The following is a 54,709-nucleotide window of genomic DNA, read 5'->3' on the forward strand; positions in this document are numbered from 1 at the left end:
GCCTCGGCAGCTCGGCCGCCGTGTCCGCCGCGCTCCCCGCACTCTGGCGCTACGACCAGCGGGCGCACCGCACCGGGCCGGTCGCGCCGGAGCCCACCCCGTGACGCGCCCGCCGCACCCACCCCACGACTGCTCAGTCCCGGACGAGCGCCGTCGCGTGCCGGTCGATCAGCTCCGCCAGCCCCCGGAGGTCGTCGACCCCGCGCTTGGGCAGCATGGTCAGCACACCGGTCTCCTCGCTGCCCTTCAACAGCAGGAACAGCCGGGGCGTCTCCAGGTAGTACCGCTGCTCCGACCAGGCGAACTCGGTGACCGAGGCCTCGGTGCTCACGACCACCCCCTGGTCGTCCAGCAGGACCCTGAACTCGCCCTTCTCCCTCGCCGTCCTCGTCACCCGCCGCACCCGCGTCGCGGGCCCCGCGAGAACCACGAGCAGCACGACCGCCACCAGCAGGGCGAGCAACCGCAGCACCGTCCCGCCGAGGACGGCGAGCAGCCCGACGACCGCCGTCCCGCCGACGGCCACCGTGTACACGGCCAGCCGCGACCGGCGTCCGGCCGCCGTGCACCGCTCCCACGCCGCGAAGGCCTCCCGGAAGTCCTCGGCCGTCGGGGTGTAGCGGACCTCGACCGACGTCACCGCCCGCTCGTCGGAACCCACGTCCCACACCCTCCGACCCATGTACGCACAACTCCTGACACCAGCTTCGCCGGATCGTAGCAAAGACCGTACGTACCCGATGCGACCGCGTCCACGGCCTCCCGGCCCTCCGGCGTGAATGCGCCGCTCCCGGCACCCACCCGTTGACCGACCACCCCGCCCGGCGGTTGGCTCACCCCGAGCCGGCCGCCGGGGAGTTCGGCGTCCACCGCCGACGCGGCACGGCCCGATCCCAGGGGAGGGAACCCGATGACCCGCATCCGCCGCCCACTGCGCGCGGCCCGCACCCTCGCGGCCGCCGCACTGGCCGCCGCCGTCACCATCACCGTCGCCGCCCCCGCCCAGGCGGCTCCGTCCACCACACAACCGTCCACCTGGCCGGGCGGCACGGGCACCGAACGCGTCTCCGTCGGCCCCGGCCAGGCGCAGGCCACCGGCGCCTCGCAGGCCCACGGCCTGAGCGCCGACGGGCGCTACGCCGTCTTCACCTCGGAGGCGGCCGACCTGGTGCCCGGCGACACCAACGGCGCCGTCGACGTCTTCGTCCGCGACCTGTGGACCGGCCGCACCGAACGGGTCGACACCGGCCCGGGCGGCGTCCAGGCCGACGGCGCCGCCCACCACGCCGCGATCAGCGGCGACGGCCGTTACGTGGCGTTCGGTTCCAGCGCCACGAACCTCGCCCCCGGCGCCAACCGCGGCTACCAGGACGTCTACGTCCACGACCGCTGGACCGGCGAGACCCGGCTGGTCAGCGTCGGCAAGGCGCCGGGAGCCCCGCAGACCGACCGGGTGTCCGACGTCCCCTCGATCAGCTGGGACGGCCGCTACGTCGCCTACCAGTCCAACCGCAGCGACCTCGCCCCCGGCACGGTCACCTGGTTCGGCGGCAACATCTACGTCACCGACCTCTGGACCGGCGACACCCGCCTGGTCAGCGTCGGCGCGGACGGCAAGGAGGCCGACGCCTCCTCCGCCTCGCCGGAGATCAGCGGCGACGGCAGCACGGTCGTCTTCATCTCCAAGGCGACCAACCTCATCGGCCCGGGCCGGCCCGACGCCCTCTCCCCGGCCGCCGTCGCCGAGCTCAGGGCCGGCTCCGACGAGGAGTTCGCCGCCGACTCCCTCCGCCCGGAAGCCCGCCCGGACTCCCGCCCGAACGCCCGCCCGGACGCCCGCCCGGACACCCACCCGGAGCTCCTCAAGCCGCGCCTCTACCCGCTGTACGTCCGCGACCTGCGCGCCGGGCGGACCAGCCTGGCCTCCTCGGCCCCCGACGGCGGCTACAAGGGCGCGGCCGACCCGTCGATCAGCCCGGACGGCCGCTACGCCGTCTACTCCTCCTGGGTCGTCCACGGCGACACCTCCTGGGACCGCCACTTCGAGCTGTACGTCCGCGACCTCCGGCAGGGCACCGAGACACTGGTCAGCATCGGCCTGCCCGGGACGAAGACCACCCTCGACTCCTTCGGCGGCCGACTGACGGCGGACGGTCGGTGGGTCTACTTCAGCTCGACGGCGGAGAACCTCGTCCCCGGCGACACCAACAACACCGAGGACGTGTTCCGGCGCGACCTGTGGACCGGCCGCACCGAGCGGGTCAGCGTGGCGGGCGACGGTTCCCAGACCACCGGCTCCTCGTACGGCCCGTTCCCCGACGCCTTCGGCACCGCGGTGGTGTTCACCTCGTCCGACGGCACCCTCGTCCCGGGGGACACCAACAACGCCGAGGACGTGTTCCTCCGCCGCCTGCCGCTGTTCTGACACCCGCCCCGACCACCCTCACCACCCCGACCGGCGCGGGTGCTCCCGGTCTCACACCGTGAGCGCCCGCGCCGAGGCCCGGATCGGCGCCGGCAGTTCCGTCCACCCCCGCAGGTACCGGTCGACCGCCGCGGCCACCGCCCGCCCCTCGGCGATCGCCCAGACGATCAGCGACTGCCCGCGCCCGGCGTCCCCCGCGACGAACACGCCCTCCGCCGCCGTGGCGAAGCCGTCGTCCCGGGCCAGGGTGCCCTCCGGCCCGGTGGCGAGGCCGAGTTGGGCGAACAGCGGCCGGTCCGGGTCCGGCCCGGTGAAGCCCAGCGCGAGCAGCACCAGCTGCGCCGGCAGCCTCCGCTCGGTGCCCGCCCGCGGGCTGCGGTCGGCGGGCTCGGCCTCGGCGAAGCGGACGGCGGCCAGCCGGCCGTCCGGGCCGGGCTCGAAGCCGACGGTGGTGGCCGCGAACACCCGGGGCCCGGCCTCCGCCGCACCGGACTCCTCGTGCGAGGTGGTCTCCCGGTACACCTTGGGGTACACCGGCCAGGGCTGCCCGTCGGCCCGGTCCCGCGGCGGCCGCGGGTTGATGTCCAGCTGGGTGACGGAGGCGGCGCGCTGGCGCAGCGCCGTCCCCAGGCAGTCCGCCGCCGTGTCGCCGCCGCCGACGATCACCACGTGCCGCCCCTCGGCGGACAGCGGCGAGACCGGGCAGTCGCCCTCGTCCACCCGGTTCGCCCAGGTCAGGTACTCGATCGCCTGGTGCACCCCGGTCAGCTCCCGCCCCGGCACCGGCAGCTCCCGGCAGGCGGTCGCGCCCACCGCGACCACCACCGCGTCGTACCCGGCCCGCAGTTCCTCGCCCGGGACGTCCCGGCCGACCCACACCCCGGTGCGGAAGTCGGTGCCCTCGGCCCGCAGCTGGTCCAGCCGGCGCTCCAGCCGGTGCTTCTCCAGCCGGAACGGCGGGATGCCGTACCGCAGCAGCCCGCCCGCGCGGTCGGCCCGCTCGTACACCGTGGTGGCGTGCCCGGCCCTGGTCAGCTGCTGGGCGGCGGCCAGCCCGGCCGGGCCCGAGCCGATCACCGCGACCCGCCGCCCACCGGAGCGCTCGGCGCGGTCGGGCGGCCGGGGCCCGTCCCAGCCCGCGTCCAGGGCCCGGTCGGCGATCGCCAGTTCCACGTTCTTGATCGTCACCGCCGCGCCGTCGATGGCCAGCACGCAGGCGCTCTCGCAGGGCGCCGGGCAGAGCCGCCCGGTGAACTCCGGGAAGTTGTTGGTCGCCAGCAGCCGTGCCGCGGCCGCCCGCCAGTCCGCGCCGGCCTCCGCGCCGACCTCCGCGCCCGCTCCGGCCCCCTCCCCGGACCCCGTCCCCGACTCCGCCACCAGCCGGTTCCACTCCGGCACCAGGTTCCCGAGCGGACAGGCGCTGTGGCAGAACGGCAGCCCGCAGTCCATGCACCGCCCCGCCTGCCCGCCCACCACCGGCAGCAGCGGGCCGGGCCGGTACACCTCCCGCCAGTCCCCCAGCCGCTCCCGCGCATCACGCCGCACCCGCTCCTCGCGCGGGGTGGTGAAGAAGGCCATCCGGTCTGCCATCGCGGCCTCCGGCAGGGCGTGCCGACTCGGATCAGGCGGCCCACCCGGCGGCGCGCCACCGTACGGCCACCGTACGCCCGCGAAGCACCGCGCGACAGCCCCGGCCGTCACGGACCGCCCCGGAGCGGCCGCGGAGCGGGCCCGGACACCCCGCCCCCGCCCGGCACCGCCGTGAGCACGCCAGGGAGAATCTCCGCCATGACCCACACCGTGCTGATCGCCGAGGACGACCGGGCCATCCGCGACTCGCTCGCCCGCGCGCTGATGCTGCAGGGCTACCGGGTGCGGGTCGCCGCCGACGGCACCCAGACCCTGGCCGTCCTCGCGGAGCAGCGCCCGGACGTCCTGGTGCTCGACGTGATGATGCCCGAGCCGGACGGCCTGGAGGTCTGCCGCCGGCTGCGCGCGGCCGGCGACCGCACCCCGGTGCTGATGCTCACCGCCCGGGTCGAGGTGCCGGACCGGATCGCCGGCCTGGACGCGGGCGCGGACGACTACCTGGTCAAGCCCTTCGACGTGGACGAGCTGTTCGCCCGCCTGCGCGCCATGCTTCGCCGCCGTCCACCGGAGTCCGCCACCGAGGTGCTGACCGTCGCCGACCTGCGGATCGAGCCGCCCGCCCGCCGGGCCTGGCGCGCCGCCCAGGAGCTCGAACTGTCCCGCACCGAGTTCGACCTGCTGGAGCTGCTCGCCCGGCACGCCGGCGCCGTCCTCGACCAGGCCACCCTGTACGAGCGGATCTGGGGCTACGACTTCGGCCCCGGCTCGAAGAACCTCGCGGTGTTCATCGGCTACCTGCGCCGCAAGCTCGACCGCCCCGGCCTGGCGCCGCTGATCCACACCGTCCGCGGCGTCGGCTACACGCTGCGCGAGCCGTGACCGGCCCGGCCCGCCGCCTCCCCCGGTTCCCGCGCCCGGCCCGCCGCGCGCCCCGGCCGCCGCGCCCGACCGGCAGGCTCCCCCGTCTCCCCCGGCTGCCGCGCCCCGGCCTGCCCACCACCTTCGCGCTGGCCTTCGCCGCGATCGCCGCGCTGGTCGCGGTGCTGATCGGCGCACTCGGCTACGACGCCGCCGCGCGGCTGATCCGGGATGACGAGACCGCCGACTTCGGCGCCGCCGTCGACTCCGTCGGCCGCCAGGTCCAGCGGGAAGTCCTCTTCCCGGGCGACTTCGCCGGCCCGAGCGGCCTGAGCGCCGACCTGGTCCGCCCGATCCGGGTCACCACGCAGTCGCTCGACCCCGACGGCGCGGTGCTGCCCGGCACCGCCCGGCTCGACCTGCCGCCGAGCCCGTCCGACCACGAGCTCGCCCACGCCGACCAGCCGGGCCGCACCTCGATCGGGCTGCGCCACGAGCACCGCGAGGCCTACCGGGTCGGCGTGGTCTCGCTCGGCGGCCGACGCGGGGCGGTCCAGATCATCCAGCAGGTCGGGCCCACCGAGAAGCTGCTGACCACCCTGCGCACCCGTACGGTCGCCCTGGTGGCGATCGTCGCGGTGCTCGCCGGCGGGGCCGGCCGGCTGCTCGCCCGACGGATCACCCGACGCCTGGTCCGGCTCACCCACGCGGCCGAACTGGTCGCCGCCAGTGGGCGGTTGGACGTCCCGGTGCCCGCCGCCGGCACGGACGAGGTGGGCCGGCTCGGCCGGGCCTTCGACCGGATGCTGGGCCGGCTCGCCACCGCCAAGGAGAACCAGCGCCGACTGGTCCAGGACGCCGGGCACGAGCTGCGCACCCCGCTGACCAGCCTGCGCACCAACCTCTCGGTGCTCCCCAGCCTGGACCGGCTGCCGCCCGCCGAACGCGCCGCGCTGATGGCCGATCTGGTCGAGGAGACCCGCGAGTTGACCCAGCTGGTGGAGGAGCTGGTGGCACTCGCGGCGGACCGAAGGGCGGACGAGCAGCCGACCGAGGTGCTGCTCGCCGACGTGGTCCGGCAGGCCGCCGCCCAGGCCCGGCGGCGCGGCGACCGGGAGGTCGTGGTGGACGCGGACGCGACCGTGGTCACCGCCCGGCCGGACGCACTGGCCCGCGCGGTGGGCAACCTGCTGGACAACGCCGCCAAGTTCGACCCCGCCGGGACGGGCCCGATCGAGGTGGTGGTGCGCGGCCCGCGGGTGGAGGTGCGCGACCGCGGCCCGGGCATCGACGCGGCCGACCTCGACCGGGTCTTCGACCGCTTCTACCGGGCCACCGCCGCCCGCGGCCTGCCCGGCTCCGGCCTGGGCCTGGCCATCGTGCACGAGGTGGCCCGCTCGCACGGCGGTACGGCCTTCGCCGCCAACCGGGAGGGCGGCGGCGCGGTGATCGGCTTCACCCTCGGCGCCGACGGAGCGGACGGGCCCGACGGCTGAGCACGCGGACGGGCCCGGCGCGTGGCAGCGCCGGGCCCGTCCGCGTGGCCGGTCACCGTCAGACGGCGGCCAGCAGCCCCCGCCCGAGCCAGTCGGCCTCGTCCTTCACCCCCGGCAGGACGAAGAAGTAGCCGCCGCCGGTCGGCGAGATGTAGTCCACCAGCGGCTCGCCGATCAGCCGGGTCTGGGTGGCCTCGAACTGCCGCACCACGTCCTGCTGGTAACAGCAGAACACCAGGCCCATGTCCAGGTTCCCGGCCCGGTCGACGCCCCGGTCGTAGTTGAAGCCCCGGCGCAGGATGCGCGAGTTGTCGGTGTCGGCGGTGCGCGGGTTGGCCAGCCGGATGTGGGCGTCGAGCGGGATCGCCTTGCCGTCCGGGTCCTTGGCGTAGTCCGGCGCGTCGGTCTCCCGGGCGCCGTCCAGCGGTGCGCCGGTGTCCCGGCGGCGGCCGAACATCTTCTCCTGCTCGGTGAGGGTGACGCGGTCCCAGAACTCGATCAGCATCCGGATGATCCGGATCACCTGGTAGCTGCCGCCGGTCGCCCAGGCCGGCTCGCCCGTCCCGTCGGTGACCCAGACCAGCCGGTCCATCTCGCGCGCGGAGCCGGTGTCCGGGTTGACGATGCCGTCCTTGAAGCCGAGCAGGTTGCGCTGGGCGCCGTCCGGGCGGGACTGGTTCTGGAAGCCGTCGATCCGCCAGAGGATCTGCAGCGCGCCCCGGGTGTGCCGGGTGATGTCGCGCAGCGCGTGCAGCACGGTGTCCTGGCGGTCGGCGCAGATCTGCAGCGAGAGGTCGCCGTGCAGTTCGGCGGCCTGGAGGTTGTCGTTCGGGAAGGTCCTCATCGGCGCGAGCCTGACGGGCTTGGCCTTGGCCAGCCCGTAGCGGTCGTCGAAGAGCGAGGCGCCGACGCCGACCGTGACGGTCAGGTGGTCGGCGGGGACGGTCGGGCCGAGGATGCCACTGTCCGAGGGCGGCGCGCCGACGCCGAGGTCCGGCGGGGTGCCGCCGGCGGTGAGGAAGCGGATCCGCTCGGTCAGGGTCCGGAACAGCGCTTCGAGGCCCTTGCGGTCCTGGGCGATCACCTGGCAGGAGACGAAGGCCGCGAAGCCGGGGGCCGCCGTGGTGACGCCCGCCTGGTGGGCCCCGTGGAACGGCACCGCCCCGGCCTTCTCCTGCGTGCCGTCCCCGGCGGCGGCCGGTCCGGCGGCGAGGGCGAGGCCGCCGCCGGCCAGCACGGCCGCTCCGGCGCCCGCGCCGAGCGCGGCCCGGACGAAGCTGCGCCGGGCCGGTCCGGCCGGGCAGCCGCCCTCCCCGACGGCCTCGGCAGCGGCAACGGAGGCGGCGGCAGCGGCGTGCGGGAACGGGCAGGAGCCGGTGGCTGCGGTGTGGTCGGTCATCAGGCGGCCTTCCGGATCTCGAGCAGGGCGGGGACGGGGGCGAGGTCTTCGAGCAGTTCACCGGTGGCGCCGTTGAGCTGTCGGCGGGTGTCGGCGGGCAGCCGGTCGACCGGGGTCCAGCCCTCGGGCCGGTGGGCGGCGGCGACCAGGTCGCCGACCCGCTTCATCCCGGCGTTCACCTTGACGAGCACCTGCGGGTCCCGCTCGTCGAGCAGCGGCTGGAGCAGGGTCAGCAGTTCCTGGGTGCCGGTCAGGTTGGCCTGGGCGGTGGCCAGGTTGGTGCCGCTGCCCATGTCGGTGTCGCCGGTCAGCTCGAACTGGAGGGTGTTCTCCAGGATCTCGTGGGCGCGCAGCGGCAGGTCGCCGGGGGCGAAGTCCTGGCCGGGGAAGTCGTGCGCCAGCTTCTCCACGTTCTGCGCCAGGTCGTCGGCGACGGGCGTCAGCTCGGCGGCGGACTGGTCGTGCCAGAGGCCGTACTCCAGCCGCAGGAAGCCGGTGAAGCCCGGGTCCCGCTCCTTCTCGGCGAGTCCGTCCGGGCGGCCGTCGATCTTGCCGTCGAGGTCGGCGAAGGTGCCGTACGCGGCGCCGAGCGAGGCGTACTGGAGGTGGGCGGTGAGCCAGTCGGCCTTCGCCGTGGCGAGGTCCCCGGAGCGCACGTCGGCCTGGAGCTTCCGGCTCTCCGTCACGAGCGTCGCGAGGCCCTGGTCGACGTACTCCTTGTAGCTGTCCAGCGGGGCCTTGAGGTCCTCCTCGGCGACCGGCTTGACGGCCTTGACCACGGCGGCGCCGCTGACGTGCACGGCGGCCGAGGTGACGGACTTGCCACCGGTGGGCACGCAGCGCCAGGCGTAGTCGCCGGAGCCGATGGTGGCGGTCAGGGCGCGGGTGGTGCCGGGGGCCAGGCCCTCGATCTCCCCGTAGACCGCGCCGCTGCCCGGGTCGACGAGGTAGACCTCGGCGACCTTGTCACCGGTGTTGCGCATCTGGAACACCTGCTGGCCGGGCCGCGGGTCGGCGAAGCCCTTGCCGCACTCCTGCTCGGAGACGGCGACGGTGGCGGAGCCGCCCTGCTTGCCCTCGCTGACCGCGATCACCACGCCGGCCACCACGACCGGCACGGCGATCGCCGCGGTCGGCAGCACCCAGCGCGGCCGGCCCGCCCGCACCGGTCCGGCCGTACCCCCGCCCTCGCCCTCGGCCCCGCCCGCGGCGGGCTTCGCCTCGGCGGGAGCGGCGGGAGCGGCGGCCGGGGCCGCCTGGGCGCGCCCGCCACTGCGGACCCCCTCGACGAACAGCGTCATCACGACGCCCAGGTACGCGACGTAGCCGACGACCTGGAGCACCGTCATGGTGACGGTCAGGTTGAGGGTGCCCTGGACCAGCGTCGCGTACCAGGACGAGGCGTCCAGGCGCCCGCTCAGGTCGAAGGCGTACGAGGTGCCGCCGCCGACCAGGCCGGACTCCTGGAGGTCCCGCAGGCCGTAGCCGAGGACGCCCGCCGCGACGACGATCAGTCCGACGCCGGTGATGGTGAAGAACCGGGTGAGGTTCATCTTCAGGGCCCGCCGGTACAGGCCCCAGCAGAGCCCGGCCGAGAGCACCAGGCCGACGGCCGCGCCGATCAGCGGCCCGGTGGACTCGCCGGCGGTGCGCACGTTGGTCCACAGGAAGAGCGAGGTCTCCAGGCCCTCGCGGGCGACCGCGAGGAAGCTGGTGAGCACCAGCGCGCCGGCGCCCATCGCCAGCGAGGCCTGGACCTTCTCCTTGATCTCGGCGGAGAGGGTGCGCGCCGAGCGCCGCATCCAGAACACCATCGCGGTGACGAAGCAGACCGCGATCAGGCTGAGCACCCCGCCGAACGCCTCCTGGGCGTGGCCGGAGAGGTTGGCGGCGGTGAAGGTGAGCACCGCGCCGAAGCTCAGGCTGAGCGCGACGGCCGCCGCGACGCCCGACCACACCTGGGGCAGCCGGGCCTTCTGGTCCGCCCGCACCAGCGTGGCGACCAGGATCGACACGATCAGTCCGGCTTCCAGGCCCTCGCGCAGACCGATCAGGAAGCTGGGAAACGCCTCATCCCACATGCGGCGGGCTCCTCCCCCGGGCCGGCCCGGGTCGTTCACCTGTCCTCGACCCCGCCGCGGTGGCGGCGGGGCGGCACAGCCGAACGCCCCGGACACTGCGGTCCAGGGCGCCACGGCTTAGCTTAGGCAAACCTTAGAGCCGTGCAGGTCAACCGCACCCCCGGTTCGGGTAAGGGTTCGGTATGAGCTCGCCCTCGTGTTGACCAAACCCGCAGGCCGGAGGGATCGTCAGGAGCCCCCGGTCACCCCCACCACTGCTCCGGCACCGCCTCCGGTTCGGGCGACTCCGGCACCGTCACCGGTTCGGCGCAACGCACCAGGAGATCACCCTCCTCCGTTCCGGCGACGAGGTAGCCGCACTCGCGCAGCACGACCGCGGCCGCGCCGCTCAGCGCCGCGAGCGCCTCCCGGGAGGGCGGCCCGCCCGGCTCCGCGCCCGGCGTCCAGCCGACCACCACGCCCTCGGGGTGGCGGTCGATCCACAGCGGTGAGGGGCCCGGTCCGGTGTCGAACCCGGCGCGGGCCAGGGCCTCGGTGACGTCCTCGAAGAGTTCACGGTGATCCACCATTGGCGCAGCGTAGGCCCCGGACCTCGCGACCCCCGGACGCGGCGCGCGCCGAAACGCTTCAGCGGCACCCGACCGCAGCATCGGCACCCGTTGGGCCGAGCGGCGGCCAGCCGATCGGGCGTCAGGAACCCCCGTCCGGCCCGACACGCACGGCCGGACGGGCCGATGGACGTGCACAGTCGGCCCCCTGCCGACAGCATGACAGAGTAAGCGCTCCATCACCCTGAGCAACGGGCCCAGCGGAACAGCTGGTCCGCGCGCCGGTCCCGCCGGCGGGCCCGTATCGAGAGGTCCCATGATCACAACACTTCGCCGGCCGCCGTTCCCGCCGGCGGGCCTCCGGCACGGTACGCCGCGGACGCCGGGGAGCCCGTCGTGAGAGCCGACCAGCAGTCGCAGCCGGGACCGGTGACCACCACGCGCGCCGACCCCGCCAACAAGGCCGAGGCGCTCGCCGACTGGGCGGACGGCCGACTCGGCATCTACTCCCTGGCCAAGGCCAACCTGCGCAAGATCTTTCCCGACCACTGGTCCTTCATGCTGGGCGAGATCGCGCTCTACACCTTCGTCATCATCATCCTCACCGGCGTCTGGCTCACCCTGTTCTTCGTGCCGAGCATGGGCGAGGTCGTCTACGACGGGTCGTACGTCCCGCTCAGGGGCATCCCGATGTCCGAGGCCTTCTCCTCGACCGTCAAGATCAGCTTCGACGTGCGCGGCGGCCTGCTGATGCGCCAGATCCACCACTGGGCCGCGATCGTGTTCGTCGCCTCGATGCTGACCCACATGATGCGCGTCTTCTTCACCGGCGCGTTCCGCAAGCCGCGCGAGATCAACTGGGTCTTCGGGGCGCTCCTGCTGATCCTCGGCATGTTCGACGGCTTCATGGGCTACTCGCTGCCCGACGACCTGCTCTCCGGCACCGGCATCCGCTTCATGGAGGGCGCGGTCCTCGCCGTCCCGATCGTCGGGACGTACCTGCAGTTCTTCCTCTACGGCGGCGAGTTCCCGGGGCACGACATCATCCCCCGGCTGTTCACCGTCCACGTCCTGCTGATCCCCGGGATCATGGTGGGCCTGCTGGCGGCGCACCTGATCCTGGTCTTCTACCACAAGCACACCCAGTTCGCCGGGCCCGGCCGGACCAACAGCAACGTGGTCGGCATGCCGCTGCTGCCGGTCTACACCGCCAAGGCGGGCGGCTTCTTCTTCCTGGTCTTCGGCGTGGTCTCGGTGATGGCGGCGATCGCCACCGTCAACCCGATCTGGATGTACGGCCCGTACCGACCGGACCAGGTGACCACCAACGCCCAGCCCGACTGGTACATGGGCTTCTCCGAGGGCCTGATCCGCGTGATGCCCGGCTGGGAGATCAGCGTCTGGGGCGGCCACACCCTCAACCTCGGGGTGTTCGTCCCGCTGATGGTCTTCCCGACCGTCCTGCTGGCCATCTGGTGCTACCCGTTCCTGGAGGCCTGGATCACCGGGGACCGGGGCGAGCACCACATCGCCGACCGGCCGCGCAACGCGCCGGTCCGCACCGCCTTCGGCGCGGCCTGGATCAGCCTCTACCTGATCCTGCTGGCCGGCGGCGGCAACGACCTGCTGGCCACCCACTTCCACCTCTCGATCAACGCGATCACCTACGCGGTGCGGATCGGCTTCTTCACCGTGCCGGTCGTCGTGTTCGTGATCACCAAGCGCTGGTGCCTGGGCCTCCAGCGGCGGGACAAGGAGAAGGTGCTGCACGGCCGGGAGACCGGCGTCATCAACCGCCTCCAGCACGGCGAGTTCGTCGAGGTGCACGCCCCGCTGCCGAAGGGCCGGCTCTACACCCTCACCTCGCACGACCAGCCGCAGCCCTCCGAGCTGCCGCCCGAGGTGGACGAGAACGGCGTGGCCCGCAAGGCCGGGCTGTGGACCCGCGCGCGGGTCAAGCTCTCCCGCGGCTTCTACGGCGAGTACAGCCAGATCGCCAAGCCCACCGTCGAGGAGCACGAGGAGATCGGCAGCGGCCACGGCCACCACTGATCCCCTCCCGCACCTGGAAAGGGCCCGCCGCACCGGGAACGGTGCGGCGGGCCCTCGTCGTGCCGGGGCCCGTCGACGGCGGGCCCGGGCCGCTCAGCCGCGCAGGACGGCCGGGACCACGGCGAACAGCGCCGCCGTCACGGTGACGGAGAGGCAGAGCGCCGCCCAGCGGGCGCAGATCCGGCGGCACTCGACGCGGTACCGGGCGGCCAGCCGGCGGCAGCGCTCGACCGCGCGGTCGACGACCTCCTCGGCGTAGCGCAACCGGTCGGCGGCGTAGGCCTGTTCGAGGCTCTCCCGCTCCGCCGCCGGCAGCCACGGGAACTGCGCGACGAACGCGCGGGCGTCCCGTTCGGCCGCCGCGACCTCCGCCTCCCAGGCCAGGAACCCCTCGATGCGGGCGAACTCCGCCCGGGAGTTCACCCGGGCACCGACGCCGGCGGGCCTGCCCTGACGGGGCGTCCGCGCTCTCGGCGGACGCTGTCTGCCACCCATGACCGCTCCTCCAGTCCTGTCGAGTCGTCCCGCCGGAAAGCCTGCGGGGTAGGGCTCCCGACGGGGATCGCTCCGCGACCAGGCAACTACTACCAGCGACAAACCGCAGGTGGCGGGCGGCTCGCCACAGCCCGCGCGGCCGGGAAAAACTTGCGTGCCACGCACTATTGCGCGTCACGCACCTTTCGCGGGACAGTGGTGGCCATGACGAAGGACCAGCCCGGCCTGCGGGAACGGAAGAAGGCCGCGACGCGGGAGGCACTGGGCTGGGCCGCACTGCGGCTCGCGGTGGAGCGGGGGCTGGAGAACGTCCGGGTGGAGGACATCGCGGCCGCGGCCGGGGTGTCCCCGCGCACCTACAACAACTACTTCTCCAGCAAGGCCGAGGCGATCGTCTCCCGGCACCGCGACCGGGTCCTCCAGGCCGCCGGGGCACTGCGGGCCCGCCCCGCCGAGGAGCCGCTGTGGGAGGCGCTGACCCGCTCCCTCGTCGCACCGTACGTCGGCGCGCCCGAGGAACCCGACCCGCGCTGGACCGCCGCCGTGCGGCTGCTGCTGCGCGAACCGGCGCTCCAGGCCGAACTGCTCCGCGACAGCGCCGGGGTCCGGAGGGAGCTGGCGGCGGCGGTGGCCGCCCGGACCGGGACCGACGCCGACCGGGACCTCTACCCGAACCTGGTCGCCTCGGCCGCGCTCTCCGCGCTGCAGGCCGCCAACGAGCACTACCTGGCCGCCGACCCGGTGGTGCCGTTCCAGCCGCTGCTCACCGAGGCGCTGCGCCAGCTGGCGGCCGGGCTGCCCGATCCTTCGTCACGGTGACCCCACCGCATCCGAGGGGGATTCGACATGAACGGGGACTTGAGATGAACAGCGATGTCGTCATCGTCGGCGCCGGCCCGGTCGGGCTGTTCCTGGCCGGCGAACTGGCGCTGGCCGGAATCCGGCCGGTGGTCCTGGACCGGCTGCCCGCGCGCTCGGGCGAGCAGAAGGCCAACGGGCTGGTCGGCCAGGTGCTCCGGCTGCTCGACCACCGCGGCCTGTACCAGCCGCTCAGCGGCGTCCCGGGCGCGCCGCGGCCCGTACCGCGCTTCGTGTTCGGCGCCTTCCCGCTGGAACTGCACCGGCTCGACCGGAACCCGCTGCACGCCGTGCCCGTACCCCAGCACCGGATCGAGGAGGTACTGGAGGAACGCCTCCTCGACCTGGGCGTCACCGTGCGCCGCGACCGCGAGGTCACCGGCCTGCGCCAGGACCCGACCGGGGTGACCGTCGACGTCCGAGGAGCCGACGGCGCCGAACAGTTGCGCGCCCGCTACCTGGTCGGCGCGGACGGCGGCCGCAGCACCGTCCGCAAACTCGCCGGGATCGGCTTCCCCGGCGTCACCTCGCCCGACCCCGTCTCCCGCATCGCGCACGTGCTGCCGCCCGAGGGGCTGCGCTCCACCGACAACGGCGACGTCCTGCTGCCCGGCTGCCCGACCCCGTTCCGCGTCTACACCCACACCCGCACCGACCACGGCGTGTTCGTCATCTCCCCGTTCGGCCCGGACGCCGTCATGATCGCCACGATGGAGTGGGGCGGCCCGCCGGTGGACCAGCGGACCCCGCTGACCCTGGACGAGCTGCGCGCCAGCGTCCGCCGGGTGACCGGCGCCGATCTGCCGCTCGCCCCGGCCCGTACCGCCGGACCGTTCACCCCGCGCCGCACCGTCGGCCACAACACCCGGCTCGCCGAGCGCTACCGCGACGGCCGGGTCCTGCTCGTCGGCGACGCCGCCCACGTGCACGCCGCGACCGGCGGCCCGGGCCTCAACCTCGGCCTCCAGGACGCCGCCAACCTCGGCTGGAAGCTCGCCGCCGACCTGCACGGCTGGGCCCCGCCCGGCCTGCTGGACAGCTACCAGAACGAGCGCCGCCCGGTCGGCGAGCGGGTGTTCATGCACTCCCAGGCCCAGACCGCCCTGATGGCCCCCGGCCCCGGGACCACCGCGGTGCGCGCCCTGTTCGAGGAGCTGCTGGCGCACCCGGACAACCTCGGCCGGATCGCCGCGCTGATGGCCGGCAGCGACGTCCGCCACGACGTCGGCTGCCCGCACCCGCTGGCCGGTCGGTTCGTGCCGGAGCTCGCGGCGACCACCCCGAACGGCCCCGCCCGGATCGCCGAACTCGCCCGCACCGGACGCCCGTTGCTCGTCGACCTCACCGGCGGCCGGCTCGGCCTCGCGGACCCGGCGGCGGGCTGGAAGGACCGGGTCGACCTCGTCACGGCCGACTGCCCGCAGCCGCCGGCCGGCGCCCTGCTGCTGCGCCCGGACGGCTACGTCGCCTGGGCGACCGGGCCCGACCGGGCGGACCGGGAGGGGCTGGCCCGGGCGCTGCGCACCTGGTTCGGCGCCGCCTCCTCCTGAGGACGGGCACCCGCGGACGGGCTCCCCGGCGACGGGTTCCACGACGACGCGGACGGGCCCCTACCCGCCGTCCGCGGGGCCGCCGGGGAGGCGCCGGACAGGTGGGGGAGAATGGCGGCATGTCCCGACGTCGTTCCGCGCCCCGCGCCGCCGCGCCCCGGCTGCTGCCCTCGTCCCCCTGCCCGTGCGGCCTGCCCGCCGCCTACGGCGACTGCTGCGGCCGGCTGCACCGGGGCCAGGCGGCGGCCACCACCGCCGAGTCGCTGATGCGCTCCCGGTTCAGCGCCTTCGCCGCGCAGGACGAGGCGTACCTGCTGCGCACCTGGCACCCGGACACCCGGCCGGCCGAGGTCGACTTCGACCCGGGGCTGCGCTGGACCGGGCTGGAGGTGGTCGACACCACCGAGGGCGGCGCCTTCCACGCGCAGGGCACCGTCGCCTTCCGGGCGCACTGGACCGAGGGCGGCGAGGAGGGCGTGCTCAGCGAGAACAGCCGCTTCGTGCGGCACGAGGGCGCCTGGGTGTACCTGGACGCCCTCTCGCTCGGCTGAGCCACCCGACCCGCGGCGGCCGCGGTCGGGTGGCCGCTCCGGGCCGCCGCTACAGGTAGTCGTCCAGCCGGGCCAGTGCGAAGCCCTGCGCGGTGACGTCGTTGACGACCTTGCGCAGCAGGTCCGGCATCGAGGCCTTCCAGATGTCGGTGCCCCGGAAGTGGGTCAGGATGATGTCGCCCGGGTGCAGCTTCCGGTCGTCGTAGCGCCACTCCATGTGGTCCGGGAAGGCCTCCTCGTTCCACATCGGCACCGCCTGCACCCCGCAGGAGGCCGCCGCGCGCAGGGTGTCGTCGTTGTACTCGCCGTACGGCGGCCGGAACAGCCGGGGGCGGACGCCGATCTGCTTCTCCAGCTGGTCCTGCTGGGTGCAGATCTCCTCGCGCTGGGTGTCGTAGTCCAGCACCTTCAGGTTGCGGTGGTTGATCGTGTGGTTGTTGATCTCCACGCCCTGGGCGTGCAGGTCGCGGAAGTAGCCGTAGTTCTCACGGGCGAGGTAGTCGGAGACGTAGGTGCTGAGCGGGATGCCCAGGTCCGCGGCCATCCGGGAGAACTCGGGGTCCTTCTCGTCACCGTCGTCGACGGTCAGGAAGACCACCTTGTCGTCGGTCGGCACCCGGAAGACGACGGGCGGGCGGCCGTCCGCGAGCTTGACGCCCTGCACCGGGGTGAGCTCGGGCTTGGTCGCCGGACGCGGCGGGGCCTTCAGCGGCGGGCGCTCCAGGCCCCAGTGCTGGGCGGCCGCCTCCTGACGGGCCACGGCCTCGGCGCTGTTCGCCTCCTCCGCCAGGGGCGGGGCACCGGCCTGGTCGGCGTCCGGGGCGGCGGGCGCCGCGTTCGCCTCGGGCGCCGTGTTCGCCTCGGGGGCCACGTTCGCCTCGGGGGCCGGGGCGGCCTTCGGCCCGGCGGGAGCGGCCGGAGCGGCGCAGCCGGCGAGGACGGCGGAGAGGCAGACGGCGGCCAGCAGGCCGGTCCGTACACCGCCCCGGTGGTGCTGGCTTCCCCTCAAACCCCCATTATTACGACAACCTGATGGTCTGTTCATGGGTGCACTGCTCCCCTGCCGTGCACCACCGCCAATCCCCTCGTCACCCGTGCGGGGCAACGACGCACCGGGTCCTTGCCGTTCCTTTGCCCGGGTGGCGGGGTGACCGGGTGACCGCCGGTCCGACGGCCGGGGCGGAGCGGGCCGGGCGGGGCCGCCGGGAAAACCGATTGCGGCGACGGCCCCCGAATCGGATCATGCGCGCATGACGAACACCGCGCCCCGCCGCTCCGACCTCTGGACCGTCACCACGGCCGACGTGACCGCCCCCGAGGCCCTGGACCTGCTGCGCGAGTACTACTACGACGTGGCCAACCGCTACTACCGCCTGCACTTCGACCGGGAGGGCACCCCCGAGGAGCTGGAGTCCGGCCTGGCCGACTCCCCCAGCGACGACCTCGCCGCCCCGGACGGCCACTTCCTGATCGGCCGCCACGACGGCGCCGCCCACTCCTGCGCCGGCCTGCGCCGACTCGACGCCGCCACCATCGAACTCACCCGGGTCTTCGTCCGCCCCGGCCTGCGCGGCACCGGCGGCGGCGCCGTGCTGCTGGCCGCCGTCGACCGGGCCGCCCGCTCCCTGGGCGCCGAGCGGATCGTCCTCGACACCCGCCTCGACCTGGTCGAGGCCCGCGCGCTCTACCTGCGCAACGGGTACCGGGAGATCCCCGCCTACAGCAGCGGGCCGTACGCCCAGGTCTGGTACGGCAAGGACCTCGCCCCCGTCGCGTAGCGGCGTCGGCCCGGAGGGAACGGACCGGGTTCCCACCGCGCCGACGTGCCGGGAGGGCACCGGTCAGTCCGTCAGGGCGGCCGCGAGTTCGGCCGCCGAGGGCGGGTTGGCGCCCGGGCGCGCGACGGTCAGCGCCGCCGCCGTCACCGCCTGGGTGAGGCAGGCCGCGAGGTCGGCGCCCGCCGCGTGGGCGTGCAGGAAGGCGGCCATGAAGGCGTCGCCGGCGCCGACGGTGTCCGCGACCGGTACCGGGAGGGCGGCGGCCTCGGCGCGTCCGCCCCCGGCGGTGCGGGCGAACGCGCCCTCGGCGCCGAGGGTGACCGCGACCACGGCCGGGCCGAGGGCCAGCCAGCGCTCGGCGACCGCCTCGGGCCGCTCGCCCGGGTAGAGCCAGTCCAGGTCCTCGTCGCTGACCTTGACCAGGTCGCTCAGCGCCACCCCGCGCTCGACCCGGCGGACGGCCCCGGCCCGGTCGCCCATCAGCGCCGGGCGCACGTTCGGGTCGTAGCTGATCCGCGCGTGCCCGCGCCAGCGCTCCACCAGTGCCAGCACCGAACCCGCGCCGGGCTCGGTCACCGCCGCGATCGAACCGAGGTGGATCGCGGCGGGCGGCTCGGCGAGTTCGGTGGGCGGGAGCGTCCAGTGGATGTCGAAGGTGTAGCGGGCCCGCCCCTGCCCGTCCAGCTCCACCACCGCCGAGGGCGTCCGGGCGACCTCGGCGGCCCGGACCCGCACCCCCGCCGACTCCAGGTGCCGCCGGATCAGCCGGCCGTTGGCGTCCGGCCCCAGCTCGGTGAGCAGGGTGGCCGGTCGGCCCAGCCGGGCGAGGCCGTAGGCGACGTTCGCGGGACTGCCGCCGGGGTGCACCCGGTCCGGGGCGTCACTCGTTCGGACGATGTCGGCGACGCACTCGCCGATCACCAGAACGGGCGAGGCTGGGCTGGTCACGGCGGCTCCTGGCATCCGGTACGCGGGCGTCGTCTCGACCGCCAAGCCTACGGGGTGCGTCCGGGCGCACGGCGCCCGGGCAGGAAAGTACGGCCGCCGGACCTGGCCAGGTTTTCCGACGGCCGTGGCTCGTCCGTCAGGGGACGATGCACTCCTGACGTTAGACCGCGTACGGGCGCCGCGCCATCACCGTGGGCCGTCCGGGGGACACGGTGTGTCGCCGGACCGAGCTCCGCCGTCGCACCACGCCGCGCCGGCGGACCGCACCGATCGCGCCCGCGCCGGCCCGACGGTCCACTAGCATCCGGGGCCAGGCTCTCCCCGTCCCGGCGGCTCCGCCTCCGCTCCCGCTCGTGAAGTGCGGTGATCACCCTTGTCCAGGCCCCTCGGCCTCCTCAGGCCCTTCAGGCTCCTCAGGCCCCGCGCCCGACTCGTCCCGTCACTCGCGCTCAGCGCGGTGCTGCTGTCCGCGAGCGTGCCGACGGCCGGCGCCGCCGACGGGCTGGGCGATCCGGTCTTCCCCTCGCTCGGGAACACCGGGTACCGGGTGCTCGGGTACGACCTGGCCTTCGACTACCGGGACGGGCCCCGGACGGTGGACGGCACGGCCGTGCTCACCGTCCGGCCCGACCGCACGCTCGCCCGGCTGGACCTGGACGCGCTCGGCCTGGCCGTGCGCGCCGTCCGGGTCGACGGGCGGCCGGCGGGCTTCGCCGCCCACGACGAGAAGCTGACGGTCACTCCGGCCAGGCCGTTCCGCCCGGGCGGCGTCGCCCGGCTGACCGTCGAGTACACCGCCGACCCGCGCGCCGCGCTGCCGCACACCGGCTGGGTCCCCACCCCGGACGGCTTCGCGGTGGCCGGCCAGCCGAACAGCGCGCACACCGTCTTCCCGTGCAACGACCACCCCAGCGACAAGGCCCGGTTCACCATCTCCGTGACCGCCCCGGACGCTCTCCACGGCGTCGCCAACGGCGAGTTGACGGCCACCGAACGGCGCGGCGACGGCCGCACCACCCGCCGGTACGTGTCCCGCGAGCCGATGGCCACCGAGCTGGTCCAGGTCTCGGTCGGCGACTACACCGTGCGCGAGCGCACCGGCCCGCACGGCCTGCCGCTGCGCGACGTCGTACCGACCGCGCGCGCCGCCGAACTGGAACCCGCGCTCGCCCTCACCCCCGGCCAGCTCGCCTGGGCCGAAGCACACCTGGGGCCCTTCCCGTTCGAGACGTACGGGCTCCTGCCGGCCAACACGGACGATCCGGCCGCGTTCGCCTTCACCGGCCTGGAGACCCAGACGCTCACGCTCTACAAGCCGAACTTCCTGCGGCAGCCGGAGCCCGCGATCGGCTCGCACATGATGCACGAGCTGCTCCACTCCTGGTTCGGAAACAGCGTCTCCCCCGCCAGGTGGTCCGACCTCTGGCTCAACGAGGGCCACGCCGACTTCTACGGACTGGAGTACCGCTACGAGCGCGGATGGCCGGACGCCTGGGGCCACACCACGCTGACCGACCGGATGCGCTACCTCTACGGGCTGGGCGACCAGTGGCGGCACGACTCCGGGCCGGTCGCCTCCCCCACCGCCGCCGACCTCTTCGACAGCCAGCGGTACACGGGCGGCGCGCTGGTGCTGTTCGCGCTCCGGGAGAAGGTCGGGGCGGCGGCCTTCGACCGGATCGAGCGGGCGTTCCTGCGCACCTACCGGTCCGGGAACGCGACCACCGAGGACTACGTGCGGACGGCCTCGGCGGTGTCCGGGCAGGACCTGCGGGGCTTCCTCGACGACTGGCTGTACGGGCTGCGGACGCCGCCGATGCCCGGTCACCCGGACTGGGTGGTGGGCCCGGTGGGCCTGGCAGGGGCGGCTCCGGGGGCTCCCGGGGCGCCGGTTCCCGGGGCGTCGCTCTGGGAGGGTGGGGCCGCGGAGGCGGGCGGGCCCGCGGTGGCGCGGGGCTCCGGAACGCTCTGACGGCGCGGCTGGGACTGCTGGTGCACGCCCGGCGCGCCGCCGTGCGTCCGGTCGCGGCTCGCACGCCCCTGACCGGCAGGGGCGGGTGGGGCCATGGTGGTTCCCACGGCCCGCCCGCCGCCCGGCAGAGTCCCGGTCGGCTCGCGGGCCGTCCAAAACGTTTCCGTGGCTTCCGTGCGCCCCGGTCCGTGCGCCGACGCGGTGGGCCGTAACCCTTCCGGCGCAGCGTCGTTGGACCGGCCATGAAGAAGCGCAGCATGCTTGCCGTCGCCTCGATCGCCGTCGGTGTCGTGGCCTCCCTCACCGCGCCGAGCGCGCACGCCAGTGCCGTGGGCGGGCAGGAGGGACTGCCCGGGCCGCTGAGCAGCGCTCCGGACCTGGTGCCCGGGCAGGTCGGTGACGCGGGCGGCGTCCTCGGGGATGCCACGGGCTACGTCACCGGGTCGGCGAACGGCCTGGTGGCGGCCACTCCGGCGTAGTCCCCGCCCATGGCTCAGGACATCGGTGCTCCGAGGTCCTGGGTCCAGTAGGGGGTGCCGGCCGCGTTGGTGGCGAAGCCGACGCCGATGTCCTTGAACCCGCAGTCGAGCATGTTGGACTGGTGGATTCCGCCGTCCATCCAGCGGGCGAAGACGGCGGCCGGGGTGGTCGGGCCCCGGTCGAGGTTCTCGCCCCACTGGGACCAGCGGTAGCCGGCGGCGGTGATCCGGGCCTCGGTCCGGACGCCGTCCGGGTTGACGTGGTCGAAGAAGCCGCGGGTGGCCATGTCGTCCGCGTGCTTCTGGGCCGAGCCGTGCAGCCGGGGGTCGATCCGCAGCGGGGCGCAGCCGGCCCTGGCGCGTTCGGCGTTGACCAGGTCCACCAGCTGGCGCTCCGGGTTGGGCTGCGGTGTCGCGGTGGCGGTGCGGGTCGCGGTCGGTGTGGCCGTCGCCGTGGGCGTCGGGCTCTCCGCGGGCAGCGGGGTCGGCACCGGTGTCGGGGCGGTGGCGGCGGGTGCGGCGGCGGCCGTCGGGACGTCCTGGGCCGCGGCCGGGGCGGTGGATTCGGGTGCCGTCGGCTGCGGCGGCTCGCCGGCCTGCGGCCAGACCAGGGCGAGGGTGGTCACGGCGACCGCCGCGGCCGCGCCGCTCACCAGGACGGCCTTGCGGGCCGCGGTGCCGGCCCAGCCGCCGTGCCCTCCCGCCGCCGCGTGCGCGCCGGTACCGGTAGAGGCCCCGGCTCCCGCGCCCGAGCCCGCTCCGGTGGCGGCCGAGGAGGCGACGGCGGCCGCCGTGTGCTGGAAGTGGAGCAGCACGGGCGAGCCGAGCGGGATCGGCACCAGGGCGAGGCCCGCCAGCAGCCCTTCGGCCGGGAACAGATCCCGGCCGAGGCCGCCGCAGTCCGCGCAGTCCCGGATGTGACGGGCGATGCGCTTGCGCCAGACCGAGTTCGGGGTGCCGTCGAAGCCCGCGGTGAGCTCGGTCAGTCCGGGGCAGCGGGGGTAGGCGCAGAGCGCGCGGACGACGATGCGGCCCGCTTCGAGCTGCTTCTTCATCCGCTGCACGCGCACGGCGGTGTGCTGCGGGCTCAGGTCGAGGGCCTCGGCGAGTTCGGCGCGGGTCAGATCGCCGGCGGCCTCCAGCCACCAGAGGGCGAGCAGCTCGCGGTCGTCGGGGTCCAGCCAGCGGGTGGCCTCGGCCACCTCGCGGCGCTGGCCGGACAGGCCGAGGCGCAGGATGGTGAGGTCGGTGAAGTCGGCCCGGGGGTCGGCGACCTCCCAGGTCTCGTCCAGGCCGCCGACGGTCGGCTGCTGCTGACCGGCGGCGTGCCGACGGCGCACCTGGTTCATGGTGATGGCGACCAGCCAGGACCGGAAGGACTCCGGGTCGCGGAGCCCGTCCAGGCCGTCCAGGGCCCGGATCATGGTCTCCTGCGCGACGTCGTCCACGTCGGCGTGGCCGCCGAGGGCGCGGCCGGCCACGTTGTAGACGAGCGGCAGCCAGGCGGCGACCAGCGCCTCCCGGGCCTGCCGGTCACCTGCCTGCGCCGCGAGCACCAGGGTGGTCCCGGTCCTGTTCTGCACCTCAGCGTTCATGGTCCGCACTCCGTGTTGCCGTGTATCCGTCCGCCGCTGCCTCCTCGGAGACCCGTGGGGAGTGATCAGATAACAACAATGTGCACGGAATCGGAAAATCGGCCCGGATCGGCGGGCCCGGTCTGAGGGTCAGACCGGGCCTGGGCAGGAGCGGAAGCCGGGACGATCAGGCGTGGACCACGGTCGGAGCGGGGCCGAACGGGGGCCGGACCAGGGTCGGTTCAGGGCCGGTTCACGCCGGGGAGGCGAACACCTGGGTCCACCACGGGCCGTTGTTACCGGTCCGCACGCCCACGCCGAGCTGCTTGAACGCGCAGTTCAGGATGTTGGCCCGGTGGCCGGGGCTGTTCATCCAGGAGTCCATCACGGCGGCCGGGTCCTTCTGGCCGCGGGCGATGTTCTCGCCCCAGGTGCTCCAGCTGTACCCGGCGGCCTCGATCCGGTAGTCGGCGTGCTTGCCCTCGGGGCTGGCGTGGTCGAAGTAGTTGCGGTCGGCCATGTCGTCGCTGTGCGACTGGGCCGCACTCGTCAGCCGGGGCTCGGCGCTGACCGGCCCGCAGCCGGCCTTGCCGCGCTCGACGTTGACCAGGTCGACGACCTGCTGGGCGTACGACGGGGCCGCGCCTCCGCCGGCCGGCACGCCCCCTCCCCCCGGCATGCCCCCGCTCCCCGGGAAGCTGCCGCCCCCCGGCATCCCCGGGATGCCCCGCTTGGCGGTGCCCTGGCCCGCGGTGGAGGCACCGGCGGCGGTCGGGGTCGCCTTGACGGCGGAGGCCGTGGGAGTGGGGACGGCCGTCGGGGAGGCGGCGGCCGAAGCCGTCGGGGAGGCCGGAGCGGTCGGCGTGGCGGAGGCGCCCTGGGTGGCCGCCGGGTCGGCGGCGGTGGGGGTGGCCGGCAGCGGAACGTCCGGGTTCGTCCCCCCGGCGCCGGGCACCTGGATGCCGTCGTGCGTGCCCAGCTCCGCCGAGATCAGCATGTCGGCGGCCAGCGACTGGCCCGCCATGTCGCGGTCGGTCTGCTTGCCGCCGTACGCCGCGTAGCCCGCGCCGGCCAGCGCGGCGAACAGCCCCGTCCCGGCCACGGCGACGACGACCGCGGTCACCGGCACGATCCCGCCGCCCCGCCGCGCCCGGCGGCCCCGGCCGGCGTGCCGCTCGGCAGCCCGCCGCGCCGCCCGGCCACCGGAGCGGCCGCGGGCCCCATGCCCGCTGTCGCTGCCGGCGCCGCCCCCGCTCGCCGGGAGGATGGTCGTCCTGTCGTCGCTGTTCACGTGGCCACGCTTTCTGTTCCGGGTCGACTGGTCGGGTGTCGACACATGGGAGACCTCCCGGCGGGGCGCCGATAACAGAAATTCCGAACGAATGTCCGGGGGCCAGGCCGCGGTCTCAGCCGGCCGGTGCCTCCGGAGCCATGTCGTAGGTGATGAACCTGGTCTGATTGGCGACCTTGTCATATTTTCCACGGGCCCGGTAATTGTCTTCAGAGGTGATCCAGCGGACGGTGTTCCACCCGCGTTCCGCCGCGATTTCCCGCAGCCGGCCCAACAACGCGTCCACCGCCCCGCCGCCGCGGACCTCCGGTGCCACGAACAGATCGTCCAGGAAGCACCCGACCGCCCCGTGCAACGGCCGCGCGAACGGCCGGTAGTGCGCCAGCCCGACCGGCCGGCCCTCCCCGTCCCGCACCAGCAGCCCCGCCACCTCGTGCCCCGGATCCATCACCCAGGACCACACCAGCTCGGCCTTCTCCTCCGGAATCGGCACCCGGTAGAACTCGCAGTACCCACGGAAGAGTTCACGCCAGGCCGGGTAGTCACCGGCCTCGGGCACGCCGACGCTCCAACGGGCCGTGGAGGTGTCGTTCATCTCGGTCTCCATCACTCAGGGGGCGGTACGAGCCACCCAGCATGACGCCCCGTCGCCCCGCCGCGGATCACCGCCCCGGCCAAGAGCACGTACCCGCTACGCCAATCCGGCGCCTTGCCTCACCGCCCAGGACCCCCGGACGCAGCACCGCCCCGATCAGCCCGACCCGCGCCCGGGGCGGGGCTGGGGGCCGCGCGAACGCAGCCTGCTCGCCCTGCCGGACGAAGACGGGTACCAGGACACCGGGCGAGGAGCGTGGACCTCTCGTCCCCGGCTTCGCCGGTCCGCGCGGTCATGTCGCGCGCCTCACGGCCGACCGGGGTGCCGCGCGGCGGGCCCCGGGAGAAAGCCCGTGGTTCCGCACGGAAGCCGGCTCTTTCCTGGGGCTCCAGACCCGAGGGCCAGGATCGGACCGGGAGATCCGTTCGCACCTGTGCGGCGTGACACGAACCGCTGTAGCATGTCATCCAGGCGACGACAAATACCCAGTCAGCGAAAGAGTGACGACATGGATACGCAGGACACCGGCACGGCCGGGGTCGGCCCGGCCTCGTTCCTGGCCGCCGCCGCCGCGCTGGGCATGATGGACGACGCCGCCCGCACCGCCCGCCACGCACCCCCGGACGACGCGGGACAGATAGACCCGGCCCGGCCCCTGTCCGCGCTCATGCTGCTGCGCCACCTTCGCGAGGAACTCGCCGGCTGGGAGACCGGCCTGATCGAGACCGCCCGCGGCGCCGGCGCCACCTGGGCCGACCTCGCCGAACCGATGGGCGTCCAGAGCCGCCAGGCCGCCGAACGCCGCTACCTGCGCATGCGCCCGAACGCCGACGCCGGCACCGAGGCGGGCAGCACCGGCGAGCAGCGCGTCCAGGCCGTACGCGACCGGCGCGCCGCCGACCGCGCGGTGACCGCCTGGGCCCGCGACAACGCCGCGGACCTACGCCGCCTCGCCGGACAGATCGGCGCCCTCGACGGCCTCACCGCCTCGGCGGCCCCCGCCGTGAAACGCCTGCTGGACGCGCTCGGCAACAACGACCCCGCCCGCCTGCTCGCTCCGCTCGCCGAAACCCGGCCCTTCCTGGAAGCAGCCCACCCGACGATCGCCGACCATCTCGACGAGCTCGCCACCCGGACCGGCCGGCTGCGCGCCGACAGCGGACGGCAGCGCCGCACGCCTCCCACCGGCCCGTGACCGCCCCGGCCGGGCCCCAGCCCGCGCACTGCGGCCCCGGTCGCAGCCGCAGGCCCCCGGCAGGCGGAGCGCGGGTCGACGCCGACGCCGCCGGCGAGGAGACGCAGGTACCGGACCTGACAGGCCGGCCTGTCGCGGTGGCCTCGGTCGAGCAGGCCCTGGTCGCCGCCGCGGTGCCACGCCGGAATGCCGTGACGGCTGGAAGCCCTTCCTGCCGTGCTACGGAACCGCCCGGCCCAGGGCCGACCGCCCCGGGCACCCGTACCGGCCCCTCAGCCGTATCCGAACACCCGCGGCCGGCCGCGCGGCACGCCCGTCCGGCCCCGGCAGCCCGAACCGAACCCTTTCCACCGAAGGAGACCCCTCCCGTGGCCAGCCCGACCGAGACGCTGGAGTTCCAGGCGGAGACCCGCCAACTGCTGCAGCTGGTGATCCACTCGATCTACTCGAACAAGGACATCTTCCTGCGCGAGCTGATCTCCAACGCCTCCGACGCCCTCGACAAGCTCCGCCTGGAATCCCTCACCGACACCGACCTCGCGGCCGACACCTCCGACCTGCACATCACCCTGGAAGTCGACCAGGCGGCCCGCACCCTGACGGTGCGGGACAACGGCATCGGCATGACCCGCGACGACGTCGTCGACCTGATCGGCACCATCGCCAAGTCCGGCACCGCGAGCCTGCTGGCCAAGATCAAGGAGGCCAAGGACGCGGACGCGGCGCAGAGCCTGATCGGCCAGTTCGGGGTCGGCTTCTACTCTGCGTTCATGGTCGCCGACAAGGTCACCCTGCACACCCGCCGCGCCGGCACCGAGCAGGGCACCGTGTGGGAGTCCGACGGCGAGGGCAGCTACACCATCGCGGAGGCCGAAGGCCTGCCGGTGGGCACCTCGGTCACGCTGCACCTCAAGCCGGCGGACGGCGAGGACGGGCTCGGCGACTACCTGGCCACGTGGAAGATCCGCCAGATCGTCAAGCAGTACTCGGACTTCATCCGCTGGCCCATCCGCATGGCCGCCGAGGACCAGGACGAGAGCGAGCGCCGGGGCGAGCCGGAGACGCTGAACTCGATGAAGGCCCTGTGGGCCCGCCCCCGCAGTGAGGTGACCGAGGCCGAGTACAACGAGTTCTACCAGCAGATCAGCCATGACTGGCAGCCTCCGGCCGAGACCGTCCACATGCGCGCCGAGGGCACCTTCGAGTACGAGGCTCTGCTGTTCGTCCCCGCCCACGCCCCGTTCGACCTGTTCTCCCGGGACGCCAAGCGGGGCGTGCAGCTGTACGTCAAGCGCGTGTTCATCATGGACGACTGCGACGCGCTCATGCCGAACTACCTGCGCTTCGTCAAGGGCGTCGTCGACGCCCACGACCTGTCGCTGAACGTCTCCCGCGAGATCCTGCAGCACGACCGCCAGATCACCGCCGTGCGGCGGCGCCTCGTCAAGAAGGTCCTCGCCGCCCTCAAGGACATGCGGACCAAGGACAGCGAGACCTACGCGAAGGTGTGGGAGCAGTTCGGCCGGGTCCTCAAGGAAGGCCTGATCGAGGACCGCGACAACACCGACACCCTGTTGGAACTGGTCTCCACGGCGTCCACTCACGACCCGGAGAAGGCGACGACGCTGCGCGAGTACGTCGCGCGGATGAAGGACGGCCAGGACACCGTCTACTACCTGACCGGCGAGAACCGGGCGATGGTGGAGAACTCCCCGCACATGGAGGCCTTCACCGCCAAGGGCTACGAGGTCCTGATCCTCACCGACCCCGTCGACGAGATCTGGACCGACGAGGTCCCCTCCTTCGACGGCCACCGTTTCCAGTCGATCGCCAAGGGACAGGTCGACCTCGACGACGACTCCGACGGCGACGGCGGTGACGAGGCGAAGACCGAGAAGGCCCAGCGCGAACAGGACTTCGCCGCGCTCCTCGGCTGGCTCCAGTCCACCCTGGCCGAGCACGTCAAGCAGGTCCGCCTCTCCACCCGCCTGACCACCTCCGCGGCGTGCCTGGTCGGCGACGCCCAGGACCTGACCCCCACCCTGGAGAAGATGTACCGGGCCATGGGCCAGGACCTCCCCCAGGTCAAGCGGATCCTCGAACTCAATCCCACCCACCCCCTCGTCACCGCCCTGCGTCGGGCCCACGAGGCGAACGCCGACGACCTGGCGCTCACCGACATCGCCGAACTGGTCCACGGCAGCGCCCTGCTCGCGGAAGGCGGTGACCTGCCCGACCCGGCCCGCTTCACCCGCCTCCTGACCGATCGCCTCACCCACACCCTGTGACTCGGGCGCGCGGCGGTGGCTCGGGGGGTTGCCGCCGCCGCGCAGCGGGAGGCTACCTCACTCACGGGCGCCGCAAAATCTATGCGCGCCGGAGTAGACATTGCCCTTGGGTGGGTCTAACGTTTCTCTCGTAGACAGCAGTCGGCGATACCGGCCAGACACGAACTGGCCGGGGTTGTTGGACAGAAGTTCGCAGTTCGGTCCGGCAGTGGAGTTCCGAAGCCCGGCAGGTGCAGGACGGCGACGGGACTGACTGCCGGACCGGGCGGCCCGCAGGCATCAGGGGCCGCCGCCAGTGGTATCGAGCAGTACGCAGTTCAGTGAGCGCGGTACCGGCAGTACGAAAGTGACAGTTCAGTACAGAGGAGGAACGGAGGGCGCAAGCGCCATCAGGATCGCCCGGCCCGTGAACACTCACCCGGGCGGACACCGCAGACCCCAACGCAAGGACGGTGGTTTCCGGTCACGCATACGCGATCCCCGCACACCCCTTCCCCGGGGCAGTGCGGAAGTGGAAGGGCCGGCCCAGGCCGGTAGATGGTGTTGTTCCCTTCGGGGCCCCGGAGCCGACACGGCCCCGGGGCCCCTCGACGCGTTCTCCCCGAGAACCAGAGAGGTGCAGTGACTACAACGGCCAGCCCCGACACACCCGACAAGCTCGACGACGACGACTACCCCGCCTACACCATGGGCCGCGCCGCCGAGATGACCGGCACCACCCCCGGCTTCCTGCGGGCCCTCGGCGACCACCGCCTCATCACCCCCCTGCGCTCCGACGGCGGCCACCGCCGCTACTCCCGCTACCAACTACGCATCGCCATGCGCGCCCGCGACCTCGTCGACCAGGGCACCCCCATCGAAGCCGCCTGCCGCATCGTCATCCTCGAAGACCAACTCGAGGAAGCCCTGCGCCTCAACGAACAACTCCGCCGCTCCCAACACCGCCAGGAACCCACCGCCGACACCTGACCGCCCGCCGGGCCGACGGGACCGGCGGGCGGTGGTCGCCAGGTCGTCGAGTGAGCAGAGCACGCCGCGTCCGAGGCAGCGCCGTTCCAGCTCCGCGTACCACCGCTCGACCTGGTTGATCCAGGACGAGTACGTCGGTGTGAAGTGCAACTGGACACGGGGATACGCGACCAGCCCGCGGTGCACCACGGGTGACTCGTGGGCGGACAGGTTGTCGTAGATCACGTCGACCGCCAGGCCCGGCCCGGCCTGGCGGTCGATCTCGTCCAGGAAGTCCCGGAAGTCGACCGCGCAGTGGGTGGAGCCCTCCGGTGTCTCCTCCGGCGCGCGAGCCGCGCGCCGGAGGATTCCAGGGTCCTGTGCCGGCCTGTCGTCCCGGTGCGCCCCCGGCCGACAGGCCGGTCTAGAAGCCGAGCAGGCCGATGGCGTGGCCGTCGGGGTCGACCACCGGCCACACGGCCAGGCCTCGGGCGCACATGGCGGAGGCCGCGGTGGCGGCGAGCATGTCGGCGGTGGCGAACGGGGCGCGGTCGAAGGCGATGTCGCGGACCGGGGTGCGCTCAGTGGACCGGGTGCGGGTCTCGAACGGGGCGAGGTGCGGGCGGGTCAGCAGCCCGGCGCAGCGGCCGTCGTCGTCGCGGACCAGGAGGTGATCGGCGCCGGAGCCGTGCAGGATGTGGATCGCCACGTCGAGCATGACGTCGTCGCTGATCTGTAGCTCGGGGCGGGTCATGAGGTCGCGGACCGTGGTGGTGGTCGCCGGGCGTTCGAGGGTGAGGGCCATGGGGCTCCGTGGTGTCGTTTCCGCCGGGGCCGGCGGTGGTCGGGGTAGCGGCGGTGGGACAGCCGCCGGGGTCCGCCGGGGCCCGGAACGCGGGGGTGGTCCGGGCCGGACCTGCCTTCTAGGCCGCGAGGGCGATACGCCTGGGTGCCCGGCGGCGGCCGGAGGAGCCCTTGGTGTCGCGGCTCGCCACGGTGACGCGGGCGTCGCCGCCGGTGGAAGCCGGGCGGCTGCGGCGGCCGCGCCTCGTGGCCGCGCTGCCGCGGGGGCGTTCGACGACGGGGTCGGCGATGACGACGGGCACGCCGTTGGGGACTCGGGCGCCGGTGATGCGGGCCAGGTCCTCGTCGCCGGCGCTGACCCTGGTGGTGACAGGGGTGATACCGGCGGTGCTCAGCATGCGGGCCGTCGCGCGGCGCTGGTTGGGCAGGACCAGGGTGACGACGGTCCCGGACTCGCCGGCCCGGGCCGTGCGCCCGCCGCGGTGCAGGTAGTCCTTGTGGTCGCTCGGCGGGTCCAGGTTGACGACGAGGTCGAGGCCGTCGACGTGGATGCCCCGGGCCGCGACGTTGGTCGCGATCAGCGCCGTGACCTGGCCGGTGCGGAACTGCTCCAGGGTGCGGGTGCGCTGGGGCTGGGACTTGCCGCCGTGCAGGGCCGCGGCCTTGACCCCGTTGGCGAGCAGGTCCTCCACCAGCGCGTCGGCACGCTCCCGGGTCTCGGTGAACATGATCACCCCGCCGTCACGGGAGGCGATGTGGGCGATCGTGGCGTCCTTGTCGACGTTCTGCACGTGCAGCACGTGGTGCTCCATGGTGCTGACCGCTGCCGCGGACGGGTCCACCGAGTGGGTGACCGGGTCCTTCAGGAAGTTCCGGACGAGGCGGTCGACGTTGCGGTCCAGGGTGGCGGAGAACAGCATGGTCTGGCCGCCTTCGGCGACCTGTTCCAGGAGTTCGGTGACCTGCGGCAGGAAGCCCATGTCGGCCATCTGGTCGGCCTCGTCGAGGACGGTGACGCCGACCCCGTCGAGTTGGCAGTCGCCGCGCTGGATCAGGTCCTTGAGTCGGCCGGGGGTGGCCACGACGACCTCCGCCCCACGGTTCAGCACCTGTGCCTGGCGGCCGATCGACATCCCGCCCACCACGGCCGCCATCCGCAGCCGCACCGCGTGCGCGAACGGGGTGAGTGCGTCGGTGACCTGCTGGGCGAGCTCGCGGGTGGGGACCAGCACCAGGGCCAGCGGCCGGCGCGGCTCCGCGCGCCGGCCGGCGATGCGGGCCAGCAGCGCGAGACCGAACGCGATGGTCTTGCCGGAGCCCGTCCGTCCCCGTCCGAGAACGTCACGTCCGGCCAGCGAGTTCGGCAGTGTCGCGCCCTGGATCGGGAACGGCGTGGTGACGCCCTGGCGGGTCAGCACCGACAGCAGCGCCTTGGGCATGTCCAGCTCGTCGAACGATTCGACGGCGGGCAGCGCCGGGGTGGTGCTCACCGGCATCGCGAACTCACCCTGTGAGGAACGACTTTGACGGGCGCCACGGCCGCCGGCGGGCCGGTCGCCGTAGAAGGAGCCGCCGCCCGGGCGGGAGCCGTAGGCGGCGCCGGCGGATCGGGAGGAGACCGAGGAACGGGAGTTGGCGTTCTGGTACGGGGAGCGGCGGGAGCGGTTCATGTGAAACCTTCCTGGGGCGGCACGTCACGAGGCGGCTCGGCGGCGCGGGACGCCGGCAGGAGGTCGCGAGGGAACGGGCCGAAAGTGTGGAGCGCGGGGCGTGGACGGTGAAACCGTGCGGCACGTCACCTCAGGTCTGCGCTCACCGCCGGGGCGGGAACGGAGATCCACGAACCGTGGGATGTCACGGCAGGGGCGGCGATCCGGACGCGGCGCTGCGCGTCTCGCGTGGGGATGGCCGCCGGTGGCGGAGCCAGGGGGCCGGAATCGGCCGGGATGTGCGGGGTGGAGCAATACCGAAGGGGCCCGCACCGGGCATCATGTACGCGGTGCGGGCCCCTCGCTACCAGGCGGGTGCCGTGGCGGAAACTACAGCGGACGAATGTTCTCGGCCTGCGGGCCCTTCTGGCCCTGCGTGACGTCGAACTCGACCTTCTGGCCCTCGAGCAGCTCACGGAAGCCGTTGGCGTTGATGTTCGAGTAGTGGGCGAAGACGTCGGCGCCGCCACCGTCCTGCTCGATGAAGCCGAAGCCCTTTTCCGCGTTGAACCACTTCACAGTGCCATTAGCCATAAAAAATCTCCTTCAAGGGACTGTCCGAAGCGTGCACAGCGCGCGCTTCGAGTCACCGCGATAAGCACCCACCCGGGGAAGAGCCGGGAAACAGAAATGCGCCTGCGAAACATCAGCAGGCGCACACAAAGTTCATGGGAACCACTACTGCAACTAAAACGACTCTAGCAGGCCCAGACCCGCCGCGGGTGGATATTCCGTCCCCGGTTCTGCGGCGCCCCTTGCCGAGGGGTACCGGCCGCGATGCCACGGTGACTGCCAAAGTGACTGCACAGCAGCCGAGTTGAGCATGTCGGCCACCCCTTGCACTCCGACCGGCCGCTCCTCCCGGGAGGGCGAGAAGCGCAGGCGCCGAGCCTCTGCCCTCGGCGCGGCGGACTCGCGAAATTCAGTGCCACGCCCACCGGCACCATCCCGAGGCGCTCCGAAATCGAGTACGCGAAGAGGGCGCGCTCCCGCGACTTTCGACGCGTACCGCAGGGAAGGACGAAATCTGCGGCAGCCCGCCGCATTCCCGCCGTCGTCGCCGGGCGCACGGATTCCGCGGCATCCGCGGCGCGCTGACGCCGGCCCTGTCGGAGGTGGGCGGCTCCGCGGACTTCACCACCGTCCTCGCGGCCGACCCTGCCCGTCACCGGCGGCCCGCGCGATCCCGGCGACGGCCCGGCCCTCACCGCCGCCGTACAGCAGGCGCAAGGCTCGCGACTGCCATGGTTGCCGCCCAGGCCCTTCGGCTCGCGGAGACCGTGTCCTATCCTGGCAGGCATGCCGAACCCTGACGGGCTGCTCGTCGACATCGCGGCGATGGTCGAGTCCGAGCACAGCAATCAGATGTCGCTGACCGTGGTGGTCCCGGGCGCGGTGATCACCGGCAGACTCGCGCCGGTGAGCCTGTGGTTGGAGCGGGTGGCGGAGGTCCTCCAGGCCTCGGAGCACTTGAAGCCGTTCGCCGCCCTCTTCGCCCCGCCCGCCGACGCCCCGCCCGCACCGCCCACCCATCTGCATCTGCACCGGGCGAGGATCCTGCAGGGCGACTTCGGGCTGCCCCACACCGGCGGCATGTACCGCATCGCCATCGAGGACGTCAGCAGCTGGACGGTCGGGGACCTCAGCTACTCCGATTCCTGATCGCCGCAGCAGGCCGAGTGGCCGACCGGCGGCGCCTCGTCACCGGTGAGTTCGCCGGCGCGCTCCTTCGCCTCGCCGGCCAGTTCCCGCGCCTTGTTCGACAGGTCGCTCGTCGGTTCCTCCAGTCGTCCACCGGGGCGGCGCACCGGCGCCTCTCGTGCGTCACCTTGTGACCGATATGTGCCCCCTCATGCGCGCGGTACGGATCTCCGGCCGTCCTGGCCGGTGCGGGTCAGGCGGCGGCGGGTGGCCGGGCGTCGGCTGCCCGGATGTCTGCGGGGGCTGGGGCCGGTGGAGGGGGCGGCGGCGGTGGCGTTGCTGTCCGGGGAGTCGCAGCGGTTGCGGACCGGGATCGGGCCGGCGGCGTTGCGGGGTCTGCCCGGGCCCGCGGCGGAGGCCTCGCTCGGGGTGCGGGAGGTGGAGCGGGAGCTGGAGCGGATCGCGGGGGTGCACGGGGCCGGGGCGCAGGCGGAGCGGCGGCGGCTGCTGCACGGGCTGTTCGCGCGGGCGACGGCGGAGGAGCAGGGGTTCCTGCGGGCGGTGCTGGTCGGGGACCTGCGGCAGGGGCCGCTGGACGCGGTGGTCGGGGACGCGGTGGCGCTGCCGCTGCGTTCGGCGGTGCTGGACGGCGAGGCGATCGCGCTCGGTCCGGACGGCCGGCCGCGCCCGTTCCAGGAGACCGCCGCGCGCACCGCCTCCCGGCGGGACCCGGACCGGCTGCGCGCCGAGGTCCCGCTCGACGCCTACTTCTTCGACCTGCTGCACCGGGACGGCGAGGACCTGGTGGACCGTCCCGGCCGGGAGCGCTGGGCGGCGCTGGCCGGGGCGGTGCCGGACGGCCTGCGGGTGGCCCGCACCGAGACCGGGGACCGCGACCGGGCGCTGGCCTTCTTCCGCGACACGCTGGCGCTCGGCCACGAGGGCGTGCTGGTGAAGGACCCGTCGGCCCCGTACGCGGCCGGGCGGCGCGGCGCGGGCTGGATCAAGGTGAAGCCCCGGCACACCCTGGACCTGGTGGTGCTGGCCGCCGAGTGGGGCAGCGGGCGGCGGCGCGGCTTCCTCAGCAACCTGCACCTGGGCGCACGGGCGGCGGGCGAGCCGGGGCTGGGCCCGTGGGTGATGCTCGGCAAGACCTTCAAGGGCCTGACCGACGAGACGCTCGCCCGGCAGACGGTCGAACTGCTGGCCCGGGAGACCGGACGGGACGCCTGGACGGTGCGGGTCCGGCCGGAACTGGTCGTCGAGATCGCCTTCGACGGGGTGCAGCGCAGCTCCCGCTATCCGGCCGGGCTCGCCCTGCGCTTCGCCCGGGTGGTGCGCTACCGGCCGGACAAGGACGCCGCCGAGGCGGACACCGTCGCGACCGTACGGGAGATCGCCGCCGCCGAGGGGCTCTGAGCCGGGAGCGGGCGGCTACGGGCAGCGCCCGGAGGCTGTGAACCACCGTACGGTACAGGCTTGTTGGGGTGATGCCGGTTCAAACCTCCGGCGCCGCTCCGGCGGTTCCGACGGGAACCGAATCGGCCATTCTCGGCGATCCCGCCACCGCGCCCTCCGTGGACGGAGTAGCGGCGGTTAGGTTGGCAATGACAACGAGAGGCGGCCGCCGGGCAGCCGGCGGCGCACTGGCGAGAGGTGCCCGACCATGCGGGTGAGTGTCGACCGGGACCGCTGTTGCAGCTCCGGGATGTGCGTCACGAACGTTCCCGAGGTCTTCGACCAGGACGACGACGACAGTCTGGTGAGGCTCCGTCAGACCGCCTTCAGGCCCGACCAGTTCGAGGATCTCAGACTGGCCGCCCAGCTCTGCCCGGGCGGCGCCATCACCGTGGTCGAGGACGGGCCGGCGGAGGCCGGGGCCGCCTCGGTCGACGGCTGACCGTACGCCGGTCCGGGCCGGCCGCGGACCGGAACCGCACCCGGGACCGGCGAGCGTCCGGCAACCCCACCCCCCACCGGAGAACCATCGCGACGCAAGGAGACCCCGCCTTGACGAGCACACCCACCGTGCCCGCCGTCCCGCTGCCGGCCCGGCACTCCGCCGGCTGCCCGTTCGGCCCGCCGCCCGCCTACACCGAGGCCGCCGCCACCGCGAACCTGAGCCGCGCCGAGCTGCCCGGGGGCGAGTCCTGCTGGCTGGCCACCGGCTACGCCGAGGTCCGCGCCATCCTGTCCGACCGCCGGTTCAGCGCGGACCTGCGCCACCCGACCTTCCCGCTGCTGATCGCCGGCAGCCGGGAGCGGATCGGCGAGAACCCGAACTTCCTGAACCTCGACGACCCCGAGCACGCCCGGCTGCGCCGGATGGTCACCGGGGACTTCCTGGTCAAACGGGTCGAGGCGATGCGCCCGGACATCCAGCGGATCGTGGACGAGGCGCTGGACGGGATGACCGCGGGCCGCGCCGAGGCCGACCTGGTCGCCGACTTCGCGCTGCCCGTCCCCTCGCTGGTGATCTGCCTGCTGCTCGGAGTCCCGTACGAGGACCACGAGTTCTTCCAGGGCATCAGCCGGACGCTGCTCAGCAACACCAGGCCGTTCGAGGAGCTCCTGGCGGCCCGGGACGAGATGCTGGAGTACCTGGAGGCGCTGACCGCCCGCAAGCGGGAGGAGCCGCGGGACGACATCCTCAGCCGGCTCGCCGTCCGCGACGACCTCACCCCGCGCGAGGTCGCCAGCACCGGCTTCCTGCTGCTGGTCGCCGGGCACGAGACGACCGCGAACATGATCTCGCTCTCCACCGCCCTGCTGCTGGACCGGCCCGAGCAGATCGCCAGGCTGGCCGACCCGGCCGCGGTGCCCGGCGCGGTGGAGGAGCTGCTGCGCCTCCTCACCATCATCCACACCGGGGTGCTCCGGGTGGCGCTGGAGGACGTGGAGCTGGGCGGTACGACCGTCCGGGCCGGGGAGGGCGTGGTCGCGATGCTCTCCACCGCCAACCGGGACGGGGCGGTGTTCGGCGGCGCCGACCGGCTGCCGGCCGACGAACTGGACCTGGACCGGGACGCCCGGCGGCACATGGCCTTCGGCTTCGGCGTGCACCAGTGCCTCGGCCAGCCGCTGGCCCGTGCCGAGCTCCAGATCGCGCTGGCCACGCTGTTCCGGCGGCTGCCCGGGCTGCGGCTGACCGTCCCGCGCGACGAGCTGGCGTTCCGCACCGACGCGTTCATCTACGGCATGCGGTCGCTGCCCGTCGCCTGGTGACGCCCGGGGGTCTCCTGACGCCCGGGTGGGGTCCGCGGGGCGCTTCCCGGGTCACCCGGCTGGCCCTCGCGCCGGGGCGGAGGCAGGCTGGAGGGGCGAAGAGCCACCACCGGTCCCGCCGCGCCTCCGGCCCGGGCGCGCCAGGACCGGCCGAGGAGACGGAGCCCGCGATGACCGACATGAGTGACCGGTCCAAGGTGAGTACCGAGGACGACGAGGACATCCGCGCCGCGGACCCCGAGGAGGGCGTCCCCTCGATGCAGAACCTGCACGCACAGGACACCTCCCAGGCGGAGGGCGCCCCCATGCTGGACGAGCCCGGCCAGCCCGGCTGACCGTCCGCCGTACCGACTCGACCGCCCGGTGCCGCCGGGCGGTCGCCGCGACCGCAGGTGTCGCTGCTCCGGCGGCGGGCCACCCGCGGGGGAGGATAGGCGCATGACCGAACACGACCAAGGAAACCGCCAGGCCCAGCCGCCCGCGGACCCGCGCACGTCGTGGGCGACCTGGACCACCCAATCGATCATCAGCGGCCCCGGCGGGGTGACCACCACCGAGATCGGCCCGATCTCCGGCGACCTCACCGTGCACACCACCTGGGTGGACGGCGAGGCGAGGCTGACCGTCCAGTACACCGGAGCGCTGGACTGGTACACGGTCACCGGCAGCCCGGTGCCGGCGCAGGACGAGACCACCGCTCGGGCGATCCACCAGGCGATGGTGAACGGCGTCAAGGCCGGCCGGGGCGCGGGTGCCCCGGCGCCGCCGAAACCCTAGGAACACCAGGAACCCCAGGCCCCTCGACGCCCGGGGTTCCCGAGCCCCCGGCGACAGGCGCGCCCGGGACCGTCACCGGTCCCGGGCGCGCCTGTCACTCCTCCCCCGGTGGCCGCGGAGCCGCCTCCCCCTTCGGCGGCGGCGCGGCCGCGGCCCAGTAGGCGCCGTCCGCCGGGCGTCGCCCGCGCAGGTCCTCGCGCACCTCGCCGGCCAGCCGGCGGGTGTCGCGGCGGTTCATGGTGGCGCCTATGCCGGCCCCGACCAGCAGCGGCGTCACCGCCGGCAGGTGGCGCAGCGAGCTGCGGGTCAGCCGGCGGCGGACCTGCTGGCGCACCTCCGAGCCGATCGCCAGCGCGGCGAAGCCGGCCGGGCGCACCAGCAGGCCCGCGTCGATCCCGCGGCGGTTGGCCCAGGCACCGAGGTAGGCGCCGGCCCGCTGGGTGGCGGTGCCCCGCGCCGGGGTGCCGTAGACCTCGTGCAGCTCGGCGATCAGCTTGATCTCCACGGCCGCGACCGCGAGCGTCTCGGCCGCGATCTCCAGCGGCATCGCGGGCGGCACCGGCAGCATCGCCGCCGCGCCGACGCCCGCGCCGAGCGCGCCGGAGGCCCGGACGGCGCCGGTGACCAGCAGGTCGGCCAGCTGCTCCGGGAAGGCCGCGTCGGGGTGCTGCGCCCGCAGGGTGGCGAGGTCACGCACCGGGATCCGCGGCGCGGTCCGCACCAGCTGGTCGGTCAGCGCCTTGCCGCCGAACGCGGCGCCCTTGGCCGCTCCCCTGGCCGCCCCCTTGGCGGCGACCCGGCCGCCGTGGCCGAGCAGCCGGGCGGTGTGCAGGACCACGGCCCGGCCGCGGCCGCGCTGCCTCGCCGCGTACGCGGCGACCGGGCCCCGGCCGACGGGCTGCTCGGACTCCTCGACCAGTTCGGCGAGCCGCTCGCCCAGGCCGGGCTCGGCCGGGGCGGGCCCGCTCGGGTCGGGCTCGGCCGGGGCGGATCCGGGACGCGGCCGGAAGCGGTCCGGCCTGCGGAAGACTGCCATGGGCTCCGGTACCCCTTTCGCGAGGACGGCACGGCCCGGGGCCGCCTACTCGGCGACCACCACCCCGCGCCAGAAGGCCACCCGGCCGCGCACGTGCTCGGCCTCGGGCTTCGGGTCGGTGTAGTACCAGACGGCGTCCGGGTTGGTCCGCCCGTCCACCTCCAGGCTGTAGTAGCCGGCGGTGCCCTTCCAACCGCACACCGTGGTGGTCTCCGAGGGGCGCAGGTACTCGGTGCGCACCGCCTCGGCCGGGAAGTAGTGGTTGCCCTCGACGACGACGGTGTCGTCGCTCTCGGCGATGACGACGCCCTGCCAACTCGCTGTGGTCATAGCGCGATTGTGCCCGACGGACGGAATCCGCGCCGGGGTTCCGAGTGCCCGCCCAGGGTTCCGGGCGGTCAGGGCAGCGGGTGGGCGTGCACCGGCAGGTGCGGGCTCTGGTGGCCGCCGCTGGCGAGGATCCGGACCTCGCCGGCGTCGCTGATCTCCGCCCGGACGATGCCGCTCTCGTCCTCGTACACCGGGTGGCCGCCCGGACCGGTCGCGTCGGTGCGGGTGACCACCACGACGTCCTGCGGGGCCTGGGTGCCCGGGGTGCCGGGGAAGGTGAGGGCGTAACGCTCGGCGTGGCTCATCACAGCTGCTCCTGCCTACCCGGCGGCCTCGGCCGGCACGGCGGCCCGGGCGTGCGGGCCGCGGACCTCCAGCTCGGCGAGCAGCCGGGCGGTGGCCTCCGCGACGGCGTCCACCGCCCGGTCGAAGGCCTCCCGGTTGTGCGCCGCGGGGGCGCGGAACCCGGACACCTTGCGGACGTACTGGAGGGCTGCGGCGTGGAAGTCCTCCTCGTCGGCGTCGGGCGTGACGGGAGGTCGCAGCGTCTTGATGTTGCGGCACATGCTCCCAGTCTCGCGCGCGGGAGCCGCGTCGGCGACCCCCTTTCGTCAGCCGGCGACGCCCTTTCGTCACACGCACCTCACGGCGCCGTCATCCGGCCGGATTAGGATTCCGGACGAACGAATTCATCCCGCCGTCATTCCCGCCTTCATCCCGCCGCGCGCTTCCCCGGTCCGTCGGCATCACTCCGGAGTCACCCCCTTGCCTCTCGCGCTGCTCGCGCTGGCCGTCACCGCGTTCGCCATCGGAACCACCGAATTCGCCGCCATGGGGCTGCTCCCCCAGGTCGCCGACAGTCTCCACGTCTCCATCCCGCAGGCGGGCTGGCTGATCTCCGCGTACGCGCTGGGGGTGGTGGTCGGCGCGCCGCTGCTGACCGCGCTGGCCGCCGGACGGCCGCGCAAGGCGGTGCTGGTGGCGCTGGCCGCGCTGTTCGCGACCGGCAACCTGCTGTGCGCGGTGGCCCCGGACTTCTGGACGCTGGCCGCCGCCCGGCTGATCACCGGGCTGCCGCACGGCGCCTTCTTCGGGGCCGGCGCGGTGGCGGCGGCCGAGCTGGTCGCGCCGGACCGGCGGGCCCGGGCGGTGGCCGTGATGTTCTCCGGACTGACCGTCGCCAACATCGTCGGCGTCCCGGCCGCGACCCTGCTCGGCCAGCACCTGGGCTGGCGGGCGACCATGCTGGTGGTCGTGCTGATCGCGGCCGCCGGCACGGTCGCCATCGCCCGGCTGGTGCCCGCGCTCCCCTCCTCCGGCCAGTCCGGGCTCCGGCACGAGCTGCGGGCCTTCCGCAGCGGCCAGCTCTGGCTGGCGCTGGCCACCGTGGTGTTCGGCTGCGGCGGCTTCTTCGCCTGCTACAGCTACATCGCCCCGCTGCTCACCGAGGTCTCCGGATACGCGACCGGCTCGGTGACCCTGGTGCTGGCGCTGTTCGGGGTCGGCATGACGATCGGCAACGTGCTGGGCGGCTTCGCCGCCGACCGGGCGCTGCGCCCCACCGTCTGCGCGGCCTTCGTGCTGCTCTCCGCCACCCTGGCGCTGTTCGCGCTGACCGCGCACGCCCGCTGGTCGGCGGCCGTCACGGTGGTGCTGATCGGGCTGTTCGGCTTCGCGATCGTGCCGGCCGTGCAGACCCTGGTGCTCCAGAAGGCGCGCAGCGCGCCGACCCTCGCCTCGGCGACCGTCCAGGGCGCCTTCAACCTGGCCAACGCCCAGGGCGCGTACTTCGGCGGGCTGGCGCTGGACGCCGGGCTCGGCTGGACCGCGCCGACGCTGGTCGGCGCGGTCCTGGCGTCCGCGGGCGCGGTGGTCGCGGTGCTCGCCTGGGCGGCCGACCGCCGCCGGCCCGCCCCGGTGGCGACGGAACCGGCGGCCGCGGCCGCGATGACCACGGCCTAGCCGGGAAGCCGCTAGATCTCGCGGTGGGCGTCGGCGAGCAGCTGGTAGCCGGCGCCGTTGGCCTTGATGCCGGTCTTCTCGTCCTCGGTCAGCTCGCGGCGGACCTTGGCCGGGACGCCGGCGACCAGCGAGCCGGGCGGGACGACCATGCCCTGCGGCACCACCGCGCCGGCCGCGACCAGCGAGCCGGTGCCGATCCGGGCGCCGTTGAGCACGGTGGCGTTCATGCCCACCAGGACGTCGTCCTCGACCGTGCAGCCGTGCAGCACGGCGTTATGGCCGACCGAGATCCGCTCGCCGACCACCAGCGGGAAGCCGGGGTCGGCGTGCAGGGTGCAGTTGTCCTGGATGTTGCTGCCCGCGCCGACGCTGATCGACTCGGCGTCGCCGCGCAGCACCGCGCCGTACCAGACGCTCGCGCCGGCGGCGACGGTCACGTCCCCGACCACGACGGCGTTCGGCGCCACGAAGGCGCCCGGGTCGACGGCGGGCACCCGGCCCCCGACTGCGGCGATCAGCGGCTCTGCCATGGGTCGTCCTCCTGTGACGGTCGGCGGTTCTGTCGCCGGTCAGCGTAGGGGGTCGGTCACGGTGCCATGCGGGCGAGGTCGGGTGCCGCGGCCGCCGCCTGGGCCCCGCACAGGGCGGTCGTGGTCACCTTGCGCCAGGCGGTGTCGGCGGCGTCCGGGTCCGGGGCGTCGTAGAAGGTGGTGTCGGCGGCGAACGAGCGGCTGCCGTCCGGGGCGGCGAGCATCATCGTGCTGTAGCCGGGGATGCCGCCGGCGTGGCCCCAGAACGGGCCGCAGGGGGTGTCCAGGCGCTGGAGGCCGAGGCCGTACGTCCGGCCCTCGCCGTGGTCGGTGGTCCGCTTCATCGCGGCGAGTTCGGCCGGGCGCAGCAGGCGGCCGCCGAGCAGGGCGTCGAGGAAGGCGGTCAGGTCGGTGGTGGTGGAGATGCCGCCGCCGGCCGAGCCGGCCATGGACGGGTTGAGCACGGTGACGTCGGCCGGACCGGTGTCCGTCCTGACGTAGCCGTGGGCGTGCGGGCCGGGGATGAACGGGAGGTCGCCGGGCATCCAGGTGCCGGTGAGCCGCAGCGGGCGGATGATCCGGCGGGTGACCTCGTCGTTCCAGCTGTGGCCGGTGAGCTTCTCGATGATCATCCCGACCAGGATGTAGTTGGTGTTGGAGTACTGCCATCCCTCGCCGGGGGCGAAGTCCGGCGGGTAGGTGTTCGCGAGGTCCACCAGGTCCCGCAGCCGGTAGGACTTGTAGCGGCGGTCGGCCAGCCAGTCCCGGTCGACCTCGAAGGCCCGGTCCCGGGTGTAGTCGGCGACGCCGCTGGTGTGGTCGAGCAGCTGCCGGACGGTGATCGCGGTGCTGTTCGGGACGATGCCCGGCAGCAGGCACTCCAGGCGGTCGTCGAGGTCCAGCCGGTGCTCGCCGACGAGTTGGAGCAGGGTGGTGGCGACGAAGGTCTTGGTGGCGCTGCCGATCCGGAACGCGCCCTCCGGGTCGGCGGGTTCGCCGGTGCCGAGTTCGGCGACGCCGGTGGCGTTGCGCCAGACCAGTCGGCCGTTCTCGCGGACGGCGGCGAGGGCGGAGGTCGAGTAGCCGGGGTCGGTCATCCCGGCGAGGGCGGCGTCGGCGGCCGTCCAGTCGCCCCGCCGTTCGGCGGCGCCGCCGGTGCCCGTGCCATCGCCGGGCGTGCCGCCGGTGACCGCGAGGTGCACGGCGCCGTGGCAGCCCGGGGCCGGAAGCAAGCCGGCGGGCCCGGCGACGGCGGTCGGGGCGAGGGTGGTGAGCAGTCCCGCGCCCACGGCGGCGGCGACGGCGACGCGCGGGGCGGTCCGGCGGCGGGCGGGGGCGGTCGGGTCGGCGGTCATGCCGTCCTCCCTGGTCCGGGGTCGGCGGAGTGGGCAACTCCGGTCGGCTGGTGCTCACCTGACACCTTGCCGGATCGGCCGGGCCGGATCGTCCGCCTGGGGAGGGGGTCCCGCCCCCGAGGGATCCCGGAGCCGGACCCCGAGACGCCTCGGGGTCCGGCTCCGGGATCAGCGCTAGGCGAGCGGCGCCTTGGTGCGCAGGACCTCGATGAAGGCCCGCAGCCAGGCCGGGTGGTCGGGCCAGGCGCGGGCCGAGACGACGACGCCGTCCACCACCGCCTCGCCGTCCACGAACTCGGCGCCCGCCGCCTTGATGTCCGGGGCCAGCGCCGGGTAGGCGGAGCTGCGGCGGCCGTCCAGCAGGCCGGCGGCGGCGGTGATCAGCGGGCCGTGGCAGATCTGGGCGACGGGCTTGTCCTCGGCGAAGAAGTGCCGGGCGATCCGCTGTACGTCCGGGTCGTTGCGCAGGTACTCGGGGGCGCGGCCGCCGGGGATGACCAGGGCCGCGTAGTCGGCCGGGTCGACGTCGGCGAGGGCCACGTCGGCGGGCCAGGTGTAGCCGGGCTTCTCGGTGTAGGTGTCGAAGCCCTCGACGAAGTCGTGCACCACGAACTGGAGGCGTTTCTTCGTCGGGGCCGCGATGTCGACCTGGTAGCCCTCCTCGCGCAGCCGCTGGTAGGGGTAGAACACCTCCAGTGACTCGGCGGCGTCCCCGGTGACGAGCAGGATCTTCGATGTCATCGCCGACATCCCTCCACGTGGTCGAGCCTCGGATCGGGTACGGGCGCCGGGCGGTGGCGGCCGGCCCGGGCCCGGTCCAACCTCCCGTACCGGCGACACCGTTGGCAACGGGGCGCACCGGGCGTACGACGGCGCATACGGAGCTACGCGCGCCGGTTGCGGGGAGTGCGCGCCTGGTCGGGCGCCCGGCTGCGGGGGTCGGCGGCCCGCGTCCTAGACTCCTGCTGCCCACGACCGTCCCGCTCCCGGAGGAGCCCATGCCCGACCGCACCACCTACCTCGTCCTCCCCGGCTACCAGAACTCCGGCCCCGAGCACTGGCAGACCCGCTGGGAGGCGGCCGGGCCGGAGTCCTTCCGCCGGGTCGAGCAGGCGGACTGGGACCACCCGGAGCGGACGGACTGGGTGGCCCGGGTGGACGCCGCGGTGGCCGCGGCCGCCGCCGAAGGCCCGGTGGTGCTGGTCGCCCACAGCCTGGGCTGCGTCACCGCGGCCCACTGGGCCGCCACCGCCTCCGCCGAGCGGACCGCCGCCGTCCGGGGCGCGCTGCTGGTCGCCCCGGCGGACGTCGACACCGCCGAGGTCCCGGAACTGGTGAACTTCCGCCCGGTGGCGCTGGAGCGGTTCCCGTTCCCGGCCGTCGTGGTCTCCTCCACCGACGACCCGTGGGTCTCGGCCGAGCGGGCCCGCGCGTTCGCCGCCGCCTGGGGCGCCCGGTACGTCGAGCCGGGCGCGTACGGGCACCTCAACTCCGACTCCGGACTGGGCGACTGGCCGGAGGGCCGCGAACTGCTCGCCGGGCTGTGACCGCGGCGACGGGGGGAACGGGGGCGCGGGGACGATGAACCGGGGGACGATGAACCGACGGACGTCCCGGACCAGGCGCGTCCTGGTCCGGCTGCTGGCGGGTAGCGGGCTGGCCGCCGTCCTGCTCTACACCGAGGGGCAGTGGGAGAGCCGCTCGGGCGGGCTGATGCTGGTCGCCGACCTGCTCAACCAGCCGGAACTGCTGATCGGCGGGGCGCTGGCGGCGCTGATCGCGGCCGCCTGGCTGAGTGACCCGCGCGCCGCCGTGCGGACGGCCACCCGGGCGGTCACGGTGACCGCCGGGGTGGTGTTCCTGCTCGGCGTGCTGGCCGCGCACAAGGTGTCGGCGGCCGAGACCCGCAGCCGGGAGGACGCCCCGGCCGGGGCCGAGCGGGCCCTGGTGGTGGTGCACCGCTCGTACGCCACCGGGCCGGGCCCGGACGAGCGCTGGCAGGTGCTGCTGGAGAGCGGCGAGGGCTGGTCGGCCCGGCGCTGGTCACTGGCGGACATCGGCCGGCGCCCGGGCGACGCCCGGCTGGTGGAGGCGAGCTGGACCGGGCGCTCGCAGATCACCGTGGTGACCGACTCCTACCGGCGGGTGTTCAACCTCGACCAGGACAGCGGCGAACCGGTCGAGGCACGGTAGCCGGCCCCGCCTGGGTACGGGTACTCAGGCGGGGCCGGACAGTTCACCGCTCCTCGGGGGCACTGGTCGGACGGGTCACTGGTCCGACGGGTCGGTGGCGCCGGGCGGGGCGGACGGCGCGGTGCGGCCGGTCGTCGGGCCGGTGTCGCGCGGCCGGCCGGTGTTGCCCGGGCCCCCGGTGGCGGGCGCGCCGCTGCAGGTGACCGAGCCCGGCGAGCCGCTGGCGGTGGTGCAGTTGGCGTCCCGCCGGGGCGGGTCCGGGATGCGGACGGTGGCGAACGGCTTCTCCGGCATGCTCCGGACGGCGTCGCTCATCGCCTGCTGCCAGATCGGCCCGGGGCCGGTGGCGCCGAAGACCTCGGCCTGGTACTTGCCGCCGATCCGGATGTTGCGCATCGGCACCTTGGTGCCCGGGCTGCCCAGCCAGACCGAGCCCGCCAGGTTGCCCGTGTAGCCGGTGAACCAGGCCGACTTCTTCTCGTCCGTCGTCCCGGTCTTGCCGGCGATCTGGCGGCCGTCGTCCAGGCCGAGGTCGCGCGCCGTGCCGCCCTTCTCGGTCACCCCGAGCAGCACGCTGTTGATCACGTCGGCGGTGTCCTCGGACATCGCCGGGGAGCAGCGGACCGGGGGCACCGGGACGTCGGTGCCGTCCACGGTGGTGATCCTGTTGATCGCCAGCGGCGCGCAGTAGGTGCCCCGGGCGGCGAAGGTCGCGTACACGTTGGCCATGGTCAGCGGGCTGACCTCCTGGGTGCCGAGGCCGAGCGCGGGCAGTTCCTGGAGCGGCTCGCCGTTCGCCTTGCCCTCCATGCCCAGCTTGTTGGCCATCTGCTTGACCGCGCAGAGGCCGATCTCCTGCTCCATCTGCACGAAGTAGGTGTTCACGGAGAGCGCCATGGCCTGCTTGAGCTCGTACGGGCCGACCTCACCGGCGCTCTCGTTGGGGATGGTCCCCTCCTTCTTGCCCTTGCTGAGGTTCTTCCAGGTGCCGTCGCAGGTCTTCATCGTCGGCCAGTCCATCCGGTTCGGCGAGTCGTACCGCTGGGTGGGCGACAGGCCGGCCTCCAGGGCCGCGGCGGCCACGATCGGCTTGAAGTTGGAGCCGGGCTGGAAGCCGATGCCGCCGCCCATCGCCGCGTCCACGTTGTAGTTGACGACGGTCTCGTTCTTCTCCTTGGCCAGGCCGTACGGGCGGGTCTGCGCCATCGACAGGATCTTGCCGCTGCCGGGCTCGACCATCGTCATCGCGGCCGAGACCGGGTCGGTGACGTACACCTTGGTGGAGACGGCGTTCTGGGCGGCGGCCTGCTTGTCCGGGTCCATCGTGGTGTAGATGTTCAGGCCGCCGGTGTCCCACAGCTTCTTGCGTTCGGCCGAGCTCTTGCCGAACACCGGGTCCTGCTTGACCACGTGCCGCACGTAGTCGCAGAAGAAGCCCATGCCGGCCTTGGCGGTGATGCAACCGTTCTGCGGGTCCCGGTAGTTGAGGCCGAGCGGGGCGGCCTTCGCCTCCCTGGCCTGGTCCGCGGTGATGTGCTTGTTCTCCACCATCTTGTCGATGACGGTGTCGCGGCGCTTCTGCGCGGCCACCGGGTGCAGCTTCGGATCGTACTGGGACGGGTTCTGCACCAGTCCGGCGAGCATCGCCGCCTCGGGCAGGCTGAGGTCCTTGGCGTCCTTGCTGAAGTAGCGCTGGGAGGCGGCCTGGATGCCGTACGCCTGGTGGCCGTAGAAGGTGATGTTGAGGTAGTTGGTGAGGATCTGCTCCTTGCTCAGGTCCTCCTCCAGCTTGATGGCGTACCGGAGTTCCTGGATCTTGCGGCCGAGGGTCTTGCGCTGCGCCTCGCGCACCGCGTCCGCGTCGTCCCCGGCCTTCTCCACGTTGACGTTCTTCACGTACTGCTGGGTCAGGGTGGAGGCGCCCTGGACGGCGGCGCCGCTCTCCGCGTTCTTGGTGATCGCGCGCAGGATGCCCTTGAGGTCGACGGCGCCGTGCTCGTAGAACCGGGCGTCCTCGATGTCCACCTGCGCCGTGCGGATCAGCGGGGACATCTGGTCGGCGGGTATGACGGTGCGGTCGCGCTCGTAGACCTTGGCGATCAGGCCGCCGTTGGCGTCGAAGATCTGCGTCGCCTGGCTCAGCGGCGGGGTCCTGAAGTCGTCGGGGATGCTCTCGAAGCCCTCGGCGCCGTTCTTCGCGCCGAGCCCGACCGCCCCGGCCGCCGGGAGGATCAGGCCCGCCAGCAGCACCCCGCCCAGCACGCTGGAGCCGAGGAAGGTGGCCGCGTGGCCCAGGAAGCCGATCGGGGTCTCGCGGCGCCTCGGTCGCGGCACCCAGGTGTCGCCCGGGTCCGAAGCGGCGGGTATGCGGCTCTTCGGTGACATAGATCGAACATTACGGCCGTGAACAGGCCGTGGGGAGCGGGTGTTGGCGAAGGATTGTCACAAAATCGCGACGGATTCGACTCATTCCCGAGGGTCGAACGGGCGTGCACGACGGGGCAAGGACCGTTCGTCCACGGCCCGTTGCCCCGCGCGCCGCCCGGCCGACCTCGCTCGGCCGGTTCCGCTCAGCCGAACCCGCTCAGCCGGCCGGGCAGAAGACGTCCCGGGCCGGACGGTGGCCGGTGACCAGGTAGTCCGTCACCACCTCGTCGCCGCAGGCGTTCCCGTTGGCCCGGTACACGTCGTGGCCGCCCGAGTCCACCGTCACCATCCGCGCCCGGTCCCCGAACGCCGCACGCAGCTTGAGCGCGCCGGTGTACGGCGTCGCGGGGTCGCGCAGGTTCTGCGTGAGCAGCACGTTGGACGGGCCCCGGTCGGTGACCCGCACCGGCGGCTCGGCGGGCGCGAACGGCCAGAAGGCGCAGGGCATCACGTTCACCGGCAGGCCGGCGGTGAGCGGGCGGGCGGCGCGGTCGGCGGTCACGGCCTTGGCGTAGCCGGCCGGGTTGGCGGGCCACCGGACGTCGTTGCAGAGGGTCCCGACCGAGACGGCGATGGTGTTCTGCACCGCCGCCTCCGGCGGCACCACCGGGGCGGGCAGCGGACGGCGGCCGAGACCGGCCAGCATCAGCGCCGCGACGTCCGGGAAGCGGGCGTCCGCGTTCATGCCGTCCAGCAGGGTCTGGCGCAGCACGTTGCCGTTCAGCTCCGCCGGGTTGGCGCCCGGCCAGGGCAGCGGGGCCCGGTCGAGGCGGGCGGCGAGGTCGAGGAAGAGCGGGCGGACCTCCTCGGGGGTGTCCGCGACCCGGTCCGGGTTGTCCGGCGCGGACGCCCACCTCGCGAAGTCCGGGAAGCGGTCCTCGACGCCCCGGCCGTAGGCGTCCAGCCAGCCGCGCCCGACCCGCGACGGGTCCGGGTCGTCGTTGCTGTCCAGTACGACCCGGTCGGTCCGCTCCGGGAACATGGTGGTGTAGACGGCGCCCGCGTAGGTGCCGTACGAGACGCCCCAGAGCGAGAGGCGGCGCTCGCCGAGGGCGCGGCGGATGCCGTCGAGGTCGCGGGCCTCGTTGGCGGTGGAGATGCTGCGCAGCACCGGGCCGCCGTTGCGGGCACAGGTGTCGGCGATGCGGCGGGCGGTGGCCAGGTTCCCGTCGATCGAGCCGTCGGCGGCCGGCCAGGGACGCAGTTTGACCATCGACAGGTCGGCGGGGTCGAGGCCGCAGCTGACCGGGGTGGAGCGGCCGACGCCGCGCGGGTCGAAGCCGACCACGTCGTAGCGGTCCCGGACGGACTGGGGCAGGCGCCCGGCCATGCCGTGGACGAGGTCGAGGCTGGAACCTCCCGGTCCGCCGGGGACGGCCAGCAGGACGCCTCGGCGCCGGCCGGGCTCGGCGGCGCTGATCCGGGAGACGGCGAGGGTGACGCGGGCGCCGTCCGGATCGGCGTAGTCCAGCGGGACGGTGACCTCGGCGCACCGTTGGGGGCTGTCGGCCGGGGCGCCCGGACACGCGGCCCAGGCGAGGCCGTCCCGCCCGGGGTTCGCGCTCTCGGCCGCACCGGCGGGCAGGGCGCTCAGTGCGGTCACGGCCAGGGCGGCGGCCGCGGTGAACGCGGCGGTGGCGGTGCGGGTGGCTGTGGTGCGGGTGGGGGTGGCGTGGGTGGGCTTCGTAATGCCCAAGAGTCTGCTGGGGCACGGGACTTGGGACCATGCGGGCAGCGGGCCGGTCGGGGGTGGGGAAATCCCCCGGGCCGCCGGGGAGGGGGCGGAGACCGCTTCCGGCCGCGGTCTCCGGCCGCGCGGGGTGGGGGTGGTGGGAGCGGTACGGCGGGGTCCGGTCCGGCCCGGCTCAGAGGCCGAGCAGGCCCGGATCGGCGGCCAGGGCGCGCAGCGGCTCGCGCGGGTCGGCGACCAGCCTGCGCTCCGCCAGGTCGAGGATGCCGCCGACACCGGTGATCTCGGCCGCCAGCACGCCGTCCTCGCGGACCAGCCGCTGCACCACCTGGAAGGTCTTGCCGTCCCGCCAGGTGAACGAGCAGCTGACCGCCACCGAGTCGCCCGCGCGCAGCTCCCGCAGGTACTTGACCGTGGTCTCCAGGACCACCGGGCCGACCCCCTCGGCGACCAGGTCCGCCTGGCGGATCCCGGCCGCCCGGAGGTACTCCCAGCGGGCGTGCTCGGCGTACTGGAGGTAGACCGCCTGGTTCAGGTGCCCCTGGGAGTCCGTCTCGTACCCGCGGACGGTGATGTGCGTGGTGAAGTCCTGATCACTCATGCCCCGCACGGTACTCCGGGCCCCCGGGGCACCACCTCGTGTCCTCCGTCACCCGTCCCACCCGGATCACCCGGATCACCCGGACAGGACGGCCAGCAGCGGCGTGAGGGCGTCCGGCCGCCGGTCGACCGGCAGGTGCTCGACCGGGTGGAAGCCGCAGCCGAGCGCGGTCGCGCCGCCGTCGCAGGTCCGGTCGTCGCCGACCATCAGGACGTCCGCCGGGACGAGGCCGAGCCGCTCGCAGGCGGTCTCGAAGATCACCGGGTCGGGCTTCTGGGCGCCGACCTCGTACGACAGCACGTAGACGTCGACCAGCTCCTCCAGGCCGTACGCGCGGAAGACCGGCCGCAGGTCCCAGGCGATGTTGCTCACCACGGCGACCGGCACGCCCCGGCGGCGCAGCTCGCGCAGCACGGGGGCGGCGTCCGGGTACGGGCGCCAGCTCGCGGGCGCCAGGTGGGACTCGTAGAGGGCGTCCACGTCGATGGCCGCGGGCGGCTCGGCGGCGCGGGTCAGCGCGGTGTACGCGGTGCGATGCAGCTCGGGGGTCAAGTCGCGGGTGTCCCAGGCCTGCTGGACCTCCGGCGGGATGCGGCGCGGCGGCACACCGCCGGGCAGGGCGCCGAACTCCTCCAGCCGGGCTATCAGTTCGGCCTCCTCCCCGGCGGGCAGGGCGAGGCCGGTGGCGGCGAGGTGGGCCGCCAGCCACTCGGCGGTGGAGACGACCCTGAAGAGGGTGCCGGAGAAGTCGAACATCACAGCTTTGGTCATGGCCCGAGCCTAAGTCCTTCCGGATCAGGGCAGGGTGAGGATCCGCGGGCCGTCCTCGGTGATGGCGACGGTGTGCTCGATGTGGGCGGCCCGGGCGCCGTCGACGGTGCGCAGGGTCCAGCCGTCCGGGTCGGTGCGGTGGTCGTCGCGGCCGCCGGCCAGCAGCATCGGCTCGATCGCCAGCACCAGGCCGGGGCGCAGCGGGTAACCCCGGCCCGGGCGGCCCTCGTTGGGCACGTGCGGGTCCTCGTGCATCCGGCGGCCGATGCCGTGGCCGCCGTAGCCGTCCAGCAGGCCGTACCGGCCGGCGCGGGCGACGGCGCCGATGGCGTGGGCGATGTCGCCGGTGCGGTTGCCGACCACGGCGGCGGCGATGCCGGCCTCCAGGGCGCGCCGGGCGGTCTCGATCAGGGCGGTGTCCTCGGACCGGGCGGTGCCGACGGTGAAGCTGACCGCCGCGTCCCCGGCCCAGCCGTCCAGGAGGGCGCCGCAGTCGATGCTCACCAGGTCGCCGTCGCGCAGCCGGTAGCCGTCCGGGATGCCGTGCACCACGGCGTCGTTCACCGAGGCGCAGATGACGGCCGGGAACGGGACGGGTGCGAAGGCCGGACGGTAGCCGAGGAACGGCGAGGTGGCCCCGGCCGCCTTGAGCACGCCCCGCGCCACCTCGTCCAGCTCCAGCAGGCTCACTCCGACCGCCGCCTGCTCCCGGACGGCCGCCAGCGCGTCCGCCACCACCCGCCCGGCCTCACGCATCGCGGCCAGCCCGGCGTCCGACTTGAGTTCGACCATGGTGCTTCTCTCCCCTGGGTCCAATTCTTATACCGGTATTTGTATCACGGTCGCGGGGGTGGGACGCCCCAGGGCGGGAGGGCCTGGGCCTGTCTTCAAGCTCCCGTCGTCCGCCCGGAGGGCGGGCGGGGCGGCGTTGGGGTGCGTGCATCGCAAGGCGGAGGAGGGAGCCACTGCGGTGGGGGCACCTCCCGGCCGAAGGCTGGGGGCCATTGGCGACCGACGACAACGCGGCGAGGTGCGTGCCCCGGCGGCGCCCCGCAGACGGGAGCTTGAAGACAGGCCCTAGACTCGTCGGCATGGTGAGGACTCCGCTGACCCCGTGGGAGCGCGAGCGCGGCGAGCACTTCGGAGCGCTGCTGCGCGAGGCGCGCGGCGAGCGCAGCATGGTCGAGGTGGCGGCGGTGGCCGGCGTCTCGGCGGAGACGCTGCGGAAGATCGAGACCGGCCGCGCGCCGACGCCGTCCTTCTTCACCATCGCGGCGCTGGCCTTCGCGCTCGACCTGTCCCTGGACGAACTGGCGGCCGCGTGCGCCCCCTCGGAGGACGGCGAGGCGCTCTCCGCCTAGCCCACGCATGCCCGCCCGCGGCGGACCGACGAACGGCGGCGGCCCGCCCCGCGCGTGGTGCGCGGGGCGGGCCGTCGTCGTGGGCCAGGAGGTCAGCCGACCGAGCTGTTGTAGCTCTCGATCGCCGGCTGGAGCTCCTTGGCCGCGTCGGCCAGGGCCTGCTGGGCGGGCTTGGTGCCGGCGATGGTCTGCTCGATCGCGGTCTCCACGCCCTTGCGCGCCTGCGGCATCACGCCGAGCAGGCAGCCGGCCGTGGCCGGGGTCGGCTTGGTGGCCTTCAGCTGGTCGATCGCGGTCTGGAACTGCGGGTACTTGGCCACCCACTCCTTGTCCTTGGGGTCGTCCAGGGCCTTGGTGTTGACCGGGAAGTAGCCGGTGCCGGTGTGCCAGACGGCCTGCTGCTCGGGGGCGGAGACGAACTTCTCGAACTCCCAGGCGGCGCGCTTCTCGGCGTCGGAGTGGCCGGGGCCGCTGATCCACAGCGAGGCGCCGCCGATCACCGGGCCGCCCTGGTCGGCGGCGGTGACCTTCGGGAAGGCCGCGGTGCCGACGCCGAACTTCGCGGCCTCGGTGTAGCCGCGCAGCACGCCGGTGGACTCCAGGTGCATCGCGACCGTACCGGCCTTGAACGCGGCCTGGGCGTCGTCGGTGGTGCGGCCGGTGTTGGCCGCGTAGCCGCCCTTGACCAGGTCGGCCCACCACTGGACGATCTGGGCGCCCTGGGCGGAGTCGAAGACGACCTTGCCCGCCTTGTTGCCGCGGCCGTTGTCGTTGTCGCAGTACATGGTGCCGGACTCGGCGAGCAGCTGCTCGACGAACCAGCCGTAGATGGCGGCGCCGAAGCCGTACCGGACGGTCTTGCCGTCGCCGTCCTTCTTGGTCAGCTTCTTGGCCAGCTCGCCCAGCTCGGCCAGGTCCTTGGGGGCCTGGGCCGGGTCGAGGCCGGCCTCCTTGAAGGCGTCGGTGTTCAGGTAGAGCAGCGGCATCGAGGAGTTGAACGGCATCGCCTGGAGCTTGCCGCCGACCGAGTAGTAGTTGCGGATGTTGGCATCCAGGTCGTCCAGCGAGTAGCCGTCCTTGTCGGCGAAGGCCTGGGCCGGGACGGTCTGCTTGGAGTCGATCATGAACCGGGTGCCGATGTCGTAGACCTGCGCCAGGGCGGGGGTGCCCTTCTGCTGCACCGCGGCCTTGTACTTGGTGACCAGCTCGTCGTACTTGCCCTGGAACTGCGCCTTGACCTCGATCTTGCCCTGGTGGGCGGCGTTGAACTGGCCGACCAGCCCGTTCAGCACCTCGGCGTTCTTGCCGGTCATCGAGTGCCAGAACTCGACGCTGGTGACACCGGAGGCCTGGTCGAGCGCCTGGGCGCCGGGCGCGCCGGCGTCGGCGGAGCCGCCAGAGCCGGAACCGGAGCCGCTGGAGCTGCAGGCGGTCAGGGACAGGCCGGCCACCAGCAGGGCAGCGAGCGCGCGCGCACTCTTCTTCACGAGGGTTCTCTCTTTCGAGCGTTCGAGGAGGGGGGACACGGGAGGAGCGGGAGGGGCACGGTCAGCGGACCGCGCCCGCGGTGAGGCCGCGGACGATGAAGCGCTGGCCGAAGACCACCAGGGCGAGGGTGGGCAGCAGGGAGAGCACGACGCCGGCCAGGATCAGCCCGGGGTCGGCCATCTCGGCGTCGCGCAGCGAGGTGAGGCCGATCTGGAGGGTCTGCATGTTCGCCGTGCGGGTGATGATCAGCGGCCAGAAGTACTGGTTCCACGCCGACAGGAAGACGTAGATCGACAGCGCCGCGAGGGCCGGCTTGTTGAGCGGGACGACGATCCGCCACAGGAAGCGCCAGTGGCCGGCCCCGTCGATCCGGGCGGCGTCGCGCAGTTCGCCGGGCAGCTGGCGGAAGGCCTGGCGCAGCATGAAGGTACCGAAGCCGGAGGCCAGGAAGGGCAGCACCAGGCCGAAGTAGGTGTTGCCGAGCCCCCAGCCGGACAGCGTCAGGTAGTTGGGGATGATGATGGCCTCCCACGGGACCATCAGGGTGGCCAGGAACACCCCGAACACCACGGCGCGGGCCTTCATCGGCAGGAAGACGAAGGCGTACGCGGCGAGGACCGAGGTGAACAGCTGGGCGAGGGTGATGACGGTCGCCACGATCGCCGAGTTGGCGTACTGGCGGGCCAGCGGGATGGCGTCCACGGCGCCGGAGAAGTTCCGTCCGGTGACCGAGTGCGGCACCAGGGCCGGCGGGTAGGAGGAGAGCTCGGACGGGCCCATGAAGGCGCCGGCGACGGCGTAGTAGACCGGGAAGGCCACGGTGACGACGGCGACGGCGAGCAGCAGGTAGACGGCGGCGCGGCCGAGCAGGTCGCGCGCGGAGCGCCCGGCGAGGACGCGGGCGCGGGCGGGCGGCCGGGGCGCCCCGGCCTTCGGCTCGGCCTCGGTGGTGAGGGTGGTCATGCGTAGTGCACCTTCCGCTCCAGGACGCCGAACTGGACGGCCGTGCAGGCGAGGACGACCACGAGCAGCACCACGGCCTGGGCGCTCGCGGTGCCGAAGTCGCTGGAGCCGTAGGCGAAGGCCTTCTCGTAGACGGAGTAGACGAGGGTCCGGGTGGAGCCGTCCGGCCCGCCCTTGGTGAGGATGTGGATCTGGCCGAAGCTCTGGAGCGCGTGGACGGTGGAGACCACGGTCAGGAAGAACAGGTTCGGACCGAGCATCGGGACGGTGATCGAACGGGCCAGCCGCAGGCCGGAGGCGCCGTCGATGCGGGCCGCCTCCAGGATCTCCCCCGGGATCGAGCCGATGCCCGCGGAGAGCACCAGCACGTTGTAGCCGAGGTTCATCCAGACCGTGGTGACGGCCACCGAGAGCAGGGCGTACCGGGAGTCGGTCAGCCAGCCGATCGGGCCGAGGCCCACGTGCGAGAGCAGCCCGTTGAGCACCCCGCTGGCGGGGTTGAAGAACACCGCGAACACCACCGAGGCGCTGGCCACCGAGAACGCGAAGGGCAGCGCGAAGGCCGAGCGCAGCAGTCGCACGCCCCGGATCCGGTTCTCCAGGAGCAGCACCAGCACCAGCGCGCCGAGCACCCCGGGCACCACGGTGAGCAGGGTGAACAGTGCCGTGGTCGTGAGGGTGCGGACGAAGTCGGCCGAGGCGAAGAGGTCGGTGTAGTGCTTGAACCCGACGTAGCGGGAGGGCGCGCCGAAGAGGTCGTTGGCGTGCCCGCTGAGGTAGAGGGTCCGTCCCAGCGGGTAGCCGATGAAGAGGACGAAGACCACCAGGGAGGGCAGCAGGAAGGCCCAGGCCAGCCCGTGTTCTCCCCAGCGGCT

At 74.0% G+C, this 54,709-nt stretch carries 53 protein-coding genes and 1 pseudogene (2 of these 54 running past the window's edge); 24 read left to right on the forward strand and 30 right to left on the reverse strand.

The genetic code is table 11. The features are described 5' to 3' along the window. Positions 1-104 carry the 3' portion of an MFS transporter gene (locus ACFCY1_RS16325; protein WP_375874985.1) on the forward strand. It extends 1,246 nt beyond the left edge of the window, so only the last 104 of its 1,350 coding nucleotides appear in the window; the start codon falls outside the window, past its left edge; the stop codon is at positions 102-104. Between the two features lie 29 nt (positions 105-133). Here ACFCY1_RS16325 and ACFCY1_RS16330 read toward each other — a convergent pair whose 3' ends face one another. Then, positions 134-661, reverse strand: coding sequence for a YcxB family protein (locus tag ACFCY1_RS16330; protein ID WP_049654974.1), 528 nt, complete (start codon positions 659-661; stop codon positions 134-136). Positions 662-910: 249 nt separating this feature from the next. On the opposite strand from ACFCY1_RS16330, the gene ACFCY1_RS16335 reads away from it, so the two are divergent. Then, positions 911-2,425, forward strand: coding sequence for a TolB family protein (locus ACFCY1_RS16335; protein ID WP_375874986.1), 1,515 nt, complete (start codon positions 911-913; stop codon positions 2,423-2,425). A 51-nt stretch (positions 2,426-2,476) separates the two neighbouring features. Here the strand turns inward: ACFCY1_RS16335 and ACFCY1_RS16340 are convergent, their stop codons facing one another. After that, complete coding sequence (locus tag ACFCY1_RS16340; RefSeq protein WP_375874987.1) at positions 2,477-4,015, reverse strand: glutamate synthase subunit beta; 1,539 nt, start codon at positions 4,013-4,015, stop codon at positions 2,477-2,479. 198 nt (positions 4,016-4,213) lie between these two features. On the opposite strand from ACFCY1_RS16340, the gene ACFCY1_RS16345 reads away from it, so the two are divergent. Both ACFCY1_RS16345 and ACFCY1_RS16350 read left to right on the forward strand, forming a co-directional pair. After that, on the forward strand, positions 4,214-4,894 hold the full coding sequence (locus ACFCY1_RS16345; RefSeq protein ID WP_049654967.1) for a response regulator transcription factor: 681 nt from the start codon (positions 4,214-4,216) through the stop codon (positions 4,892-4,894). After that, entirely contained in the window at positions 4,891-6,369 is a 1,479-nt protein-coding gene (locus ACFCY1_RS16350; protein WP_375874988.1) for a sensor histidine kinase, read from the forward strand. The genes ACFCY1_RS16345 and ACFCY1_RS16350 overlap by 4 nt, the downstream gene beginning before the upstream one ends. Before the next feature lie 58 nt (positions 6,370-6,427). Here ACFCY1_RS16350 and efeB read toward each other — a convergent pair whose 3' ends face one another. The 3 genes from efeB to ACFCY1_RS16365 form a co-directional block, all read right to left on the reverse strand. Beyond that, positions 6,428-7,768 (reverse strand): iron uptake transporter deferrochelatase/peroxidase subunit, encoded by a 1,341-nt coding sequence (efeB, locus tag ACFCY1_RS16355; RefSeq protein ID WP_375874989.1) that lies wholly within the window; start codon positions 7,766-7,768, stop codon positions 6,428-6,430. Next, the gene (efeU, locus tag ACFCY1_RS16360) at positions 7,768-9,849 is read right to left on the reverse strand and encodes an iron uptake transporter permease EfeU (RefSeq protein ID WP_375874990.1); all 2,082 of its coding nucleotides are present in this window, start codon (positions 9,847-9,849) and stop codon (positions 7,768-7,770) included. Before efeU ends, efeB begins: the two co-directional genes overlap by 1 nt. A gap of 242 nt (positions 9,850-10,091) precedes the next feature. Then, complete coding sequence (locus ACFCY1_RS16365; RefSeq protein WP_049657126.1) at positions 10,092-10,418, reverse strand: hypothetical protein; 327 nt, start codon at positions 10,416-10,418, stop codon at positions 10,092-10,094. A gap of 408 nt (positions 10,419-10,826) precedes the next feature. Here ACFCY1_RS16365 and ACFCY1_RS16370 point away from each other — a divergent pair, with 408 nt between their 5' ends. After that, positions 10,827-12,449 (forward strand): ubiquinol-cytochrome c reductase cytochrome b subunit, encoded by a 1,623-nt coding sequence (locus tag ACFCY1_RS16370; RefSeq protein WP_074003822.1) that lies wholly within the window; start codon positions 10,827-10,829, stop codon positions 12,447-12,449. 93 nt (positions 12,450-12,542) lie between these two features. Here ACFCY1_RS16370 and ACFCY1_RS16375 read toward each other — a convergent pair whose 3' ends face one another. Next, positions 12,543-12,944: a cytochrome C oxidase subunit I gene (locus ACFCY1_RS16375; RefSeq protein ID WP_375874991.1), complete on the reverse strand. Its 402-nt coding sequence runs from the start codon at positions 12,942-12,944 to the stop codon at positions 12,543-12,545. 204 nt (positions 12,945-13,148) lie between these two features. On the opposite strand from ACFCY1_RS16375, the gene ACFCY1_RS16380 reads away from it, so the two are divergent. The 3 genes from ACFCY1_RS16380 (at position 13,149) to ACFCY1_RS16390 (ending at position 15,903) form a co-directional block, all read left to right on the forward strand. Beyond that, positions 13,149-13,763, forward strand: a complete 615-nt coding sequence (locus ACFCY1_RS16380; protein ID WP_375874992.1) for a TetR family transcriptional regulator — start codon at positions 13,149-13,151, stop codon at positions 13,761-13,763. A gap of 44 nt (positions 13,764-13,807) precedes the next feature. Continuing rightward, on the forward strand, positions 13,808-15,352 hold the full coding sequence (locus ACFCY1_RS16385; protein ID WP_375874993.1) for an FAD-dependent monooxygenase: 1,545 nt from the start codon (positions 13,808-13,810) through the stop codon (positions 15,350-15,352). Positions 15,353-15,471: 119 nt separating this feature from the next. Beyond that, positions 15,472-15,903 carry a YchJ family protein gene (locus ACFCY1_RS16390; protein WP_049657121.1) on the forward strand — a complete coding sequence of 144 codons (432 nt, stop codon included), beginning with the start codon at positions 15,472-15,474 and terminating at the stop codon, positions 15,901-15,903. Positions 15,904-15,952: 49 nt separating this feature from the next. On the opposite strand, the gene ACFCY1_RS16395 is transcribed toward ACFCY1_RS16390, so the two are convergent. Continuing rightward, positions 15,953-16,912, reverse strand: a complete 960-nt coding sequence (locus ACFCY1_RS16395) for a polysaccharide deacetylase family protein (RefSeq protein ID WP_375874994.1) — start codon at positions 16,910-16,912, stop codon at positions 15,953-15,955. A 241-nt stretch (positions 16,913-17,153) separates the two neighbouring features. On the opposite strand from ACFCY1_RS16395, the gene ACFCY1_RS16400 reads away from it, so the two are divergent. Next, on the forward strand, positions 17,154-17,681 hold the full coding sequence (locus ACFCY1_RS16400) for a GNAT family N-acetyltransferase (protein WP_375874995.1): 528 nt from the start codon (positions 17,154-17,156) through the stop codon (positions 17,679-17,681). Positions 17,682-17,744: 63 nt separating this feature from the next. Here ACFCY1_RS16400 and ACFCY1_RS16405 read toward each other — a convergent pair whose 3' ends face one another. After that, entirely contained in the window at positions 17,745-18,629 is an 885-nt protein-coding gene (locus ACFCY1_RS16405; RefSeq protein ID WP_375874996.1) for a carbohydrate kinase, read from the reverse strand. Positions 18,630-19,002: 373 nt separating this feature from the next. On the opposite strand from ACFCY1_RS16405, the gene ACFCY1_RS16410 reads away from it, so the two are divergent. Both ACFCY1_RS16410 and ACFCY1_RS16415 read left to right on the forward strand, forming a co-directional pair. Continuing rightward, positions 19,003-20,601 (forward strand): M1 family metallopeptidase, encoded by a 1,599-nt coding sequence (locus ACFCY1_RS16410; protein WP_375874997.1) that lies wholly within the window; start codon positions 19,003-19,005, stop codon positions 20,599-20,601. Positions 20,602-20,843: 242 nt separating this feature from the next. Beyond that, the gene (locus ACFCY1_RS16415) at positions 20,844-21,080 is read left to right on the forward strand and encodes a hypothetical protein (protein ID WP_049659354.1); all 237 of its coding nucleotides are present in this window, start codon (positions 20,844-20,846) and stop codon (positions 21,078-21,080) included. A 14-nt stretch (positions 21,081-21,094) separates the two neighbouring features. Here ACFCY1_RS16415 and ACFCY1_RS16420 read toward each other — a convergent pair whose 3' ends face one another. The 3 genes from ACFCY1_RS16420 to ACFCY1_RS16430 all read right to left on the reverse strand — a co-directional run bounded on the left by ACFCY1_RS16420 (position 21,095) and on the right by ACFCY1_RS16430 (position 24,540). Beyond that, positions 21,095-22,675, reverse strand: a complete 1,581-nt coding sequence (locus ACFCY1_RS16420; protein WP_375874998.1) for a sigma-70 family RNA polymerase sigma factor — start codon at positions 22,673-22,675, stop codon at positions 21,095-21,097. A 232-nt stretch (positions 22,676-22,907) separates the two neighbouring features. Continuing rightward, entirely contained in the window at positions 22,908-23,945 is a 1,038-nt protein-coding gene (locus ACFCY1_RS16425; protein ID WP_241852977.1) for a CAP domain-containing protein, read from the reverse strand. A gap of 115 nt (positions 23,946-24,060) precedes the next feature. Next, positions 24,061-24,540 (reverse strand): GNAT family N-acetyltransferase, encoded by a 480-nt coding sequence (locus tag ACFCY1_RS16430; RefSeq protein WP_375874999.1) that lies wholly within the window; start codon positions 24,538-24,540, stop codon positions 24,061-24,063. Between the two features lie 508 nt (positions 24,541-25,048). Between ACFCY1_RS16430 and ACFCY1_RS16435 the strand changes: the two genes are divergently transcribed. From ACFCY1_RS16435 to ACFCY1_RS16445, 3 genes are all read left to right on the forward strand, one after another. Beyond that, entirely contained in the window at positions 25,049-25,735 is a 687-nt protein-coding gene (locus tag ACFCY1_RS16435; protein WP_117486549.1) for a hypothetical protein, read from the forward strand. A 368-nt stretch (positions 25,736-26,103) separates the two neighbouring features. After that, positions 26,104-28,023: a molecular chaperone HtpG gene (gene htpG / locus ACFCY1_RS16440; RefSeq protein ID WP_117486550.1), complete on the forward strand. Its 1,920-nt coding sequence runs from the start codon at positions 26,104-26,106 to the stop codon at positions 28,021-28,023. Positions 28,024-28,710: 687 nt separating this feature from the next. Further along, complete coding sequence (locus ACFCY1_RS16445; protein WP_375875028.1) at positions 28,711-28,992, forward strand: MerR family transcriptional regulator; 282 nt, start codon at positions 28,711-28,713, stop codon at positions 28,990-28,992. 78 nt (positions 28,993-29,070) lie between these two features. Here ACFCY1_RS16445 and ACFCY1_RS16450 read toward each other — a convergent pair. The 4 genes and pseudogenes from ACFCY1_RS16450 to ACFCY1_RS16465 form a co-directional block, all read right to left on the reverse strand. Next, a pseudogene (locus ACFCY1_RS16450) lies at positions 29,071-29,340 on the reverse strand (transposase); the annotation flags it as partial. A 55-nt stretch (positions 29,341-29,395) separates the two neighbouring features. Then, complete coding sequence (locus tag ACFCY1_RS16455) at positions 29,396-29,776, reverse strand: CBS domain-containing protein (RefSeq protein ID WP_117486551.1); 381 nt, start codon at positions 29,774-29,776, stop codon at positions 29,396-29,398. A 118-nt stretch (positions 29,777-29,894) separates the two neighbouring features. Then, on the reverse strand, positions 29,895-31,445 hold the full coding sequence (locus ACFCY1_RS16460; RefSeq protein WP_117486552.1) for a DEAD/DEAH box helicase: 1,551 nt from the start codon (positions 31,443-31,445) through the stop codon (positions 29,895-29,897). A 369-nt stretch (positions 31,446-31,814) separates the two neighbouring features. Beyond that, entirely contained in the window at positions 31,815-32,018 is a 204-nt protein-coding gene (locus tag ACFCY1_RS16465; RefSeq protein ID WP_099897249.1) for a cold-shock protein, read from the reverse strand. Positions 32,019-32,783: 765 nt separating this feature from the next. Here ACFCY1_RS16465 and ACFCY1_RS16470 point away from each other — a divergent pair. The 6 genes from ACFCY1_RS16470 (at position 32,784) to ACFCY1_RS16495 (ending at position 37,127) form a co-directional block, all read left to right on the forward strand. Continuing rightward, entirely contained in the window at positions 32,784-33,146 is a 363-nt protein-coding gene (locus tag ACFCY1_RS16470; RefSeq protein WP_375875000.1) for a hypothetical protein, read from the forward strand. A gap of 309 nt (positions 33,147-33,455) precedes the next feature. Beyond that, positions 33,456-34,544 (forward strand): ATP-dependent DNA ligase, encoded by a 1,089-nt coding sequence (locus ACFCY1_RS16475; RefSeq protein WP_375875001.1) that lies wholly within the window; start codon positions 33,456-33,458, stop codon positions 34,542-34,544. A 247-nt stretch (positions 34,545-34,791) separates the two neighbouring features. Beyond that, entirely contained in the window at positions 34,792-35,025 is a 234-nt protein-coding gene (locus tag ACFCY1_RS16480) for a ferredoxin (protein ID WP_074003623.1), read from the forward strand. A 110-nt stretch (positions 35,026-35,135) separates the two neighbouring features. Beyond that, positions 35,136-36,350 carry a cytochrome P450 gene (locus tag ACFCY1_RS16485; RefSeq protein ID WP_375875002.1) on the forward strand — a complete coding sequence of 405 codons (1,215 nt, stop codon included), beginning with the start codon at positions 35,136-35,138 and terminating at the stop codon, positions 36,348-36,350. A 170-nt stretch (positions 36,351-36,520) separates the two neighbouring features. Further along, the gene (locus tag ACFCY1_RS16490; protein WP_158077733.1) at positions 36,521-36,685 is read left to right on the forward strand and encodes a hypothetical protein; all 165 of its coding nucleotides are present in this window, start codon (positions 36,521-36,523) and stop codon (positions 36,683-36,685) included. A 103-nt stretch (positions 36,686-36,788) separates the two neighbouring features. After that, positions 36,789-37,127 carry a hypothetical protein gene (locus ACFCY1_RS16495; protein ID WP_117486557.1) on the forward strand — a complete coding sequence of 113 codons (339 nt, stop codon included), beginning with the start codon at positions 36,789-36,791 and terminating at the stop codon, positions 37,125-37,127. 94 nt (positions 37,128-37,221) lie between these two features. Here ACFCY1_RS16495 and ACFCY1_RS16500 read toward each other — a convergent pair whose 3' ends face one another. From ACFCY1_RS16500 to ACFCY1_RS16515, 4 genes are all read right to left on the reverse strand, one after another. After that, the gene (locus ACFCY1_RS16500) at positions 37,222-38,163 is read right to left on the reverse strand and encodes a hypothetical protein (protein WP_375875003.1); all 942 of its coding nucleotides are present in this window, start codon (positions 38,161-38,163) and stop codon (positions 37,222-37,224) included. Between the two features lie 45 nt (positions 38,164-38,208). After that, positions 38,209-38,493, reverse strand: coding sequence for a DUF427 domain-containing protein (locus ACFCY1_RS16505; protein ID WP_049659097.1), 285 nt, complete (start codon positions 38,491-38,493; stop codon positions 38,209-38,211). Positions 38,494-38,561: 68 nt separating this feature from the next. Then, on the reverse strand, positions 38,562-38,798 hold the full coding sequence (locus tag ACFCY1_RS16510) for a DUF6296 family protein (RefSeq protein ID WP_049659098.1): 237 nt from the start codon (positions 38,796-38,798) through the stop codon (positions 38,562-38,564). A 15-nt stretch (positions 38,799-38,813) separates the two neighbouring features. Next, positions 38,814-39,059, reverse strand: a complete 246-nt coding sequence (locus ACFCY1_RS16515) for a DUF2277 domain-containing protein (RefSeq protein WP_117486559.1) — start codon at positions 39,057-39,059, stop codon at positions 38,814-38,816. 199 nt (positions 39,060-39,258) lie between these two features. Here ACFCY1_RS16515 and ACFCY1_RS16520 point away from each other — a divergent pair, with 199 nt between their 5' ends. Continuing rightward, positions 39,259-40,455 (forward strand): MFS transporter, encoded by a 1,197-nt coding sequence (locus ACFCY1_RS16520; protein ID WP_375875004.1) that lies wholly within the window; start codon positions 39,259-39,261, stop codon positions 40,453-40,455. 11 nt (positions 40,456-40,466) lie between these two features. Here the strand turns inward: ACFCY1_RS16520 and ACFCY1_RS16525 are convergent, their stop codons facing one another. The 3 genes from ACFCY1_RS16525 to ACFCY1_RS16535 form a co-directional block, all read right to left on the reverse strand. Next, positions 40,467-40,985: a gamma carbonic anhydrase family protein gene (locus tag ACFCY1_RS16525; RefSeq protein WP_049659101.1), complete on the reverse strand. Its 519-nt coding sequence runs from the start codon at positions 40,983-40,985 to the stop codon at positions 40,467-40,469. A 56-nt stretch (positions 40,986-41,041) separates the two neighbouring features. Beyond that, positions 41,042-42,340, reverse strand: a complete 1,299-nt coding sequence (locus ACFCY1_RS16530) for a serine hydrolase domain-containing protein (protein ID WP_375875005.1) — start codon at positions 42,338-42,340, stop codon at positions 41,042-41,044. Between the two features lie 174 nt (positions 42,341-42,514). Then, positions 42,515-43,081, reverse strand: coding sequence for a DJ-1/PfpI family protein (locus ACFCY1_RS16535; RefSeq protein WP_049660089.1), 567 nt, complete (start codon positions 43,079-43,081; stop codon positions 42,515-42,517). Positions 43,082-43,338: 257 nt separating this feature from the next. Between ACFCY1_RS16535 and ACFCY1_RS16540 the strand changes: the two genes are divergently transcribed. Next, positions 43,339-43,887: an RBBP9/YdeN family alpha/beta hydrolase gene (locus tag ACFCY1_RS16540; protein ID WP_375875006.1), complete on the forward strand. Its 549-nt coding sequence runs from the start codon at positions 43,339-43,341 to the stop codon at positions 43,885-43,887. A gap of 49 nt (positions 43,888-43,936) precedes the next feature. Further along, entirely contained in the window at positions 43,937-44,533 is a 597-nt protein-coding gene (locus tag ACFCY1_RS16545; protein ID WP_049660092.1) for a hypothetical protein, read from the forward strand. Positions 44,534-44,608: 75 nt separating this feature from the next. Here ACFCY1_RS16545 and ACFCY1_RS16550 read toward each other — a convergent pair whose 3' ends face one another. From ACFCY1_RS16550 to map, 5 genes are all read right to left on the reverse strand, one after another. Continuing rightward, positions 44,609-46,918 (reverse strand): transglycosylase domain-containing protein, encoded by a 2,310-nt coding sequence (locus ACFCY1_RS16550; RefSeq protein ID WP_375875007.1) that lies wholly within the window; start codon positions 46,916-46,918, stop codon positions 44,609-44,611. A 199-nt stretch (positions 46,919-47,117) separates the two neighbouring features. After that, complete coding sequence (locus tag ACFCY1_RS16555) at positions 47,118-48,650, reverse strand: alpha/beta hydrolase (RefSeq protein ID WP_375875029.1); 1,533 nt, start codon at positions 48,648-48,650, stop codon at positions 47,118-47,120. Between the two features lie 175 nt (positions 48,651-48,825). Next, positions 48,826-49,251 carry an acyl-CoA thioesterase gene (locus ACFCY1_RS16560; protein WP_375875008.1) on the reverse strand — a complete coding sequence of 142 codons (426 nt, stop codon included), beginning with the start codon at positions 49,249-49,251 and terminating at the stop codon, positions 48,826-48,828. 75 nt (positions 49,252-49,326) lie between these two features. Then, positions 49,327-50,022 (reverse strand): HAD-IA family hydrolase, encoded by a 696-nt coding sequence (locus ACFCY1_RS16565; RefSeq protein WP_375875009.1) that lies wholly within the window; start codon positions 50,020-50,022, stop codon positions 49,327-49,329. Between the two features lie 24 nt (positions 50,023-50,046). After that, positions 50,047-50,814, reverse strand: a complete 768-nt coding sequence (gene map / locus ACFCY1_RS16570) for a type I methionyl aminopeptidase (RefSeq protein ID WP_375875010.1) — start codon at positions 50,812-50,814, stop codon at positions 50,047-50,049. A 299-nt stretch (positions 50,815-51,113) separates the two neighbouring features. On the opposite strand from map, the gene ACFCY1_RS16575 reads away from it, so the two are divergent. After that, positions 51,114-51,383, forward strand: coding sequence for a helix-turn-helix domain-containing protein (locus tag ACFCY1_RS16575; protein ID WP_049655616.1), 270 nt, complete (start codon positions 51,114-51,116; stop codon positions 51,381-51,383). A gap of 92 nt (positions 51,384-51,475) precedes the next feature. On the opposite strand, the gene ACFCY1_RS16580 is transcribed toward ACFCY1_RS16575, so the two are convergent. From ACFCY1_RS16580 to ACFCY1_RS16590, 3 genes are all read right to left on the reverse strand, one after another. Continuing rightward, entirely contained in the window at positions 51,476-52,870 is a 1,395-nt protein-coding gene (locus ACFCY1_RS16580; RefSeq protein WP_053112245.1) for an ABC transporter substrate-binding protein, read from the reverse strand. A 61-nt stretch (positions 52,871-52,931) separates the two neighbouring features. Then, positions 52,932-53,834: a carbohydrate ABC transporter permease gene (locus ACFCY1_RS16585; protein WP_082345967.1), complete on the reverse strand. Its 903-nt coding sequence runs from the start codon at positions 53,832-53,834 to the stop codon at positions 52,932-52,934. After that, on the reverse strand, positions 53,831-54,709 hold the 3' portion of the coding sequence (locus ACFCY1_RS16590; protein WP_049655615.1) for a carbohydrate ABC transporter permease. The gene runs 42 nt beyond the window's last position; 879 of the gene's 921 nt are visible here — the last part of the coding sequence; the start codon falls outside the window, past its right edge; its stop codon occupies positions 53,831-53,833. The genes ACFCY1_RS16585 and ACFCY1_RS16590 overlap by 4 nt, the downstream gene beginning before the upstream one ends.

The organism is Kitasatospora sp. NPDC056273, assembly GCF_042268845.1.
Taxonomy (GTDB): Bacteria; Actinomycetota; Actinomycetes; order Streptomycetales; family Streptomycetaceae; genus Kitasatospora.

What these genes read in the sequence shown, in the direction of transcription:
- ACFCY1_RS16335 (WP_375874986.1), top strand. Translation starts at nt 911, where the DNA reads ATGACCCGCATCCGCCGCCCACTGCGCGCGGCCCGCACCCTCGCGGCC.
- ACFCY1_RS16340 (WP_375874987.1), bottom strand. Translation starts at nt 4,015, where the DNA reads ATGGCAGACCGGATGGCCTTCTTCACCACCCCGCGCGAGGAGCGGGTG.
- ACFCY1_RS16345 (WP_049654967.1), top strand. Translation starts at nt 4,214, where the DNA reads ATGACCCACACCGTGCTGATCGCCGAGGACGACCGGGCCATCCGCGAC.
- efeB (WP_375874989.1), bottom strand. Translation starts at nt 7,768, where the DNA reads ATGACCGACCACACCGCAGCCACCGGCTCCTGCCCGTTCCCGCACGCC.
- efeU (WP_375874990.1), bottom strand. Translation starts at nt 9,849, where the DNA reads ATGTGGGATGAGGCGTTTCCCAGCTTCCTGATCGGTCTGCGCGAGGGC.
- ACFCY1_RS16365 (WP_049657126.1), bottom strand. Translation starts at nt 10,418, where the DNA reads ATGGTGGATCACCGTGAACTCTTCGAGGACGTCACCGAGGCCCTGGCC.
- ACFCY1_RS16375 (WP_375874991.1), bottom strand. Translation starts at nt 12,944, where the DNA reads ATGGGTGGCAGACAGCGTCCGCCGAGAGCGCGGACGCCCCGTCAGGGC.
- ACFCY1_RS16380 (WP_375874992.1), top strand. Translation starts at nt 13,149, where the DNA reads ATGACGAAGGACCAGCCCGGCCTGCGGGAACGGAAGAAGGCCGCGACG.
- ACFCY1_RS16385 (WP_375874993.1), top strand. Translation starts at nt 13,808, where the DNA reads ATGAACAGCGATGTCGTCATCGTCGGCGCCGGCCCGGTCGGGCTGTTC.
- ACFCY1_RS16390 (WP_049657121.1), top strand. Translation starts at nt 15,472, where the DNA reads ATGTCCCGACGTCGTTCCGCGCCCCGCGCCGCCGCGCCCCGGCTGCTG.
- ACFCY1_RS16400 (WP_375874995.1), top strand. Translation starts at nt 17,154, where the DNA reads ATGACGAACACCGCGCCCCGCCGCTCCGACCTCTGGACCGTCACCACG.
- ACFCY1_RS16415 (WP_049659354.1), top strand. Translation starts at nt 20,844, where the DNA reads ATGAAGAAGCGCAGCATGCTTGCCGTCGCCTCGATCGCCGTCGGTGTC.
- ACFCY1_RS16420 (WP_375874998.1), bottom strand. Translation starts at nt 22,675, where the DNA reads ATGAACGCTGAGGTGCAGAACAGGACCGGGACCACCCTGGTGCTCGCG.
- ACFCY1_RS16430 (WP_375874999.1), bottom strand. Translation starts at nt 24,540, where the DNA reads ATGAACGACACCTCCACGGCCCGTTGGAGCGTCGGCGTGCCCGAGGCC.
- ACFCY1_RS16435 (WP_117486549.1), top strand. Translation starts at nt 25,049, where the DNA reads ATGGATACGCAGGACACCGGCACGGCCGGGGTCGGCCCGGCCTCGTTC.
- ACFCY1_RS16445 (WP_375875028.1), top strand. Translation starts at nt 28,711, where the DNA reads ATGGGCCGCGCCGCCGAGATGACCGGCACCACCCCCGGCTTCCTGCGG.
- ACFCY1_RS16455 (WP_117486551.1), bottom strand. Translation starts at nt 29,776, where the DNA reads ATGGCCCTCACCCTCGAACGCCCGGCGACCACCACCACGGTCCGCGAC.
- ACFCY1_RS16460 (WP_117486552.1), bottom strand. Translation starts at nt 31,445, where the DNA reads ATGAACCGCTCCCGCCGCTCCCCGTACCAGAACGCCAACTCCCGTTCC.
- ACFCY1_RS16465 (WP_099897249.1), bottom strand. Translation starts at nt 32,018, where the DNA reads ATGGCTAATGGCACTGTGAAGTGGTTCAACGCGGAAAAGGGCTTCGGC.
- ACFCY1_RS16470 (WP_375875000.1), top strand. Translation starts at nt 32,784, where the DNA reads ATGCCGAACCCTGACGGGCTGCTCGTCGACATCGCGGCGATGGTCGAG.
- ACFCY1_RS16480 (WP_074003623.1), top strand. Translation starts at nt 34,792, where the DNA reads ATGCGGGTGAGTGTCGACCGGGACCGCTGTTGCAGCTCCGGGATGTGC.
- ACFCY1_RS16490 (WP_158077733.1), top strand. Translation starts at nt 36,521, where the DNA reads ATGACCGACATGAGTGACCGGTCCAAGGTGAGTACCGAGGACGACGAG.
- ACFCY1_RS16495 (WP_117486557.1), top strand. Translation starts at nt 36,789, where the DNA reads ATGACCGAACACGACCAAGGAAACCGCCAGGCCCAGCCGCCCGCGGAC.
- ACFCY1_RS16500 (WP_375875003.1), bottom strand. Translation starts at nt 38,163, where the DNA reads ATGGCAGTCTTCCGCAGGCCGGACCGCTTCCGGCCGCGTCCCGGATCC.
- ACFCY1_RS16505 (WP_049659097.1), bottom strand. Translation starts at nt 38,493, where the DNA reads ATGACCACAGCGAGTTGGCAGGGCGTCGTCATCGCCGAGAGCGACGAC.
- ACFCY1_RS16510 (WP_049659098.1), bottom strand. Translation starts at nt 38,798, where the DNA reads ATGAGCCACGCCGAGCGTTACGCCCTCACCTTCCCCGGCACCCCGGGC.
- ACFCY1_RS16515 (WP_117486559.1), bottom strand. Translation starts at nt 39,059, where the DNA reads ATGTGCCGCAACATCAAGACGCTGCGACCTCCCGTCACGCCCGACGCC.
- ACFCY1_RS16525 (WP_049659101.1), bottom strand. Translation starts at nt 40,985, where the DNA reads ATGGCAGAGCCGCTGATCGCCGCAGTCGGGGGCCGGGTGCCCGCCGTC.
- ACFCY1_RS16530 (WP_375875005.1), bottom strand. Translation starts at nt 42,340, where the DNA reads ATGACCGCCGACCCGACCGCCCCCGCCCGCCGCCGGACCGCCCCGCGC.
- ACFCY1_RS16535 (WP_049660089.1), bottom strand. Translation starts at nt 43,081, where the DNA reads ATGACATCGAAGATCCTGCTCGTCACCGGGGACGCCGCCGAGTCACTG.
- ACFCY1_RS16540 (WP_375875006.1), top strand. Translation starts at nt 43,339, where the DNA reads ATGCCCGACCGCACCACCTACCTCGTCCTCCCCGGCTACCAGAACTCC.
- ACFCY1_RS16545 (WP_049660092.1), top strand. Translation starts at nt 43,937, where the DNA reads ATGAACCGACGGACGTCCCGGACCAGGCGCGTCCTGGTCCGGCTGCTG.
- ACFCY1_RS16550 (WP_375875007.1), bottom strand. Translation starts at nt 46,918, where the DNA reads ATGTCACCGAAGAGCCGCATACCCGCCGCTTCGGACCCGGGCGACACC.
- ACFCY1_RS16560 (WP_375875008.1), bottom strand. Translation starts at nt 49,251, where the DNA reads ATGAGTGATCAGGACTTCACCACGCACATCACCGTCCGCGGGTACGAG.
- ACFCY1_RS16565 (WP_375875009.1), bottom strand. Translation starts at nt 50,022, where the DNA reads ATGACCAAAGCTGTGATGTTCGACTTCTCCGGCACCCTCTTCAGGGTC.
- map (WP_375875010.1), bottom strand. Translation starts at nt 50,814, where the DNA reads ATGGTCGAACTCAAGTCGGACGCCGGGCTGGCCGCGATGCGTGAGGCC.
- ACFCY1_RS16575 (WP_049655616.1), top strand. Translation starts at nt 51,114, where the DNA reads ATGGTGAGGACTCCGCTGACCCCGTGGGAGCGCGAGCGCGGCGAGCAC.
- ACFCY1_RS16585 (WP_082345967.1), bottom strand. Translation starts at nt 53,834, where the DNA reads ATGACCACCCTCACCACCGAGGCCGAGCCGAAGGCCGGGGCGCCCCGG.